The sequence below is a fragment of the Caballeronia sp. 11_S32 genome, from assembly GCF_056930355.1.
In genome coordinates, this window is sequence record NZ_JBXOWH010000001.1 from 224,108 (window position 1) to 280,210 (window position 56,103).

Annotated in this window: 56 protein-coding genes and 1 pseudogene (2 of these 57 only partly in view); 41 read left to right on the plus strand and 16 right to left on the minus strand. The window is 64.0% G+C overall.

The features are described 5' to 3' along the window. The 7 genes in view from AC1Z32_RS01075 to AC1Z32_RS01105 are tightly spaced (at most 38 nt apart) and all read left to right on the plus strand, a layout consistent with a single transcriptional unit that may run on beyond the window. Nucleotides 1–536, plus strand: partial view of a beta-ketoacyl-[acyl-carrier-protein] synthase family protein gene (locus AC1Z32_RS01075; RefSeq protein ID WP_483476866.1) — the final stretch only. Its footprint begins 649 nt before the window's first position; only the last 536 of its 1,185 coding nucleotides appear in the window; the start codon falls outside the window, past its left edge; the stop codon is at nt 534–536. A gap of 38 nt (nt 537–574) precedes the next feature. Further along, nucleotides 575–1,057 (plus strand): hotdog family protein, encoded by a 483-nt coding sequence (locus tag AC1Z32_RS01080; RefSeq protein WP_483476867.1) that lies wholly within the window; start codon nt 575–577, stop codon nt 1,055–1,057. Beyond that, nucleotides 1,054–1,779, plus strand: coding sequence for a 3-ketoacyl-ACP reductase FabG2 (locus tag AC1Z32_RS01085; RefSeq protein ID WP_483476868.1), 726 nt, complete (start codon nt 1,054–1,056; stop codon nt 1,777–1,779). Before AC1Z32_RS01080 ends, AC1Z32_RS01085 begins: the two co-directional genes overlap by 4 nt. After that, on the plus strand, nt 1,779–3,005 hold the full coding sequence (locus AC1Z32_RS01090) for a beta-ketoacyl-ACP synthase (RefSeq protein ID WP_483476869.1): 1,227 nt from the start codon (nt 1,779–1,781) through the stop codon (nt 3,003–3,005). The genes AC1Z32_RS01085 and AC1Z32_RS01090 overlap by 1 nt, the downstream gene beginning before the upstream one ends. Beyond that, nucleotides 3,005–4,252: a beta-ketoacyl-[acyl-carrier-protein] synthase family protein gene (locus AC1Z32_RS01095; RefSeq protein ID WP_483478173.1), complete on the plus strand. Its 1,248-nt coding sequence runs from the start codon at nt 3,005–3,007 to the stop codon at nt 4,250–4,252. Before AC1Z32_RS01090 ends, AC1Z32_RS01095 begins: the two co-directional genes overlap by 1 nt. A 21-nt stretch (nt 4,253–4,273) precedes the next feature. Beyond that, nucleotides 4,274–4,699, plus strand: a complete 426-nt coding sequence (locus AC1Z32_RS01100; RefSeq protein WP_483476870.1) for a hypothetical protein — start codon at nt 4,274–4,276, stop codon at nt 4,697–4,699. 25 nt (nt 4,700–4,724) lie between these two features. Then, complete coding sequence (locus tag AC1Z32_RS01105) at nt 4,725–5,159, plus strand: excinuclease ABC subunit A (RefSeq protein WP_483476871.1); 435 nt, start codon at nt 4,725–4,727, stop codon at nt 5,157–5,159. A 52-nt stretch (nt 5,160–5,211) separates the two neighbouring features. Here the strand turns inward: AC1Z32_RS01105 and AC1Z32_RS01110 are convergent, their stop codons facing one another. Continuing rightward, a complete protein-coding gene (locus AC1Z32_RS01110; protein ID WP_483476872.1) occupies nt 5,212–5,952 on the minus strand; it encodes a class I SAM-dependent methyltransferase in 741 nt (246 codons plus the stop codon). A 130-nt stretch (nt 5,953–6,082) separates the two neighbouring features. Here AC1Z32_RS01110 and AC1Z32_RS01115 point away from each other — a divergent pair, with 130 nt between their 5' ends. Together AC1Z32_RS01115 and AC1Z32_RS01120 are read left to right on the plus strand one after the other, a co-directional pair. Next, nucleotides 6,083–7,333: an NAD(P)/FAD-dependent oxidoreductase gene (locus AC1Z32_RS01115; protein WP_483476873.1), complete on the plus strand. Its 1,251-nt coding sequence runs from the start codon at nt 6,083–6,085 to the stop codon at nt 7,331–7,333. Between the two features lie 23 nt (nt 7,334–7,356). Beyond that, on the plus strand, nt 7,357–8,211 hold the full coding sequence (locus AC1Z32_RS01120; protein WP_483476874.1) for a lysostaphin resistance A-like protein: 855 nt from the start codon (nt 7,357–7,359) through the stop codon (nt 8,209–8,211). 152 nt (nt 8,212–8,363) lie between these two features. Here the strand turns inward: AC1Z32_RS01120 and AC1Z32_RS01125 are convergent, their stop codons facing one another. Next, a complete protein-coding gene (locus AC1Z32_RS01125; RefSeq protein ID WP_483476875.1) occupies nt 8,364–9,152 on the minus strand; it encodes a hypothetical protein in 789 nt (262 codons plus the stop codon). A gap of 139 nt (nt 9,153–9,291) precedes the next feature. On the opposite strand from AC1Z32_RS01125, the gene AC1Z32_RS01130 reads away from it, so the two are divergent. The 10 genes and pseudogenes from AC1Z32_RS01130 to AC1Z32_RS01175 all read left to right on the plus strand — a co-directional run bounded on the left by AC1Z32_RS01130 (nt 9,292) and on the right by AC1Z32_RS01175 (nt 21,082). Then, nucleotides 9,292–10,194, plus strand: a complete 903-nt coding sequence (locus AC1Z32_RS01130) for a hypothetical protein (RefSeq protein WP_483476876.1) — start codon at nt 9,292–9,294, stop codon at nt 10,192–10,194. Between the two features lie 930 nt (nt 10,195–11,124). Then, nucleotides 11,125–12,339, plus strand: coding sequence for a trypsin-like serine peptidase (locus AC1Z32_RS01135; protein ID WP_483476877.1), 1,215 nt, complete (start codon nt 11,125–11,127; stop codon nt 12,337–12,339). Nucleotides 12,340–12,414: 75 nt separating this feature from the next. After that, nucleotides 12,415–12,801, plus strand: a complete 387-nt coding sequence (locus AC1Z32_RS01140; RefSeq protein ID WP_483476878.1) for an META domain-containing protein — start codon at nt 12,415–12,417, stop codon at nt 12,799–12,801. An 89-nt stretch (nt 12,802–12,890) separates the two neighbouring features. Continuing rightward, a pseudogene (locus AC1Z32_RS01145) lies at nt 12,891–14,267 on the plus strand (3-deoxy-D-arabino-heptulosonate 7-phosphate synthase). 354 nt (nt 14,268–14,621) lie between these two features. Further along, nucleotides 14,622–15,842, plus strand: coding sequence for a glycosyltransferase family 4 protein (locus AC1Z32_RS01150; protein WP_483476879.1), 1,221 nt, complete (start codon nt 14,622–14,624; stop codon nt 15,840–15,842). Between the two features lie 216 nt (nt 15,843–16,058). Then, entirely contained in the window at nt 16,059–17,141 is a 1,083-nt protein-coding gene (locus tag AC1Z32_RS01155; RefSeq protein ID WP_483476880.1) for an ABC transporter substrate-binding protein, read from the plus strand. After that, entirely contained in the window at nt 17,138–17,977 is an 840-nt protein-coding gene (locus AC1Z32_RS01160; protein ID WP_483476881.1) for an ABC transporter ATP-binding protein, read from the plus strand. The genes AC1Z32_RS01155 and AC1Z32_RS01160 overlap by 4 nt, the downstream gene beginning before the upstream one ends. Then, nucleotides 17,978–18,832 (plus strand): ABC transporter permease, encoded by an 855-nt coding sequence (locus AC1Z32_RS01165; protein ID WP_483476882.1) that lies wholly within the window; start codon nt 17,978–17,980, stop codon nt 18,830–18,832. Next, entirely contained in the window at nt 18,825–19,703 is an 879-nt protein-coding gene (locus AC1Z32_RS01170; RefSeq protein ID WP_483476883.1) for a type 2 periplasmic-binding domain-containing protein, read from the plus strand. The genes AC1Z32_RS01165 and AC1Z32_RS01170 overlap by 8 nt, the downstream gene beginning before the upstream one ends. Before the next feature lie 20 nt (nt 19,704–19,723). Continuing rightward, the gene (locus tag AC1Z32_RS01175; RefSeq protein ID WP_483476884.1) at nt 19,724–21,082 is read left to right on the plus strand and encodes an LLM class flavin-dependent oxidoreductase; all 1,359 of its coding nucleotides are present in this window, start codon (nt 19,724–19,726) and stop codon (nt 21,080–21,082) included. 70 nt (nt 21,083–21,152) lie between these two features. Here the strand turns inward: AC1Z32_RS01175 and AC1Z32_RS01180 are convergent, their stop codons facing one another. Beyond that, on the minus strand, nt 21,153–21,980 hold the full coding sequence (locus tag AC1Z32_RS01180; protein WP_483476885.1) for a MetQ/NlpA family lipoprotein: 828 nt from the start codon (nt 21,978–21,980) through the stop codon (nt 21,153–21,155). Between the two features lie 203 nt (nt 21,981–22,183). On the opposite strand from AC1Z32_RS01180, the gene AC1Z32_RS01185 reads away from it, so the two are divergent. The 4 genes from AC1Z32_RS01185 (at nt 22,184) to phaZ (ending at nt 26,371) form a co-directional block, all read left to right on the plus strand. After that, nucleotides 22,184–22,930 carry a hypothetical protein gene (locus tag AC1Z32_RS01185; RefSeq protein ID WP_483476886.1) on the plus strand — a complete coding sequence of 249 codons (747 nt, stop codon included), beginning with the start codon at nt 22,184–22,186 and terminating at the stop codon, nt 22,928–22,930. Nucleotides 22,931–23,217: 287 nt separating this feature from the next. Next, nucleotides 23,218–23,682 carry a MaoC family dehydratase gene (locus tag AC1Z32_RS01190; protein WP_483476887.1) on the plus strand — a complete coding sequence of 155 codons (465 nt, stop codon included), beginning with the start codon at nt 23,218–23,220 and terminating at the stop codon, nt 23,680–23,682. A gap of 47 nt (nt 23,683–23,729) precedes the next feature. Further along, nucleotides 23,730–25,421 (plus strand): alpha/beta fold hydrolase, encoded by a 1,692-nt coding sequence (locus tag AC1Z32_RS01195; RefSeq protein ID WP_483478174.1) that lies wholly within the window; start codon nt 23,730–23,732, stop codon nt 25,419–25,421. A 143-nt stretch (nt 25,422–25,564) separates the two neighbouring features. Beyond that, nucleotides 25,565–26,371, plus strand: a complete 807-nt coding sequence (gene phaZ, locus AC1Z32_RS01200; protein ID WP_483476888.1) for a poly(3-hydroxyalkanoate) depolymerase — start codon at nt 25,565–25,567, stop codon at nt 26,369–26,371. Nucleotides 26,372–26,472: 101 nt separating this feature from the next. On the opposite strand, the gene AC1Z32_RS01205 is transcribed toward phaZ, so the two are convergent. Next, nucleotides 26,473–28,263 (minus strand): acyl-CoA dehydrogenase, encoded by a 1,791-nt coding sequence (locus AC1Z32_RS01205; RefSeq protein ID WP_483476889.1) that lies wholly within the window; start codon nt 28,261–28,263, stop codon nt 26,473–26,475. 326 nt (nt 28,264–28,589) lie between these two features. Here AC1Z32_RS01205 and AC1Z32_RS01210 point away from each other — a divergent pair, with 326 nt between their 5' ends. After that, on the plus strand, nt 28,590–29,282 hold the full coding sequence (locus AC1Z32_RS01210; RefSeq protein ID WP_483478175.1) for a CBS domain-containing protein: 693 nt from the start codon (nt 28,590–28,592) through the stop codon (nt 29,280–29,282). A gap of 64 nt (nt 29,283–29,346) precedes the next feature. On the opposite strand, the gene AC1Z32_RS01215 is transcribed toward AC1Z32_RS01210, so the two are convergent. Continuing rightward, nucleotides 29,347–29,946 carry a hemerythrin domain-containing protein gene (locus AC1Z32_RS01215; protein ID WP_483476890.1) on the minus strand — a complete coding sequence of 200 codons (600 nt, stop codon included), beginning with the start codon at nt 29,944–29,946 and terminating at the stop codon, nt 29,347–29,349. 240 nt (nt 29,947–30,186) lie between these two features. Between AC1Z32_RS01215 and AC1Z32_RS01220 the strand changes: the two genes are divergently transcribed. The 6 genes from AC1Z32_RS01220 to hmpA all read left to right on the plus strand — a co-directional run bounded on the left by AC1Z32_RS01220 (nt 30,187) and on the right by hmpA (nt 34,848). Further along, a complete protein-coding gene (locus AC1Z32_RS01220) occupies nt 30,187–31,365 on the plus strand; it encodes a porin (RefSeq protein WP_483476891.1) in 1,179 nt (392 codons plus the stop codon). A 156-nt stretch (nt 31,366–31,521) separates the two neighbouring features. Beyond that, complete coding sequence (locus tag AC1Z32_RS01225; RefSeq protein WP_483476892.1) at nt 31,522–32,217, plus strand: CBS domain-containing protein; 696 nt, start codon at nt 31,522–31,524, stop codon at nt 32,215–32,217. A gap of 37 nt (nt 32,218–32,254) precedes the next feature. Then, on the plus strand, nt 32,255–32,695 hold the full coding sequence (locus tag AC1Z32_RS01230; RefSeq protein ID WP_483476893.1) for a hypothetical protein: 441 nt from the start codon (nt 32,255–32,257) through the stop codon (nt 32,693–32,695). 86 nt (nt 32,696–32,781) lie between these two features. Then, a complete protein-coding gene (locus tag AC1Z32_RS01235; RefSeq protein ID WP_483476894.1) occupies nt 32,782–32,949 on the plus strand; it encodes a hypothetical protein in 168 nt (55 codons plus the stop codon). Between the two features lie 286 nt (nt 32,950–33,235). After that, nucleotides 33,236–33,430, plus strand: coding sequence for a hypothetical protein (locus AC1Z32_RS01240; protein ID WP_062610422.1), 195 nt, complete (start codon nt 33,236–33,238; stop codon nt 33,428–33,430). Nucleotides 33,431–33,633: 203 nt separating this feature from the next. Beyond that, on the plus strand, nt 33,634–34,848 hold the full coding sequence (gene hmpA, locus AC1Z32_RS01245; protein ID WP_483476895.1) for an NO-inducible flavohemoprotein: 1,215 nt from the start codon (nt 33,634–33,636) through the stop codon (nt 34,846–34,848). 68 nt (nt 34,849–34,916) lie between these two features. On the opposite strand, the gene AC1Z32_RS01250 is transcribed toward hmpA, so the two are convergent. Both AC1Z32_RS01250 and AC1Z32_RS01255 read right to left on the minus strand, forming a co-directional pair. After that, entirely contained in the window at nt 34,917–35,102 is a 186-nt protein-coding gene (locus tag AC1Z32_RS01250; protein WP_483476896.1) for a hypothetical protein, read from the minus strand. 303 nt (nt 35,103–35,405) lie between these two features. Next, nucleotides 35,406–35,558, minus strand: coding sequence for a hypothetical protein (locus AC1Z32_RS01255; RefSeq protein WP_483476897.1), 153 nt, complete (start codon nt 35,556–35,558; stop codon nt 35,406–35,408). Nucleotides 35,559–35,848: 290 nt separating this feature from the next. Between AC1Z32_RS01255 and AC1Z32_RS01260 the strand changes: the two genes are divergently transcribed. The 4 genes from AC1Z32_RS01260 to AC1Z32_RS01275 are packed head-to-tail and all read left to right on the plus strand — an operon-like array spanning nt 35,849 to nt 39,682. Further along, nucleotides 35,849–36,895: a sulfonate ABC transporter substrate-binding protein gene (locus AC1Z32_RS01260; protein WP_483476898.1), complete on the plus strand. Its 1,047-nt coding sequence runs from the start codon at nt 35,849–35,851 to the stop codon at nt 36,893–36,895. Between the two features lie 53 nt (nt 36,896–36,948). Next, nucleotides 36,949–38,097, plus strand: coding sequence for an FMNH2-dependent alkanesulfonate monooxygenase (gene ssuD, locus AC1Z32_RS01265; RefSeq protein WP_483476899.1), 1,149 nt, complete (start codon nt 36,949–36,951; stop codon nt 38,095–38,097). Beyond that, nucleotides 38,094–38,876 (plus strand): aliphatic sulfonate ABC transporter permease SsuC, encoded by a 783-nt coding sequence (ssuC, locus tag AC1Z32_RS01270; protein ID WP_483476900.1) that lies wholly within the window; start codon nt 38,094–38,096, stop codon nt 38,874–38,876. Before ssuD ends, ssuC begins: the two co-directional genes overlap by 4 nt. A gap of 5 nt (nt 38,877–38,881) precedes the next feature. Then, the gene (locus AC1Z32_RS01275; RefSeq protein WP_483478176.1) at nt 38,882–39,682 is read left to right on the plus strand and encodes an ATP-binding cassette domain-containing protein; all 801 of its coding nucleotides are present in this window, start codon (nt 38,882–38,884) and stop codon (nt 39,680–39,682) included. A 22-nt stretch (nt 39,683–39,704) separates the two neighbouring features. Here the strand turns inward: AC1Z32_RS01275 and AC1Z32_RS01280 are convergent, their stop codons facing one another. Beyond that, nucleotides 39,705–40,178 carry an Lrp/AsnC family transcriptional regulator gene (locus AC1Z32_RS01280; protein ID WP_483476901.1) on the minus strand — a complete coding sequence of 158 codons (474 nt, stop codon included), beginning with the start codon at nt 40,176–40,178 and terminating at the stop codon, nt 39,705–39,707. 178 nt (nt 40,179–40,356) lie between these two features. Between AC1Z32_RS01280 and AC1Z32_RS01285 the strand changes: the two genes are divergently transcribed. The 3 genes from AC1Z32_RS01285 (at nt 40,357) to AC1Z32_RS01295 (ending at nt 44,582) form a co-directional block, all read left to right on the plus strand. Then, complete coding sequence (locus AC1Z32_RS01285) at nt 40,357–41,739, plus strand: amino acid permease (protein ID WP_483476902.1); 1,383 nt, start codon at nt 40,357–40,359, stop codon at nt 41,737–41,739. Nucleotides 41,740–41,750: 11 nt separating this feature from the next. Next, the gene (locus AC1Z32_RS01290) at nt 41,751–42,956 is read left to right on the plus strand and encodes an amino acid aminotransferase (RefSeq protein ID WP_483476903.1); all 1,206 of its coding nucleotides are present in this window, start codon (nt 41,751–41,753) and stop codon (nt 42,954–42,956) included. 72 nt (nt 42,957–43,028) lie between these two features. After that, nucleotides 43,029–44,582, plus strand: a complete 1,554-nt coding sequence (locus tag AC1Z32_RS01295; protein ID WP_483476904.1) for a class I adenylate-forming enzyme family protein — start codon at nt 43,029–43,031, stop codon at nt 44,580–44,582. Here AC1Z32_RS01295 and AC1Z32_RS01300 read toward each other — a convergent pair. The 4 genes from AC1Z32_RS01300 to AC1Z32_RS01315 form a co-directional block, all read right to left on the minus strand. Further along, nucleotides 44,572–45,519 carry a 3-hydroxyacyl-CoA dehydrogenase NAD-binding domain-containing protein gene (locus AC1Z32_RS01300; protein ID WP_483476905.1) on the minus strand — a complete coding sequence of 316 codons (948 nt, stop codon included), beginning with the start codon at nt 45,517–45,519 and terminating at the stop codon, nt 44,572–44,574. The two genes, AC1Z32_RS01295 and AC1Z32_RS01300, sit on opposite strands and share 11 nt — an antisense overlap. Nucleotides 45,520–45,521: 2 nt before the next feature. Then, nucleotides 45,522–46,442, minus strand: coding sequence for a beta-keto acid cleavage family enzyme (locus AC1Z32_RS01305; protein WP_483476906.1), 921 nt, complete (start codon nt 46,440–46,442; stop codon nt 45,522–45,524). 34 nt (nt 46,443–46,476) lie between these two features. After that, nucleotides 46,477–47,835: an MFS transporter gene (locus AC1Z32_RS01310; RefSeq protein ID WP_483476907.1), complete on the minus strand. Its 1,359-nt coding sequence runs from the start codon at nt 47,833–47,835 to the stop codon at nt 46,477–46,479. A 99-nt stretch (nt 47,836–47,934) separates the two neighbouring features. Next, nucleotides 47,935–48,639 (minus strand): Crp/Fnr family transcriptional regulator, encoded by a 705-nt coding sequence (locus tag AC1Z32_RS01315; protein WP_483476908.1) that lies wholly within the window; start codon nt 48,637–48,639, stop codon nt 47,935–47,937. 89 nt (nt 48,640–48,728) lie between these two features. Between AC1Z32_RS01315 and AC1Z32_RS01320 the strand changes: the two genes are divergently transcribed. Together AC1Z32_RS01320 and AC1Z32_RS01325 are read left to right on the plus strand one after the other, a co-directional pair. Next, on the plus strand, nt 48,729–49,142 hold the full coding sequence (locus AC1Z32_RS01320) for an acyl-CoA thioesterase (RefSeq protein ID WP_483476909.1): 414 nt from the start codon (nt 48,729–48,731) through the stop codon (nt 49,140–49,142). A gap of 11 nt (nt 49,143–49,153) precedes the next feature. After that, the gene (locus AC1Z32_RS01325) at nt 49,154–49,927 is read left to right on the plus strand and encodes an SDR family oxidoreductase (RefSeq protein WP_483476910.1); all 774 of its coding nucleotides are present in this window, start codon (nt 49,154–49,156) and stop codon (nt 49,925–49,927) included. Between the two features lie 6 nt (nt 49,928–49,933). Here AC1Z32_RS01325 and AC1Z32_RS01330 read toward each other — a convergent pair whose 3' ends face one another. From AC1Z32_RS01330 to AC1Z32_RS01345, 4 genes are all read right to left on the minus strand, one after another. Beyond that, entirely contained in the window at nt 49,934–51,139 is a 1,206-nt protein-coding gene (locus AC1Z32_RS01330) for a benzoate/H(+) symporter BenE family transporter (protein ID WP_483476911.1), read from the minus strand. A 17-nt stretch (nt 51,140–51,156) separates the two neighbouring features. Then, entirely contained in the window at nt 51,157–51,435 is a 279-nt protein-coding gene (gene catC / locus AC1Z32_RS01335) for a muconolactone Delta-isomerase (RefSeq protein ID WP_483476912.1), read from the minus strand. A gap of 33 nt (nt 51,436–51,468) precedes the next feature. Next, on the minus strand, nt 51,469–52,596 hold the full coding sequence (locus tag AC1Z32_RS01340; RefSeq protein ID WP_062610442.1) for a muconate/chloromuconate family cycloisomerase: 1,128 nt from the start codon (nt 52,594–52,596) through the stop codon (nt 51,469–51,471). A 105-nt stretch (nt 52,597–52,701) separates the two neighbouring features. Continuing rightward, on the minus strand, nt 52,702–53,625 hold the full coding sequence (locus tag AC1Z32_RS01345; protein ID WP_483476913.1) for a LysR family transcriptional regulator: 924 nt from the start codon (nt 53,623–53,625) through the stop codon (nt 52,702–52,704). Between the two features lie 177 nt (nt 53,626–53,802). Between AC1Z32_RS01345 and catA the strand changes: the two genes are divergently transcribed. Beyond that, nucleotides 53,803–54,738 (plus strand): catechol 1,2-dioxygenase, encoded by a 936-nt coding sequence (catA, locus tag AC1Z32_RS01350; RefSeq protein WP_483476914.1) that lies wholly within the window; start codon nt 53,803–53,805, stop codon nt 54,736–54,738. Nucleotides 54,739–54,850: 112 nt separating this feature from the next. Further along, a protein-coding gene (locus AC1Z32_RS01355; protein WP_483476915.1) for a Rieske 2Fe-2S domain-containing protein crosses the window boundary here: on the plus strand, nt 54,851–56,103 show its 5' portion. 106 nt of this gene lie beyond the right edge of the window; only the first 1,253 of its 1,359 coding nucleotides appear in the window; its start codon is at nt 54,851–54,853; its stop codon lies off the right edge, out of view.

The following is a 56,103-nucleotide window of genomic DNA, read 5'->3' on the forward strand; positions in this document are numbered from 1 at the left end:
GCATCAACATAGGCGAAGGCGCGGCCGTGTTTCTGATGACGCGCGACGAAGGCGCCGTGCGGCTCGCCGGCGCGGGCGAATCGAGCGACGCGCATCATGTGTCGGCGCCCGATCCGCACGGCGTCGGCGGGGAACGGGCGTTGCGCGCGGCGCTCGCGGACGCGGGCGTGACGGCTGACGATATCGGCTACGTGAATCTGCACGCCACCGCCACGCGCAAGAACGACGAGATGGAAGCGCGCATGATGGCGCGCGTGTTCGCGAACGGCGTGCCCGCGAGCGGCACCAAGCCGTTCACGGGGCATCTGCTCGGCGCGGCGGGCGCGACGGAACTCGGCTTCGCCTGGCTCACGCTCGCGCGCGACGACGTGCCCTTGCCGCTGCATCGATGGGACGGCGCAGCCGATACCGCATTGCCCGCGCTCGATCTCGTCGAAACGGAGCGCCGCCTGTCGCGCGAAGCGGGAACGCGCTACGTGATGAGCAATTCCTTTGCGTTCGGCGGCAGCAACGTCAGCCTGATACTCGCGGGTTGACGACGATGAACGGCCAGCACAGCACAGCGGACAGCGACATGACATGCATTGAAGAACACATCGAAGTCTTTCCTCCGATCAGCGAGCTCATTCCTCATCGCGGCACGATGCTGCTGATGGACGACGTCACCTCATGCAGCGACGATGCGCTGACCGCGCGCGCGACCGTGCGCGCCGGCGCGTGGTACGCGGACGAACGCGGCGCGATGCCCGCGTGGATCGGCATCGAGCTGATGGCGCAGGGCGTGGCCGCGCATGTCGCGCTGATCGCGATGCGCGCGGGCGGCCGCGCGCGCCCCGGCGTGCTGCTCGGCACGCGCAGCTATCAGGCGCACGTGAGCGCGTTCGCGCGCGACGCGCGGCTCGACATTGGCGTGCGCGAAGTGCTGCGCAGCGAAGAAGGCCACGGCGCCTACGAATGCACGATCGATCACGACGGCGAGCGCTATGCGGATGCCGTCATCAAGATCTATCAGCCGCACGATTTTCAGACGTTCATCGAAGGGAGCTTCAGTTCATGAGCCGCCGCGTTCTCGTTACCGGCGCAAGCCGAGGCATTGGCCGCGCCATTGCGTATCAACTGGCCGCCGATGGCTTCGCCGTCTCCGTGCATTGCCGCACGGGCCGCGCCGAAGCCGAAGCGGTGACGGCGGGCATCGCCGCGCAGGGCGGCTCGGCGCGCGTCGTGCAGTTCGACGTGCGCGACCGCGCCGCATGCCGCGAGGCGCTCGAAGCCGACGTCGCCGCGCACGGCGCGTACTACGGCATCGTGTGCAGCGCGGGCGTGACGCGCGATGCGGCGTTTCCCGCGCTGACCGGCGATGACTGGGACGTCGTGATTGAAACGGGCCTCGACGCGTTCTACAACGTGATCCATCCGCTGACCATGCCGATGGTCCGCGCGAAGCAGGGCGGCCGCATCGTGACGATCGCGTCGGTGTCCGGCGTGATGGGCAATCGCGGTCAGGTGAACTACAGCGCCGCGAAAGCGGGGTTGATCGGTGCGACCAAGGCGCTCGCCGTCGAGCTCGCGTCGCGCAACATCACGGCGAACTGCGTCGCGCCGGGCCTGATCGAGACCGGCATGCTCGAAGACGCGCCCGTCGAACACGCGCTCAAGACGGTGCCGATGAACCGCGTGGGCCAGCCGGGCGAAGTGGCCGCCGTCGTCGGGTTCCTGATGTCGGATGCGGCTTCCTATGTGACGCGCCAGGTGATCGGCGTCAATGGCGGGATGATCTGATGAAACGAGTCGTCGTTACGGGCATGGGCGGCATCACGGCGCTGGGTGATCGCTGGGATGGAATCGAGGCCGCGCTGACAGCGGGGCGCAATGCGGTGCGGCGCATGCCGGAGTGGGATTTCTTCGAAGCGCTGCATACGCGCCTCGCCTGTCCGCTGCCGGCGTTCGAACAGCCCGCCGAGTGGCCGCGCAAGAAGACGCGTTCGATGGGCATCGTCTCGACGTACGCCGTGCGCGCGAGCGAACTCGCGCTCGCCGATGCGGGCCTTGCCGGCGAGGCGTCGATTAGCGACGGACGCATGGGCGTGGCCTATGGTTCGTCGTCGGGATCGGTCGAGCCGATCCGCGCGTTCGGCACGATGCTCAAGACCGGCTCGATGACCGACGTCACGTCGAACAGCTACGTGCAGATGATGCCGCACACGACCGCCGTCAACGTGAGCCTCTTCTGGGATCTGAAGGGCCGCATTCTGCCGACGTCGTCGGCGTGCGCGTCTGGCAGCCAGGCGATCGGCTTCGCGTACGAAGCCATCGCGACGGGCAAGCAGACTTTGATGCTCGCGGGCGGCGCGGAAGAACTGTCGGGCCCGGCCGTCGCCGTGTTCGACACGCTCTACGCCACGAGCACGCGCAACGACGAGCCGCATCTCACGCCGCGTCCGTTCGATGCGAAGCGCGACGGCCTCGTGGTCGGTGAAGGCGCGGCGACGCTCGTGCTCGAAGAATATGAGCACGCGAAGGCGCGCGGCGCGACGATACACGCGGAGATCGTGGGCTTCGGCTGCAACTCGGACGGCGCGCACATGACGCAGCCGACGGCGGTCACGATGGCGCGCGCAATGCATCTCGCGCTGGAAGATGCGCGCCTCGGCCCGCAAGCCATCGCTTATGTGAACGCGCATGGCACGTCGACCGATCGCGGCGATATCGCGGAAAGCCAGGCGACCGCGCAGACCTTCGGCGAGCGCATGCCGATCAGCTCGCTCAAGAGCTACGTCGGCCATACGCTCGGCGCGTGCGGCGCGATCGAAGCGTGGTGGACCATCGAAATGATGAAGCGCAACTGGTTTGCGCCGACGCTCAATCTCACCGAGGTCGATCCCGCGTGCGCGCCGCTCGACTACATTGCAGGCGCCGGACGCGCGATCGACGCCGAATACGTGATGAGCAACAACTTCGCGTTCGGCGGCATCAACACGTCGCTGATTTTCAGGCGCGTTCGATGATGCAGCGCGTCGTCGTGACGGGCATGGGCATTGTCTCGTGTCTCGGCAATTCGCTCGACACGGTGAGCGATGCGTTGCGCGCCGGACGATGCGGCGTGACGCGCATCGACGCGTGGCGCGAGCGCGGCTTCGGCTCGCAGGTCGCGGCGGTGGCGTCGGTCGCGAACGAGCCGCCGTTCGACCGCAAGCTGGAACGCTTCATGGGCGACACGGCGCGCTTCGCCTGTCACGCGGCGCGCAAGGCGATCGACGATGCGCGGCTCGATTACGCGGCGTTGCGCTCGCCGAAGGTCGGCGCGGTGATCGGCTCGGGCGTCGGCGCGATGGCGGAGTACGACGCGGCGCTCGCCGTCGTTCATGCGCACGGCGTCGACAGAACGCCGCCGTTCACGGTGCCGCGGGCGATGAGCAGCACGGCGTCGGCGAACGTCGTGCAGACGTTCGGCATCGAGGGCGTCGCGTATTCGCCTTCGTCGGCGTGCACGACATCGGCGCTCGCGATCGGACAGGCGATGCAGCTCGTTCAGACCGGACGGCAGCAGGTCGTGCTCGCGGGCGGCAGCGAAGCGCTGCACGACAACATGACGCTGATGTTCGATGCGATGCACGCGTTGTCGCGCGGCTTCAACGACACGCCGTCACGCGCCTCGCGCCCCTACGACACCGCGCGCGACGGTTTCGTTATCGGCTCCGGCGCGGGCGTGCTGGTGCTGGAAGCGCTCGATCACGCGCTCGCGCGCGGCGCGCGCATCTACGCGGAACTGACGGGCTTCGGCGAGAGCACCGACGGCGCGGGCATGGTGACGCCGCACAGCGATGGCATCGCGCGCGCGTTGCGCATGGCGCTCGACGCGGCGGGCGAGCCACCCGCCTACATCAACACGCAGGCGCCTTCGACGCCGCTCGGCGATGCCGGGGAGCTGCGCGCATTGCGGGCGGTGTTCGGGGCGCACGTGCCGCCGTTCTCGTCGACCAAGGGCATGACGGGACATCCGCTCGGCGCGTGCGGTGTGCACGAGGCGATCTACACGCTGCTGATGATGCGCGATGGCTTCATCGCGGGAACGGGGCGGATCGATTCGCCAGACCCGCTCGTGCGCGATATGCCGCTCGTGCAGTCGACGCGTGAAGCGCGTATCGCCAGTGCGTTGTCGGTGTCGTTCGGCTTCGGCGGGAGCTGCGCGAGCCTGATGTTCAAGGAAGTTGGACCGTCGCCCGTCGGCGCAGTTACGGGCTCGAATCGATAAACAATCAGAGTGAAATTAAGAATGAAAACAAAGATTCTGTTGGGGCTGGTCGCCGGCATCGTGATTTCGCAAGCCGGTTGTACGACGAAGATCCGCTCGATGCCGATCCCCGCCGAAGTGAAGACGCAGGACAAGCAGGGCGTCGCGATGTACTTCGGCGATCAGACGCACGCCAGCGTCAAGAAGATGCTGGAGACCAAGGAAGTGCGCGTGCGCGTGCCGCGCGAGATGGAAGGTCAGGAGGCAACGTGCAACGCCGCGCTCGGCAAGGCGGTCAAGGAACTGCGTGACTATGCGCGCACGCGTCAGGCGAATGCCGTCATCAACGTGAAGACGCGCTTCCAGCGTACGGAGTCGTCGTCGGCGACGGACTTCACGTGCGGCGCGAGCAACAACGGCTCGACGCTTGCCGTGAGCGGCGACATCGTGCAGCTCGATACCGAGTAAGCCAACCACTACGGGGGTAACAACCATGAAGCGTCAGATGATCTGCGTGGCAGCCGTTGCGAGCGTGCTGTCGTCGCATGCGTTCGCGCGGGACACGATCGCGAATTATCCCGTCGAAGCCGCGCTCAACAGCGAGGCCGGCAAGGTCGACGTGGCTATCCCGCTGTATTTCGCGGGGCAGAAGCATCCGGGCGTCGCGAAGTCGTTCGGCGAGTTCGCGACCAACAAGAAGACCAACGCATTCGGCAAGAGCGACGAAGCGGCGTGCCAGCACGTGTTTCTGTCGGCGGTGCTGGAGTTGCAGGACCGCGCGCGCAAGGAAGGCGGCAACGCGGTCATCAACATCAAGAGCAACTACAAGAACGCGGTGCGGGAAAGCGCGACGGAGTTCACTTGCGGTGCAGGCGCGGTGATGGCGGGCGTCGCCCTGAAGGGCGAAGTGGTGACGCTCAGGAAGTAAGGCGGAAGGCAGTTGCGGCGCGCATCGCAGCGATGCGCGCCGACGCGCGTGCTCAGGCGGACTTCGTTGCCGCGACGTTGACGAGGGTCTCGCGCCGCTTGCCGGGTTTCGGCGTGTAGAGACCGATGCGCTCCAGCAGGCCGAAATCCTTCGCGCGGCTCCACCACAGGTAGGGCAGCGAAACGTTGCGGGGTCCGAAGCTGAAGCCGCCGTTGCGGATCATGTGGAGATAGCCGTCGGCGCTCTTTTGCACTTGCATCGGATGACGGAACAGCAGGCGGATGACCCACGACTTGATGTAGGCATCCGTCGATTCGGCGAACAGCAGCACGCCGCCCGGCTTGAGCACGCGGCGGAACTCGGCCAGCGCGCGCTCCTGTTCGACGAGATGATGAAACGTCTGGTGGCAGAAGACGATATCGGCGCTTGCGTCGGGCAGCGGGAGATTGGCGCAGTCGCCGTGCAGCAGGTCGATGCGTGTTGCGGCGGTTTCGGGATTGGCTTCGCATGCGCGCGCGGATCGGGCGGCGAGGGCGAGCGACGGCTCGTGGAAATCGATGCCGACGATGCGCCGCGGCTTGAACGTTTGCGCCAGCAGCCGGAACGAAATGCCCTGGCCGCAGCCGACATCGACGATCACGGGCTGCGCGGGCAGCGGTGCATCGATCAGGCTTTTGAGATCGTCGATGGCGACGCGCAGCACGTGATGCTCCCACGTATGCGTGCGCAGGAACCAGACGCCGAAGGCCGTCTCCGCAACGAACGGCACGCTGGATGATTCGGTGTTCTGCACGATTGTGTCCGGTAAGGAAGTAGTGGTCGACTCTTTGAGTACGTGATCGGCTCGCATTGTAATCGCTGAGGCTTCGTGCGAGCGTCGTATGCGCGATACGGTGCGAAGCGGGAACGTACGGGAAACAGCAATGAATAAGGAATGTTTGATGAATGCTACGGTTGATGTCGCGATTATCGGTGCGGGACCTTCGGGCGCTGTCGCGGCGGCGCTGCTGCGCCGCGCGGGGCGCTCCGTGCTCGTGCTCGAGCGGCAGCACTTTCCGCGCTTCTCCATCGGCGAAAGTCTGTTGCCGCAAAGCATGGCGTATCTGGAGGAAGCGGGCATGCTGCGTGCCGTCGTGGAGGCCGGCTTCCAGTACAAGAACGGCGCGCAGTTCGTCTACCGCGATCAGATGTCGGCGTACGACTTCCGCGACAAGCATTCGGACGGCTGGGGCACGACGTACCAGGTCGAGCGCGCGGTGTTCGACGACCTGCTGATCCGCTGCGCGGCGGAGCAGGGGGCCGAAGTGCGCTTCGGGCATTCGGTGCTCGCGATGAACACGGGCGATGCCCCGACCCTCGAAGTCGCCGATGAAGCGGGCACGCGGTATCGGGTGAATGCGCGCTTCGTGCTCGATGCAAGCGGTTTCGGGCGCGTGCTGCCGCGTCTCTTGAACCTCGAAGCGCCGACCCGCATGCCGACGCGCGCGGCCATCTTCACGCATGTGCGCGACGGCATTCCGGCCGGCGTGCACGATCGCAACAAGATCACGGTCGCCGTGCATCCCGAGCATCGCGACGTCTGGTTCTGGATGATTCCTCTGGCGAACGGCCGCTCGTCCGTGGGATGTGTCGCGGAAGCGGCGTTTCTCGATGTGCCGGAAGCCGGGCGCGAGGACAAGCTGCGATCGCTGATTCGAAGCGAGCCGACGCTGAACCGCCTGATCGGCGATGCGCCTTTCCTGATGCCGGTGAGACACATCGGCGGTTATGCGGCGAACGTCGAGCGGCTGCATGGCGCAGGTTACGCACTGCTCGGCAATGCGGGCGAGTTTCTCGATCCCGTGTTCTCTTCGGGCGTGACGATCGCGCTGCGTTCGGCGCATCTTGCTGTCGAGACGCTCGCGCGTCAGTTGAATGGCGAGGCCGTCGACTGGAATGCGCAATACGATGTTCCGCTGCGCAAGGGTATCGACACGTTCCGCGCGTTCGTCGAGGCGTGGTACACGGGGAAGCTGCAGGACATCATCTTCTCGCGTGAGCAGACGCCGGTGATTCGCCGCATGATCAGCGCGTTGCTGGCCGGGTATGCGTGGGATGAAACGAATCCCTATGTCGTCGAACCGGTGCGGCGCCTGAATGCGCTGCATCAGGTGTGCGCGCAATTCGAGCGCTGATCTGAGCTATGTTCGAGGTGCCTATGTCAGCATTGCCGTGGATCGCGATCTTCCTGGCGGCGCCAGCCACGTGCATTGTTTCGTCCCGATGGCTGGGTCTGAGCCTGCTGCTCGTGGGATATGGCGCCGCGCTGATGAAGGGGCATCTCGGAACCTGGGCCGTGGTCCCTGTCTCGCTCCTCTTTCTCGCCGCATACGTGGTGTCGCCCAGGCGCCGCCAGTACGTTCGATATGCAGGGCACGCGCTTTTTGTCGCGCTTGCCATCGCGCTCAGCATGCATTGGCTTCCGGGGTTTCATAACCTTCGGGTCATCGGCCCTGTGCGCTTCACGCCGGACGCCGTGCCCTTCACGATGTATCTCAATCTCGACAAGCCCCTGATCGGTTTCTGGCTGCTCCTGGCGGTGCCGTGGATCCGGTCGTCGCAGGGCTTGCGCGTGTCGTTGTCGTACGGGGTCATCGGCTCGCTGGTCACGGCAGCGGTCTGTCTGGCGATTGCCCTGACGCTTGGGCTCGTGGCGTGGGCTCCGAAGTGGCCCGCCGATGGCTGGCTATGGATGCTCAACAATCTGCTGCTTGTCTCGCTCACCGAGGAGGCGCTGTTTCGCGGCTACATACAGGGTGGGCTGGAGCGGCTTCTTGAGCGTTGGCGTCGCGGGCGTGCGATTGCCTTATTTGTCGCTGCCGGATTGTTCGGCATGGCTCACATTGCCGGCGGATGGCAATGGATCGTGCTCGGCAGTGTTGCCGGGATCGGATATGGGCTCGCGTATCGTTTCGGCGGATTATCAGCCGCGATCATGGCCCACTTCGGCTTGAACGTGATGCACTTTTCGCTGTTCACGTATCCGATGCTACAGCGCGTCGGCGGGTTGTGAGTCGAGCTTCGGCTAGCGATGCGGGGTCTCTGTCTCCTGTTGGAGCAATGAGTGTCGCTCGTGATCTCCTAAATGAGATGTGGAAGAGCACGCAATGAAAAAACCGATGCCGGATTAAGGCATCGGTTCTTCCTGTTGCGCCGATCGGATGATCAGCGAAGGGATGGTTGTGCTGCGGGTCGCTTAACGGCCACGGCCGCCGCCGCCACCACCGCCGCCGCCGCCATTGCCACCGCCGCCGTGACCGCCGCCGCCATGACCGCCGCCCGAGCCGTTGCCGCCAGCTGAGCCGCCGTTGCCGCCGCCGCCACCGGCACCGCCGTTGCCGCCACCGCCACCGGCACCGCCGTTGCCGCCGCCACCGTTGCCGCCGCCGCCGTTGCCGCCGCCGCCGTTGCCGCCGCCACCGTGACCGCCGCCACCGTTGCCGCCACCACCGTGACCGCCGCCGCCGTGACCGCCGCCGCCGTTGCCGCCACCACCGTGACCGCCGCCGCCGTTGCCGCCGCCGCCGTTGCCGCCGCCGCCGTTGCCGCCGCCACCGTGACCGCCGCCGCCGTTGCCGCCGCCGCCGTTGCCGTTGCCACCACCGTTGCCGCCGCCACCGTGACCGCCGCCGCCGTTGCCGCCACCACCGTGACCGCCGCCGCCGTTGCCGCCGCCGCCGTTGCCGCCGCCACCGTTGCCGCCGCCACCGTTGCCGCCGCCGCCGTTGCCGCCGCCACCATTGCCGCCGCCACCGTGACCGCCGCCGCCGTTGCCGCCGCCGCCGTTGCCGCCGCCACCATTGCCGCCGCCACCGTGACCGCCGCCGCCGCCGCCGTTGCCGCCGCCGCCGTTGCCGCCGCCGCCGTTGCCGCCGCCGCCGTTGCCGCCGCCGCCGCCGTTGCCGCCGCCACCGTTGCCGCCGCCACCGCCACCGCCATTACCGCCACCGCCACCACCACCGCCACCACCACCACCAGCACCAGCACCGCTACCACCACCACCGTGGCCACCGCCGCCGTTTCCGCCACTGCCATGACCGCCGCCCGAGCTACCGCCGTTGCCACTTCCATGGCCACCTGCCGAGCCGTTGCCGTGACCGCCGTCGCCGTGGCCGCCATCCCCGTGACCGCCGTCGCCGTGACCAACGCCGCCATGGCCACCGTCGCCGTGACCGCCATCACCGTGACCGCCATCGCCGTGACCGCCATCACCGTGACCGCCATCACCGTGACCGCCATCGCCGTGACCGCCATCACCGTGACCGCCATCACCGTGACCGCCATCACCGTGACCGCCGTCGCCGTGACCGCCATCGCCATGGCCGCCATCGCCGTGACCGCCGTCGCCGTGACCGCCATCGCCGTGACCGCCATCGCCGTGACCGCCGTCGCCGTGACCAACGCCGCCATGGCCACCGTCGCCGTGACCGCCATCGCCGTGGCCCCCGTCACCGTGACCAACGCCGCCATGACCATGTCCATCGCCATGGCCGTCACCATCGCCGTGGCCGTGACCATGTCCGTCGCCATGACCGTCGCCATCGCCATCGCCGTGCCCATGGCCGTGTCCATCGCCATGGTGCCCGTGACCGCCGGTATCTCCGCCCGTATTGCCGCCGCCCGAGTCACCGCCGCCGGTGTTCCCGCCGCCCGTGCCGCCGTCGCCCGGGCCGCTCGATCCCGATCCCGTGCCTCCGCCCGTGCTCCCGGAGCTCCCCGACGATCCGCCGCCCGCGTTCGCGCCGCCCGCGCCCGCCGTCGCGCCCGGCCCGGCGCTCGCCGAGCCCTGACCGGCACCCGAACCGCTGGTGCCGCCCGAGCCACCCGAGCCGCTCGAGCCGCTTGTGCCGCCGCCCGCGCTGGTTCCGGCCGATCCATCGCCGCGACCGCCCCCGAGCAGAATCACGGGCGACGACTGCGTATCGACCGCCGGTTCCGTCGTCGGCGGCGCGCTCGTGATCGAGTCTGTCGCCGCAACCGTCATCACGACGTTTAGGCTGACAGGCGCGCACCCGTCGGATGTAGGGTTGGCGCAAGCATTCGCAGTCGTTTGCGCCGACGCAAGACTCGACACGGCCGCGACGATCACAGCCACGCTGAGCTTGATCGCGGTATTCAAAGTCCATTTATTAGGATTACTCATGTTAGCCCCTTGTAGTATTTCTTCGCCACGCGTTACACGCGTCCAATGAATCGTCCCGACGCGATGTGGGGCAAGAATGACAGCCTGTACGGCGCGTTCTGTGCGGTACGTAACCCGACGCGAGGCCGTGATCGTTTCGCGTCGTGCGAGACCGCGCAGAGAACGTTTGCGGGCGATCGGAAGAAGGGGGGATACGGTTGCCCGTCGCAGCTACTTTTGTCGTACCAGTGATCGGCGATGGCGGCCATTGCAGCCGCTCGCATCGAACTCAAATGCAGTCGAGACGATATGGAAAACGAAGGAATGCCCCATAGCGTGCCGACTCGTATTGAAAGCTATATATCGATGAACCGTAGGCTATCTGTATGGAATGGCCCGAGTCAACCGCGCTGTGTGCTGTGAACCGCAAATGCAAACCGCTGATGCAAGTGCGTTCGCGCATCGGCATCCGGGAACGAACGCACGATCGTTTATTCGAGCCGCAGGAGCATGATTTGCGAACGTCCGCGACGAGAGCGAAATTCCGTGAAAGAAACATATCCGCTGATCAAATAATCTGCATCGAAGTTAGCGAAAATATCGACTACAGTTTTTAATTATTCGTTTCTAAATCGCCCTGCGCGTGCGTTCGTTGGATTCGTCGAAGTTAAGCGCATGCCGGAGGCTGAATAGAGAACGGACCATCTGCTAGCGGCCCGGTGATGTTCATAAGAATTAGGAATACAAACTAACGGGGACATCGATGTACATCCGACACATCGTATCTATCAACCGGAGGGTGCCATGCAAAGAGGAAAACGAGTCGCCTGCATCGAGGCGACGGCGGTTATCGCACTTTCGATGGTTCAGGCAGGCGTTGCGCACGCGGACGATGAAGTCGTCGTGAATACGAACCCGGTTGCGTCGCGCACTGCGCTGGCGGATGTGTTGAACGCCAGGCCGGTCGTCAATGTGCTGCTGCCGCCGGACACATCCACGATCGTGCCGAGCACCGATGCGGGACCGTACGCGCCGGGCGTGATGACGCCGGGCGGCATCGTGAGCCAGGCACAGACGAGAGCGTATGGCGATTTCGGCATTCCTTATACGACCGGCCGCGTGCAGGACGGCAATCAGAGCGCGGGCGGCACCACGACCGCGAATTACCTCAGCACGACCTATCCGTATCGGGCGATAGGCAAGCTCACGTTTTCCGCCGGATACTGCACCGCGAGCCTGATCCGCAGAAGCGTCCTCGTCACGGCGGCGCACTGCATCCAGACGTTCGGAAGCGGAAGCTCGATCTTCTCGGGCTGGCAGTTCACCCCCGGGCACTACGGCGCTTCCGGCTCCACGTCAGCGCAGATCGCGCCTTATGGCACTTGGACCTGGGGCGGGCTCGTGCGGCCGTCGGCGTGGGCGAACGGAACCGATACCGGCTCGGGCTCCGCGCGCAACAACGATATCGCGGTGATCGCGGTGGCCAAGAACGCGTCGAACCAATTCATCGGCGATATCGTGGGCTATCTGAACTACGGATGGAACAACTATTCCTTCGTATCGTCATCCAAAACCGGCAATCTCCAGACGGCGGCCGTCACGACGCTGGGTTATCCCACGCTGCTCGATGGCGGCTTGATCATGCAGCGCACCGACGGGCCGACCTATACGACGACAGTCAGCGGCGCATCGCAGCTCTGGCAGGGCAGCAACCTCACGAGCGGAGCGAGCGGCGGTCCGTGGATCGTCAACTTCAGGGCCCGCGATGCCGCGCTCTCCGGCGGCGCCGTTGCGGGCAATTCGTCGAACCTCGCGATCATCGGCGTGACGTCGTGGGGCTCGTCCGATCCGAATGCGCCCAAGGACAACTACGCGTCGCAGTTCCGTCAGAACACGCAGTATCCGAACGCGACTTATGGGAACTACGGAGCCGGCAACATCGCGTCGCTGCTGAACTCGCTGTGCAGCGCCGCCGCGCCCGGCGGCGGCACGTTCGCGTCGCAGGGATATTGCAACTAGCGCGTTCGTAGGCGTTCCGCTGCCTGGAGCGGGCAGCGGAACGCCGGATTCAACTTCCGATGATAGGAGGAAGCGATGCGATGGCTTACCGTGACATCGTCGGTGGTTGGCGCATTGCTATGGAGCGTGGCGGTGATCGCACAGCCATTGACCATCGACGCATTGCAGGGCAACTGGACGATGATCGCGTCTTCGCCGACGGATGAACGCGCGCCGCCGAGGTTCACGATCGACGGGCCATCGATTCAGGGCTTCGACGGCTGCAACGAGTTCTCCGGCCGCCTCGATCAGCCGGGAAGCATCGGTTCGACGCGGCGCGGTTGCCCGGGGCAGGTGCTGCGGCTGCCGTTCGATCTGAGCGATCCCATGCCGCGGCTCAAATCCGGCAAGATCGAAAAAGGTAAACTGACCTTGCCCGCGGACGGACGTTTCCCCGAAACGTCATTCAAGAAGGGTTCGTGAGGGCGAGCCATGCCAAAGTCAGGCAACTGGCCTCGGTCCCATCATGGAGTGCGCGGGCATGCGTCCCCGGCTTGCCCTGATCACTCACTATGTCGCCTATGTTTTCGCTTCCACTGCTCGATGAGACACTGTGCCTCGTCCCGCGCCGCTACCGCTTGCCGCCGCTCGATGACGCAATGTCCCGCATGCAGGAAGCCAGTGCGTCGACGACGCTCGCGCTCGCGATCGAAGCGGCTCGCAGCGCGATCGAATGTGGCGCAGCACCCGATTCAGCGTCGAAGCGTCTCTTCATCGAAGCGCTCGCGCGCCTGATTCATGACGCGATGCGCACCGAAGCGGGCGACCCCGTATTTCAGGCGATGGTGCTGCGCCATCAGGCTTCGCAGGTGCGCGAGTATGCGTCGTTATCAGCACATGAGCCGCAGGATCGCCGTCTCGTTCGTGCGGCCGTCGATTCGATCGCGCATCCGCAAAAGCGGGAGCGCATTCAGCACGGTTCGCAACGAGATGCACTTGCCCGGCTGCATGCTGCAGGATCATCCGCACCGGCGTCCGATCTCTTCGATACAGTGCGATCGCTTCTGGATATGCCCGAGATCGCGAGCGATGCATCGCTGCGGCGCGGCTTGACGCAACTCCGCGACAGCGCAGCGCTCAAACGCTTGCGGCGTCTCGAGGCTCTGGAGCCGGACGAGCTCGTGTGCCGGTATCGATCGTTGTGGGACCGGAGCGGTCCACGTCCGGGAAGCAAAACGGCTGTTGCGCGGGGCGTCGAGTCGAAGCAGCGTGGCGCGGCCATGGAAGCATCGGCTGCGCGCGCGCTCGAAGCGCTGGCGCGACGGCTCAATGAGGTGCAAGGGCAGCACGCGTCGTACCGCGTAGTGACCTCGATGCGCGTGCCCGCTTCGATTCCCGGCAGTCACGCGCGCGCCAAGACCGAATGGGACGCGGTACTGTTGTGAAGCGCACAGACGTCCGATGCCGCGTCCGTGTGGGACGTTTGCCTGTTCGTCGAAGCAAAGGCTTCGGTCGATGCCGCCACGACCGACTTCGCGCGGCTATTGCGCGGATTGCGCCTGCTCGCGCATGCCGAAGCGCATATCGACTACGCGTTCGACACACAGCAGGGCACATTCCTTCTTCGCGGCGCCTCGCTGGGCGCGTTGCGCATCGACGAGGCCGCGCTCGAACGAACGGTGTTGTATTGCTGCGATGCGCCTGTCGAACGCGCTCCGCGTCTGTTGAGCGCCGCTGGCCGAATGCAGCTTCTATCCGCGCCGGCGAGCCTTGAATTCGCGATCACGCTCATGAAGGAGCGTGCGGACGTTCACGATCTCGAACCCGTCTGGGATGCATTGCTCGAATCGCCACAATGGGCGGCCGTGCTCAATCAATATCCGATGTTGCGCCAGGTACGTGAATTGATGGTTCATCCGGACGACTTGCTGTGTGCGATAGCCGGTTGACAAATACCGAGGCAGCTGTAGTCGGGCGAGCGCTGCTTCGCGCCGTGAACGAAGCGCGTCGAAAGATTCGTTCTCTCGCCTGCGATCTCGTCAAGGGAAGACAAACGTCTTGCTTAGACCGCCAATGTCGCCGCGCTGGGCTCGGTCATGGCACGCTGAATGCTAGTATGACAATTCTGCATATAGCGCTGCTTCCCAAGCCTGTCGTCGCGTCATAGACTGTGAGCCGGTAAGTGCACTTCGCTTGAGGGTTCCTTCATATGTTTGATAAGGGATTTTTCGAGCAGCGTGCATGGCGCGCCTGGCCGCGCCGCTGTGGAGACAATGGCAAGGGCGCGGCATCGCACCGGACCCATGAAGATACTCATTGCGAACACTCTCTACTATCCCGATGAGCCCGGCGGGGCCGAGGTATCGACGCGGCTGCTTGCGGAAGGATTAGTCAAGGCGGGCATGGAGGTCTGCGTGGTCTGCGCGACGGGGACGGGCGCCGACCGCGTAGAAGATGTGAACGGCGTGAAGGTGTATCGCCTTCGCTCGGTCAATCTCTACTGGCCGCATTCGCGAGAGAAGCGCGGTCGTGTCGCCAGGCTCATCTGGCATGTCATCGACGTGCATAACGTTATCATGTCGCGCAAGCTGTCCAGCATCATCGCGCGGGAGAAGCCGGACGTCCTCAGTACGAGCAATCTGTCCTGCCTGTCCATCGATATCTGGCGCCTCGCGAACAATGCCGGCGTGCCCGTCGTGCATACCATGCGCGACTATTATCTGCTGTGCCCGACCGCGATCATGTGCTCGCATGGCAAGCCGTGCGAGCGGCAGTGCGGCGTCTGCGCGCTCTATGCAGAGCCGAAGCGGGTGGGGTCGGCGCGCGTCGCGGTTGCCGTGGGCGTGAGCCAGTTCGTGTTGCAAAAGCATCTGGACAAAAACTATTTCCCGCGTGCGGCACGCACGACGGTCATCCACAATTGCTGCGAGCCGTTCGACGGCTCGGGCGCGCCGCAACGCACGCGCCGCTATGAAGGCGGACCGGTGCGGCTCGGCGTGCTCGGGCGCGTGGCGCCCGAGAAGGGAATCGAGATTCTGCTAGAACAACTGCTCGCGGACGATACCTTGCAATGGACGCTCGCCGTCGGCGGCGCAGGCGATGCGGACTATCTCCGTTCGCTCAAGGCGAAGTATGACGACCCGCGCGTCGAATATCTCGGGCATGTGAAGTCCGGCGACTTCTTCAATAGCATCGATATTCTCGTGGTGCCGTCGCTCTGGAGCGAACCGTTCGGTCGCGTGACGGTGGAAGCGTATTCATATGGCCTGCCGGTCGTGGCCGCGAATACCGGCGGCATTCCTGAAATCGTCGAGCCGCGCACGAATCTCGTGTTCGATATCGCGCGGCCCGCGACGATCATCGGCAAGCTGCATGAGGCGGTCGCGCTGCTCGAAGATCCGCGTATCCACGACCGTCTGCGCGAACATGCCGGGCGCTTCACTCGCGATGCAATGGTCGATTCCTATCTCGATCTCTACGAAGGCGTGCTGGGCGATGCGCCGATCAAGGGCGCGCTATGCTAGATCGCGCGGGTCTTTTCGACGAAGGCTGTGCAAGCGCGCGGCGAGCATAGCCGGATCGAATCTGTCTTCAGTGAAATGCTTTCCACTTCGAGTCAAGTCAGCTAATCACATTTGCTTGGTTTGATCGTTTTGCGCCCGGCATGAGAATGAGCGAGCAGGGCGCCGCGTGTCGCGCGGCGCCGGACCTTTCCTTTATCCGCTCATCATCCCGATCTCATGAAGGCGTCAATCTCACATCGCCGGCCGCGTGCTGCCGGAAAGCGTTTCCATGCGGCTTGCGCGGTCGCGGCGCTCATTCTGCTGGGCGGTTGCAAGCCTGAGCAGGAGCAGGCGCAAGCGTCCGCGAGTACGGTCACGCAGACAGCGAAGCAGGAGGTGACGTACTTCAAATACCCCGACAACCCCGCGTTCGATCTCGTCTATCTCGCCGACAAGCTCGGCTACTTCAATGGCACCAGCACGCGCCCGAAGTACGTCGGCAAGATTTCCGCGCCGCAGATCATTCCGCTCGTCGGCACCGGCGAGATCGATTTCGGCACGCGCATGGTGCCGCTCGTCATCTCAGCCATCGCGAGCGGCGCGGATATCAAGGTGATTTCCGCGGGCGGAGAAACCTTGCCCGACGCGCCGCATATGAAGTATTTCACGCGCAAGGACTCCGGCATTCGCGGGCCGAAGGACTTCGAAGGCAAGACCGTCGCGTTCAACAGTTTCGGCGCGTGCGCGGAGTTCGTGACGAAGAAATATCTGTCGCAGCATGGCGTGGATGTATCGAAGGTCAACTGGCTCGTCGTGCCCGATAACCAGTCGCAGCAGGCGCTCGTCACGAAGAACGTCGATATCGCCATCATTCATCCGCCGTTTTCGGGCGCGGCCGAAGCCGATTCCCAACTGCACAAGCTCTGGAGCGACTGGGACGAGGATCACGGGCTCGGCGGCATGGCGCCGTATAGCGTGAACGGCGCATTCGCACGCGCGCATCCGCAGGCGGTGAAGGACTTCGTCACCGCCATCGCGCGCGCGGGAAACTGGGTCAACGAGCATCCCGACGAAGCGCGCAAGCTCACGGCCGAGCGCCTCGGCATCGACGTGAAGCTGGTAGAACGCTATGCCTATGTAAAGGATCTCGTGGTAACGGAACCGCCGATCCAGTACTACATCGACATTCTGGAGCAGGCCGGCAAGATCCCGAAGGGCAAGGTCCGGGTCCAGGACGTCTACACGAACGAATACAACCCGCTGGCCGCGAAACAGTCGCAGGCGAGCGCGGCGCCTCCCGCGAACGGAAAGCCTTCATGAGCGGCGCATTGCCTGAACGCGAGAAGATCGTCGCGCGCGATCTCTCGCTTACCTATGTCAACGAGACGACCGGGTCGCGGCATACCGTGCTCGATAGCTTCGACCTGAGCGTGCGCGATGGCGAGTTTCTCGCCGTGCTCGGACCGAGCGGATGCGGCAAGTCGACCTTCCTCAACCTCCTCGCGGGCCTGACTCAGCCGACGTCGGGCGCGATCACCATCGACGGCGATTCCGTGAGCGCCGCGCGCCGCAAGCTCGGCTTCGTGTTTCAGGGCTATGCGCTGTTTCCATGGCGCACGGTGCGCAAGAACGTCGAAACGGGGCTGGAGATCCGGGGCGTGAAGCGCGCGCAACGACGCAGCGAGGCCGAGCGCTTTTTGCGCCTCGTCGGCCTCATCGATTTCGCGGATCACTTCCCGCATCAGCTTTCCGGCGGCATGCGCCAGCGCGTGGCGATTGCGCGCGTGCTCGCTTACGGTCCCGAGATCCTGCTGATGGACGAGCCCTTCGGCGCACTCGATGCGCAAACGCGCGAGTCCTTGCAGCAGGAGTTGCTCGGCATCTGGGAGCAGAGCGCGAAGACGGTCGTGTTCGTCACGCACAGCATCGACGAGGCGATTTATCTGGCGGATCGCGTCGCTGTCGTGGGGCGAGGGCCGGGGCGCGTGAAGGAGATCATCGATATCGATTTGCCGCGTCCGCGTCCGGCTTCGATACGTCATGGCGCGCATTTCGTCGCGCTGCGGCAGCGTGCGTGGGCGAGCCTGAGTTCGGAGCTGAGCGGCGAACCGGCCGCGTCGCGCGAACGTATCGGCGAATCATTGACGGGAGCGTGAATGGCAGAGCAAGAGAGTGTGCGCGGCTTTCCAGTGCTGGCCGCAACGAAGCATCGCGATGCGAGAGAGACCCGTGCCAGGCGCGGCGTGCGCGTGTCGATCGCGTTCGAGCGTTCGATCGCGCTCATCGTGTTCGCATTGCTGTGGGAGTTGCTGCCGCGTCTGGGCATCGTGAGCACGGCCTATCTGAGTCCCCCGTCGCAAGTGGCGGTCGCCATTGCGCAGTTGTTCGACAACGGCGAAGTATGGAAGCATCTCGGCGCGAGCGCGCTGCGTTCGATCAGCGGCTTGCTGCTGGCGGTGGCCGGGGGCGTGATCTGCGGCTTCGCGCTCGGATGGTTCAGACGCGCCGAACGCATCATCGATCCGCTTTATCAGTTATTGCGGCAAGTCTCCGCGTTCGCGTTGTTTCCGGTGTTCATGCTGTTTCTCGGCATCGGCGAATCGTCGAAGATCGCGATCATCGTGTGGGCCGCGTTCTGGCCCGTGCTGCTGAACACGATCTCGGGCGTGAAGCAGGTCGAACGCGTTTTCATCGACTGTGCGCGTTCCATGGGCGCCTCGCAAGGCTTCATCTTCGCGAAGGTCGTGCTGCCCGCGGCACTGCCCGAAATACTGACCGGTATCCGGCTCGCCGGGGCTTACAGCATCACGGCGCTGGTCGCGGCGGAGATGATCGGCGCACGCTCGGGGCTCGGCTTCTATACGCTGAACTCGCAGGAGACGTTCCAGATTCCCGATATGTACGCGGGCATCGTGTTGCTCGCGGTATTCGGTCTCGTGATCAACAAGAGTCTTTCATTGCTCGAGCGTCGCCTTTTGCGCTGGCGTGTAGGGCTTGCGCAGAATGGCTAGGAGCGCGGTCGCGGCGAGTCATGGTTTCGGCCGGTGGATGCGCTGGTTCGCGCTTGCGGTCATGGCGTGCGTGGCGCTGGCGTCGTTGCCATTGCGCGATGCGTGGCGCACCCGCTTCGGCGATGACCGTCCGTTCGCTGCCGCCATTGCGCGCGGCAGCCTGATCGTCGTGGTGCCTTCTCGTCCCGCGCCTGCGTTGAACGTGGGACATGTCGATCATTTTGCGCGCGCAGCGGATGGCTTTTCGGCGGCGCTCGCGGAAGACATCGGGCAGCGCGCGGGGCTTCCGGTCACCTTGCTGCTCGCCGGGCCGCGCGATGCAAGCGAGGCGCTGCGATCCGGCCGCGCGGATATCGCCATCGCGCAACTGCCCTTCGCCGCAGACAGATCGCTCGCCTATGCGCCGACCGCCTATACGTCGGGGCGCGGCATGGCGCTCGTGCTTCGGCATGGCGCCGTGCGCGATTGGAACGACCTCGCAGGCCGCTCGATTTGCGTATCGCGAGGCAGCCCGTTCGCGTGGGACGCGGCGCGTCGCGCGCACGCGAACGTGCGGGATTACGACCGTCCGCTCGATGCGTTGCTGGCCTTCCAGGCGGGCGAATGCACCGCGCTCGTCGATGACGAGCATGTCATCCGCAAGCTGCTCAGGCAGCCTGACTGGGCCTACTACCGGAGACTGCCGGGCACGCTCGCGCCCGCGCCGGGGTTCATCGCGACGCGAGGCGGCGATGTCGCGAGCGCCGCTTTCATCGAACGTATCGTGCAGGACTGGCGAAAGACGCGCTGGTTGTCGACGGTGCGCGAAGAGCAGGCGACTCAGCTTGCGTTCGACATCTTCAACGTGCAGAACGATTCGTATTGCCACTGAAAACGAAGGATCTTCCACACATGACTCGACGAAGCGGGCATTTGCATCTCGGCGCCTTTCTCTATCCCACCGGCCATCACATCGCCGCGTGGCGGCATCCTCATGCTCTCGCCGATGCGGGCAGCAATTTCGCGCACTACACGCAGCTCGCGCGAGCTGCGGAGGCGGCGAAGTTCGATCTGGTCTTTCTCGCCGACGGCTCGGGCACGCGCGGCGACGATCCGCAATTCCTGAGCCGGACCGCCCACAGCTATGTCGCGCAGTTCGAGCCGCTCACGCTGTTGTCGGCGCTCGCGGCGGTCACGCAGCGCATCGGGCTGGTGGGCACGGCATCGACGTCGTTCAACGAGCCGTATCACATCGCGCGCAAGTTCGCGTCGCTCGATCACATCAGCGGCGGGCGCGCGGGCTGGAATCTCGTGACGTCATCGAGCGAGCACGAGGCGCGTAATTTCGGCTTCGACGAGCATCTCGCGCACGCGCATCGCTATGAGCGCGCTGAAGAATTCGCGGATGTGGTGACGGGACTGTGGGATAGCTGGGACGACGACGCGTTCGTGCGCGACAAGGCGTCGGGGCGTTACTTCGATCCGGACAGGCGCCATGTGCTGAATCACCGTGGCAAATTCTTCAGCGTGCGTGGACCATTGAACGTCGCGCGCTCGCCGCAAGGTCATCCGGTGATCGTGCAGGCGGGATCGTCGGAGGCGGGCAGGGCGCTCGCCGCGCGCACAGCGGAAGTGATCTTCACGGCGCAGCAGACGCTCGACGATGCCGTTGCCTTTTATGCGGATGTGAAGGGCCGCATGGCAGCCTATGGGCGCGATCCGGGCTCGCTCAAGATCATGCCGGGCGTCATGCCGATCGTCGGCCGCACCGAAGCCGAAGCGCGCGCGAAGTTCGACGAGCTGCAGGCGCTCATTGATCCTGTCGTGGGACTGGCGATGGTCTCGACGCTCACGGGCGGCTTCGACCTGTCGTCATACCCGCTCGACGGGCCCATTCCCGAGCTGCCCGAGACCAACGCGAGCAAGAGCCGCCAGTCCCTGACGATCGAGCTCGCGCGGCGCGAAAACCTCACGATACGCGAGCTATACCGGCGCATTGCCGGTGCGCGCGGCCACTGGCAACTGGTCGGCACCCCCGCGCAGATCGCGGACGCGCTGGAGGAGCGCTTCGTCGCTCACGGCGCGGACGGCTTCAACGTAATGCCCGCGTTGCTGCCCGACTCGCTCGACGATTTCATCGAACTGGTGTTGCCGGAATTGCGCCGACGCGGCCTCTTTCGCAGCGAATACGAAGGGCGCACGCTGCGCGATCATCTCGGTCTCGCGGTGCCCGCAGACCGGCGCGCGGCGGAGGCAGAAGCCGAGGCATGAGCGGTGATTGGCTCATGAAATGCACGCAAGACTGAAGCCGCATTCATGCGGCTTCAGTGAGCGCGCACGGTCAGTGTTGCGGCGCGCCTTCCCAGGCCGGCAGCGTCGCGCCGTGATAAACGGAAAGAATCGCCGATGCGACGTTCGCCTGCTGATAGCTGTCGACGAGCGTCTTCACCCACGGCGCCTGCGCATCCTTCGCATTGACGGCGATGAAGTTGCGATACGGATTGCCCGGCACCTTCTCCTGCGCGATGCGTTCCTGAGGAATCTTGATCCCCGCCTTGATCGCCCAGTCGGTGTTGACGACAGCCGCATCGAGATCGCCGATCGCGCGCCCGACGATGCCCGCATCGAGCTCCTTGATCTGCACGTGTTTCGGGTTGTCGGCGATGTCGCGCGCGGTCGGCAGCAGGCCGACGCCTTCGCGCAGCTTGATCACGCCGTTGGCCTGCAACAGCAGCAGCGCGCGGCCTTCGTTGCTCGGATCGTTGGGCACGCCGATCGCGGCGTTCTGCGGCAGCTCGGCGACCGATTTGACCTTGCGCGAATAGAGGCCGATAGGCTGCACATACGTGAAGCCCACGGGCACGATGTCGTAATGGCGCGCCTGGATCTGCGCGTCGAGATAGGGCTTGTGCTGAAACGAGTTGGCGTCGAGATCGTGTTGCGCGAGCGCCTCGTTCGGCTGCGTGTAGTCGGCGAAGGTCGTGACCTTGACGGTGATGCCGTGCCTGGCCGCGTTGGCCGCGACCGCGTGCCAGACATCCTCGTCCTCGCCGGACATGATGCCGACGCGAACCGTCTGGCCTGCCGCCTGCACCGGTTGCAGACTTGCCGCGCCCCATGCGAGCAGAACCGAGAGAAGCGCGGATTTGAATGGCGTAGAGATCTTCATGAATGCGGACGTCGTCGGTTAAAGGAGATGTGATGCTAGAGGCGCGGATGCGGCGCGACAAATAATATCGAGCGCTATCGATATGCTCGCGCTCAAGTTCCGTCACGCAGTGCCGTTAATGCGACATACGGCCGAACCCGAATGGGAACCGGATCTGAAAAACCTTTTATCTTCTTGCGGCGCGCGCAAGGCATAACATCAACATGAAACTCGTAGTCGCCATATCTGCACTTTCGATCGTCATGGCCGGATGCGGCGGAGGCGGATCGGACAGCAATCCGGCCACGCCGCCGGCGCCCGTTGCAAACGCCGCTCAGGGCCTTTATGCGGGAACCGATGCGAACAGCAACGCAGTAGGCGGGGCTGTCCTCGACACGGGTGCGTTCTATTTCGTGTATGCCAACACGAACACCAACGCATTGGGGCTAGTGCAGGGCACGGCTTCCGCATCCCACGGGACGTTTCAATCCGACGACGCGCGCACGTTCGATATCAGCGGCAAAGGCGCGAGCGATACACCCGTTCTCTCGGGTTACAACGAGAAGAACAGCCTCCAGGGCGTGATCTACACGAGCGCGGCAAAGCAGAACAGCATCAAGTTCAACGTGCTCTACGACGGCGCCTACGAGCAGGCGATCTCGCTGTCGACGATTGCCGGGACCTACTCGGGCTCGGCCGGATCGACGAAGGGCGGGGAGGCTGCGACCTTCGCCATCGGTCAGGATGGCGCCATCAAGGGCGCGGGGCTGAGCGGCTGCACGTTCAGCGGAACGGCAAGCCCTCACGGAAACAAGGATGTGCTCGATGCCGCGGTCACCTTCGGGCCGGCACCGTGCATCTACCCGGGCGCGACGCTGACTGGCGTCGTGTTCTTCAGCAAAAACCAGGTCGTGGCGGCTTTGACGCTGCCCGACCGTTCGGATGCGTTCGTCGTCGCCGCCTCGAAATAAGCCGCGCCCGCACGATCCAGTCTAAAGGCGCGGTCCGGCGCATGCCCGCCGTAACCCGCCATCTCCCCCTCCCGCGCCCGTCCGTCATCGCCCCTCCCGTCGCGAGAGGGGCTTAAACCGCCCCCCTTCCGTATTCTCTCTGCGGGACTTCATGCGCTGCCGCACTCGTATGCCGTGCGGCGGAGCGTGAGGATCGTCGACCGGCTCGCCATCGCGAGCGTCGGCTCATTGAACACGAAGCGGTTGCGCGAATCGTTCGCCTGATCGCTGCTACGGAACGCAAGAGTATGAGCATCATCGGATACAGCGTCGCGACGATCGACGAGTTCGTCGGGCAGGAATTGGGCGTGTCGGAATGGGTGATTGTGGATCAGGCGCGCATCGACGCCTTCGCGCAGTGCACCGGCGACACGCAATGGATTCACTTGAACGAGGAGCGCGCGAAGCGTGAAAGCCCATTCGGCGGCACGATCGCGCATGGTTATCTGACCCTTTCGCTGCTGGCGACGCTCGCGATCGAAGTGGGCCTCATCCCGTCGGATGCGTCCGCCGGCCTGAATTACGGCCTCGACAAAGTGCGCTTCATGACGCCCGTGAGATCCGGCGCGCGCGTGCGAAGCCGCGTCGTGCTGACGTCCGTCGAGAGGAAGAGCGGCGGCCGCATCCTCGTCAAGACGGACAACGAACTGCAGGTCGAAGGCGAAGAGAGGCCCGCGCTGATCGCGCAAACGCTCGCGATGATCATGGTGTGACGATCATGCGGACGGAGAAGTCGAACATGGAGTACAAGGAGAAGGAGATGGCAGCGAACATGAGCAGCGAGAAAGACGACATCACGGTCAGCGCAACCGACGGCATGCTCGGACCTAATCCGTTCGTCGGGCTGCGCCCCATCGATATGCTCGCCGCTGCCGGACAGATCGGCGCGCAGGCGATGCTGCATCCCACGCTGGTGCTGAAGCAGACCGCGGCGCTCGCGCGCGATCTGACGTCGGCGATCAGCGGCAAGGACGCACCGTCGCCGCAGAAAGGCGACAAACGCTTCGCCGACGAGGCATGGCGCGATCAGCCGCTCTATCGCACGACGCTGCACGGCTATCTGGCCTGGCGCAACGCGCTCGCCGGATTCGTCGAACACTCGGCGCTCGACGACAGGAGCAAGGAACGCGCACAGTTCGTGATGTCGCTCATGACGGATGCGCTCGCGCCGACCAACACGCTCGCCGGCAATCCGGCCGCATTGAGGAAGCTCGTGAAGACGCGCGGCGCGAGCGCCGTTGCCGGCATGAAAAATCTGCTGACGGATTCGCTCGGCAACAAGGGCATGCCCTCGCAGGTCGACAAGCGCGCGTTTCGTGTTGGCGGCAATCTCGGCACGTCGCCGGGCGCGGTCGTGTTTCGCAACGAGGTGCTCGAACTCATCCAGTACGCACCGGCGACGCCGAAGGTTCACGCGCGCCCGCAATTGATCGTGCCGCCGCAGGTCAACAAGTACTATATCTTCGATCTTTCGCCGAACAAGAGCATCGTCGAGTATCTGGTGAAGAGCGAGTTCCAGGTGTTCGCGGTGAGCTGGCGCAATCCGACCAAGGCACAGCGTGACTGGGATATGGACACCTATGTCGCCGCGCTGATCGAAGCTATCGAGGCAGTGCGCGACATCACCGGCAGCGAGGACGTGAACCTGCACGGCGCGTGCTCCGGCGCAATGACGATCTCGGCGCTGCTCGGCCATCTGGCGAGCCGTGGCGAGAAGACCGTCAACGCGGCCACGCTGATGGTGGCGGTGCTCGACAATACGTCGCCTTCGCAGCTCGGGCTTTTCACGACGCCCGAGGCGATCGAAATGGCCAAGCGGAACAGCAACGCCAAGGGCGTGCTGGCAGGCGACGAGATGGGGCGCGTGTTCGCCTGGATGCGGCCCAACGATCTCGTGTGGAGCTTCTGGGTCAACAACTATCTGATGGGCGAGGCGCCTCCGGCCTTCGACATTCTCTACTGGAACAACGACACGACGCGCCTGCCCGCGAAGCTGCACGGCCAGTTGCTCGACATCTTCACAGGCAATCTGTTCAGCAAGCCCGGAGCGCTGAATGTTCTCGGCACGCCGGTCGATTTGTCAAAGGTCACGTGCGATACCTACGTGATGGCGGGCATGACCGATCACATCACGCCGTGGAAAGGCGTCTACAACACCGCGCGCGCATTCGGCGGCAAGACGCGATATGTGCTCAGTTCGAGCGGCCATATCCAGAGCCTGATCAATCCGCCGGGCAATGCAAAGGCGCAGTTTTTCCAGAACGCGGAACTGCCGGAAGACGCCGAGGCATGGCTCTCCGACGCGAAACCCGAAGCGGGTTCATGGTGGAACGACTGGCGCGCGTGGCTCGCCGAACGCTCGGGCGAATTGCGCGCCGCGCCCAAGGCGCTCGGCAGCAAGCGGCACAAACCATTGGCCGATGCGCCGGGAACCTACGTCCTCGAGGCCTGAGCCGCAGCGGCGTTTCCTCAGTGCGATGAGTTCAGCGCGACGCCGCAACATGACGGGCGACGCGGCCTCGCGAGCATGCGAGTTGCCGCCCGCCCGGCGCGGCGTTCCATCGACATTTACATGGGACAAGAACGATGAAAACGATGCGCACATTGGATATACAGACCGTCGCCATGGACGGCCAGCTGCTTCGCGTCGGCATATGGCGAGGCAGCGATGCTTCGCCGCCGCTCGTCATCTTCAACGGCATCGGCGCCAATCTCGAACTGGTTCAGCCATTCGCCGACGCGCTCGGTGACGTGGAAGTCGTGATCTTCGATATTCCCGGCGTCGGCGGATCGCCCGCGCCGCTCGTGCCGTATCGCTTCTCCACGCTGGCGGTGCTGACCGACAAGCTGCTCGCGAAGCTCGGCTACGCGGGACCGGTGGACGTGCTCGGCGTTTCATGGGGCGGCGCGCTCGCGCAGCAGTTCGCGTATCTGTATCCGTATCGATGCCGGCGGCTGGTGCTGGCCGCGACGTCGCCGGGCGTCATCATGGTGCCGGGCCGGCTCTCCGTGCTGTCGAAGCTGGTTGGCGCGCGCCGCTATCGGGACCCGGATTATCTGCGGGAAGTGGGCGCGGAAATCTATGGCGGCGCGTACCGGAACGATCCTGACCTGCTCGAAGAGCATGGCCGTCATATTCAGGCGCCGGGTGGCCGTGGCTATCTTTATCAACTGCTGGCCACGTGCGGATGGAGCAGCCTGCTGTGGCTCGGCTCGCTGCGTCAGCCAACCCTCGTCATGCACGGCGACGATGATCCCATCGTCCCGCTCGTCAACGCGAGAATTCTTGCGGGCCGCATCCGTCAGGCGACGCTTCACGTCATCGAAGACGGCCATCTCTTCCTGATCACACGAACGAGCGAAGTAGGTCCGCTGGTGCGCGACTTCCTGCGCGGCGCGTAGTTCGGACCAAAAAAGCGGACGCAAAAAAACCGGCTCCCGCCGTGTTCGAGATGAACACGCACGGGAGCCGGCCGCAACTCAGCTCACCATATCCCGATTCCTCAGAACTGATCCTCGTCGAGCGCGAGCACGCCCTGATCGCTCTTCGCGCTGACGATCGACGCCTCCAGCGCGACGGCCTGCGGCAGCACGTGATCGGCGAAGAAATGCGCGGTCGCGATCTTCGCGCCGTAGAACGCGGGATCGTCGGCGCGCTTCGTGTGCGCCACGATCAGCGCGCGCGCCATTTGCCAGCCAGACAGCACGATGCCCGCGAGCTTCAGATAAGCGACGCCGCCCGCGAACACGGCTTTCGGGTCCGCCTTCGCGTTTTGCAGCATGAATTCGACGGTGTTCGCGAGCGCGGCGCGTCCCGCCGAGAGGCGTCGATGCATCGCAGCGAAGGCGGCGCCGTCATGCTGTTCGAGCGCGGCGAGCGTGGCGTCGATCTCGGCGAGAATCGCGCGGGCGGCCGCGCCGCCATCGCGGAGCGTCTTGCGGCCGATCAGATCGTTGGCCTGGATCGCGGTCGTGCCTTCGTAGATCGTCAGGATGCGCGCATCGCGGTAGTGCTGCGCCGCGCCCGTCTCCTCGATGAAGCCCATGCCGCCGTGCACCTGCACGCCGAGGCTCGTGACATCGATCGACATCTCCGTGCTCCAGCCCTTCACGACCGGCACGAGGTATTCGTAGATGGCCGCATGATGCGCGCGCGTTTCGGCGTCGGCCGCGCGATGCGCGATGTCCGAATGCGCCGCCGCGACATAGGCGAGCGCGCGGGCGCCTTCGGTCAGCGCGCGCATCGTCGCGAGCATGCGGCGCACGTCCGGGTGCTGAATGATGGCGACGGACCCTTTCGCGGAACCATCGACGGGACGGCTCTGCACGCGATCCTTCGCATAGGCGGCCGCCTGCTGATAGGCGCGGTCCGACACCGCGATGCCCTGCACGCCGACCGCGAAGCGCGCCGCGTTCATCATGATGAACATGTATTCGACGCCGCGATTTTCCTCGCCGATCAGATAGCCGGTTGCGCCACCGTGATCGCCGTATTGCAGCACGGCCGTCGGGCTCGCCTTGATGCCGAGCTTGTGCTCGATGGATACGCAATGCACGTCGTTGCGCGCGCCGAGCGAGCCGTTTTCGTTCACCATGAACTTCGGCACGAGAAAGAGCGAGATGCCTTTCACGCCCTCGGGTGCGCCCGGCGTGCGCGCCAGCACGAGATGGACGATATTCTCCGCCATGTCGTGCTCGCCGTAGGTGATGAAGATCTTCGTGCCGAACACCTTGTAGGTGCCGTCGCCCTGCGGCTCCGCGCGCGAGCGCACCAGCGCGAGATCGGAACCGGCCTGCGGCTCAGTGAGGTTCATCGTGCCGGTCCATTGCCCGGAGATGAGCTTCGGCAGGTAACGCTGCTTCAGTTCGTCGGAACCGGCGGTCAGGAGCGCTTCGATCGCGCCGTCGGTCAGGAGCGGGCAGAGCGCGAACGACATGTTCGCCGCGTTCAGCATCTCGATGCACGGCGTCGCGATGAGCTTCGGCAGTTCCTGCCCGCCGAACTCGGCCGGATGCACGACGCCTTGCCAGCCGCCTTCGCCGTACTGGCGAAACGCTTCCTTGAAACCCGGCGTCGTGGTGACTTCGCCGTCGTGCCACTCGCTCGGATGCTGATCGCCCTGCGCGTTGAGCGGGGCCAGAATTTCGCCGTTGAACTTCGCGGCCTCGTCGAGGACGGCCTGGGCGGTTTCGAGCGTGGCGTCCTCGAAACCCGGCAACGCGGAAACTTCGGCGATGCCGGCGAGTTCATCGATCACGAACAACATGTCCTTCAGCGGCGCGGTATAGCTCAATTTGTCTCTCCGGATGAATAAGGTGTGCGCGCCGTGGCAGCCGTCGAGAGGGCTTGCCGGTGCGCGCGCCGTACTCCGATGAAGCGTTGTTTCCCCATTCGGAGCGTCTCGAACCCGATCATAGGGCGGAGCCCTTGCGGGACGCACCTCCCGCGGCGGGAGGGTTCGTGCGCGAGCTGCGCCGAAGACATCGAGCCTTGTTGATGCAAATCAACGGCGCGCGGGGCGCAAAAGGTATCTTGGACACGCGCGAGGCCACGGCTTCTGCGGTTGCGCCGCAGGGCAGTGCGCCCGAATACCGATGATTCAACCGCCTGGAGATCATGATGCAAGCACGCGATGTAATGACCACTTCCGTAGTTTCCGTGACCCCCGAGACAACGGTTCGCGATCTGGCGGTGCTGCTGATGCAGCATAGGATCAGCGCGGCGCCTGTCGTCGATCAGGACAAGCATGTCATCGGCGTGGTCAGCGAAGGCGACCTGCTCCATCGCGACGAGATCGATACGGAAAGAAAGACGCGCCATTCGTGGTGGCTCGGCGTGCTTTCCGACAACGGCGCGGCCGACTACATCAAGTCGCACGCGCGCACCGTCGGGGAGATCATGACCCGCGATCCGATCTGCGTCGATGAGACGGCCACGCTCGCCGATATCGCCTCGATTCTCGAAAGCCATCACATCAAGCGCGTGCCCGTGCTGCGCGACGGACGCCTCGTCGGCATCGTGAGCCGCGCGAATCTCGTGCAGGCGCTGGCCACGGCGCTCCTCGAGAAGCATGCCCCGAGCGCGTCGGCGAACGATGCCGAAATCCGCGCGATGCTCATGGGCGAGCTGGCGGGACGCGGCTGGGCGTTCCCGGGACGCAATATCGTCGTGCGCGACGGCGTCGTGCATCTGTGGGGCCTGGTGTGGTCGAGCGATCAACTCGACGCCATGCGCATCGCGGCGGAGAGCATTCCGGGCGTGAAGTCGGTCGAAGATCACACGATTCCTTACCCGGTCATGCCCGGACTTTGAACCGGGCCGGGGATTGCGCCTCGCAGCGGCGGTGCTCACCGAAGGCTGCCGCCGCGCGAGGCGCTCAAGCATCCTGATGGCTTTCGGCGACGGCCGGCACCGCATTGGCGATCAGGCGATACAGACTCTCCAGACTCTCGCCCTCGAAGGTCGCCTCGCGGAACGGGTCCGAGCGGTTTTCGACCGCAGCGTCGAAACGCGTCCAGTCGGCGTCCGAGAGAAAGCGCTGCGCGGCCGGGAGAATCACCGTCTCCTCGACGCGCCTGTGATGCGTGCAAAAATCGACGTACCGCTCCATCAGCGTACGAAGCCCGGACAGGGCCGCCGTGCCCTTCAGCTCGAAGCGTGTGAGCGCGTGCTCCAGATCGCGCAGGCGCGCTTCGCCTTCGATGTGCTCGCGATGCAGCGCGTCGAGTACGTCGTCGAACTCGTCGGTGCGGTTTCGCAGCGCGGCGAAGAGGAAGCGGTCTTCCATCGGGTGATGGAATTGCTCGGGATATTCGCGGATGTAGTAGAGCATGGCGCGCAGCACGATGGGATCGGGCGCGGGCCCGCCTTCGCCGAGTATGCGGACGAAATCGAGCATGGCCGTCGTGACGGAGGCAAGGCGCTTGTGATCCAGACGAATGACGTGGAGGGCGGCGCGTTCCGTGGTTTCGTTCATGGCGGCTCCCGATGGCAGCGATCGCCCCAATTCTTCCACCGCGCCGCGGCCAGGCGATTGATCTGGATCAGCCAGCGTGAATGCGATCTCGCCATGCGCCGATCGACCATTTCGAGGTTGCCGTTTCATGTCGCGGTCGCATAAAGTGAGTGGGAAGCATCGCGCCGTTCCGTGAATCGACGTCTGTATTCGAAGCAATCCAGGGGAATTGTTTCTCTCGGTGTTGACTGGAGCAGGCAAATGAACAAGTTGCTTATAACCGGTGCCGCGGCGACGATCGTGCTGGCCGGCGCGGCGCATGCGCAAAGCAGCGTCTCGCTCTATGGTTTGATCGACGCGGGCGTGACGTACACGAACAACCAGATCACCGAAGCGGGGAGCGGCCACAGCAGTTGGGGAATGACGAGCGGCGCGGTTCAGTACAGCCGATGGGGTCTGCGCGGAGCGGAAGACCTGGGCGCGGGGCTGAAGGCCGTGTTCGTCCTGGAGAACGGCTTCAACGTGAACGACGGACAGTATTCGTCGAACAACCGGATCTTCAACCGGCAGGCTTATGTCGGCGTGTCGAGCCGGGATTACGGCGCGCTCACGCTGGGTCGTCAAACCGACGGCATGGTCGACTTCGTCGCGCCGCTTTCATTGGCCGGCACGGAGTACGGCGGCACGCACTTCGCGCATCCGTTCGACATCGACAATCTGAACGACTCGTTCCAGATCAATAATTCCGTGAAATACGTGAGCCCGGTTTTCGCCGGGTTCAAGGTCGGTGCGTTGTATGGCTTTTCGAATCAGGCGGGCGGTTTCACGAACAATCGCGCCTATAGCTTTGGTTTGTCGTATGTGTGGGGAGCGTGGAACTTCGGCGCGGGTTATCTCCAGCTCAACAGCGCCGCGCGCACGCCGGCACAACTGAATGCGAACGGCGCAGTCACCGATACGACCGGCGCATCCGTTCAGGGCGCGCTGACGCCGAGCCAGGTCCCGGTGGGCGTTCTGGCAGGCCGTCAGAAGACGTTGGGCCTCGGCGTGAACTACACGTTCGGCCCGGCCGTGGCGGGCTTCGTGTATTCGCAGAGCAGCCTCGAGCAATTTTTCCAGACCTCGTTGAGCACGCATTTCCAGAACTTCGAGGGTAACTTCCGCTATGCGCTGACGCCGGCGGTCCAGCTTTCGGGCGCTTACACCTATTCGCGTGCCGGCGGAAGCGGAGGCGGCGGCTTTCCCCATTGGAACCAGTTGAGCGCGATGGCCGATTACCGCTTGTCACGCCGCACCGATTTCTATATTCAAAGCGTATGGCAGCGGGTGAGTCCGAGCGGTACTACGCCTTTGAACGTGGCCTGGATCAATGGCGTGAGCGCTCCGGCTTCGACGACCGATCAGATTCAGGCGACGGTCGGCATGAGACATCGCTTCTGAAGCGCCCGCGGAAACAGGACGGCCGGGACATCGAGTCGGGCTTGATCTGGATCAAGCGACGGCGCCGGCCCGCCGGGACATTGGCGAAGGCCGCACGCGAACCCGCGGCCCAACGACCGTCACACGACGGTGCGGTTTTTCTTGAAGGAGATGAACGTGCGAGCTTCTGACATCATGACGACTTCGATCATCACCGCCAGTCCGGACATGTCCGTGCGGCAGGCCGCGGGGACGATGGTGTTCGCCGGCATCAGCGGGATGCCCGTCGTCGACGAGTCCGGCAAGCTGCTCGGCATGATCACGGAGGGCGATCTGATGCATCGCGCGGAGATCGGGACCGGCGTGAAGCAGCGCGCGTGGTGGCTCGAACTGGTCGCGTCGACGAGCGAGCTGGCGACGCAGTACGTGAAAGAGCATGCGAGGAAGGTCAGGGATGTGATGACCACCGACGTCACGACCATCACCGAGTCATGCCCGGTCGGGGATATCGCCGAGCTGCTGGATCGCCGCCATATCAAGCGCGTGCCGGTCATGCGCGACGGCAAGGTGGTCGGCGTCGTGAGCCGCGCCAACCTGATCCGCGCGCTCGTGACGATGGCGCCCGAGGTGCCCGCCGTGGCGGAGAACGGCGATCACGCGATCCGCGAAGACGTTCTTGCCGCCATGGCAGGCCAGCCGTGGGCGATGGCGCGCGAGAACGTCATCGTCGAGAACGGGACGGTGCATCTGTGGGGGCCTGTTGTCGGCGCGGAGGAAGGCAATGCGATTCGCGTCACGGCCGAGAATGTCGCGGGCGTCAAGGACGTCGTCACGCACTTCGGACGTCCGCCGTCGGATCCGTCGCTGGGCTAGCACCGACAATCGTTCGCCAACGGCCGGGAGGAACCCGATGCGCGCCTATGTCTCGCTGCCTGTCCTTGCGTCAATGCTCTTCCTCGCCGGCTGCAATACGCCGCCCATTCCGCCGGGCAAGTCGGTCGACATACCCACGGCGCTGCAGAATGTCCTGGACGGACTGTGCAATTTCAAGAAGGCTCAGGCCGAACACAAGCAGGACTATGGCGTCAAGATCGATTCGATCACCGTCGAGCTCGACCTGACCGTCGATGGCGCGCAAACCCCGCCCGTGGCGGTCGCGCCGGATATCAAGTTCATCCCGACGGTCAGCTACGGGCACATCATCACGGCCAACACCGGGAGCAGACTGCTCGTTTCGCTGAAGAACGTCGATGGCGCCAGCGGATCGGCCATGCGTTGCGGCGCGTCCGCGTCCGCGTCCACGTCTGCTCCCGCTCCCGCGTCCTCGCCTGCGCCCGCTCCCGCGAAATAGGGCGATGCGAACCCGCGCGGAACGTCGCTATGCCGCGGTCGGAGTAAACTGTTTTTGCGGCATCCTTGCCGTAAAAGGAGGTTGCGATGAGATTCGCCGAGTTGTTCAAGCGACCGAAGCGGGGCGCCACGAGCGTTCATGCGGATGAAGCAGAGCCTCATCACGAGGAACATGCGAAGTCGGCGCAGAAGCAGGCGAAAAAGCTGTGGGATGTGATCGGCCGCAATCGCCATAAAAGCGCGAAGTGGCACTAGCAATAACACGGCTTCACGCCTCGTATGACGCGTGCCCGGGAAGCGAAGATCCTGGGCCGCGAACCGCAACCCGGTTTTAAGCTTTCAACCTCCCAATATACGGGACGACCCGAATTGCTCCAAATCACGAGCCCGTCCTAATATCAGTTCCCGCTGCTAATCGCGGCCAGAGGTACCCCCGGGTCATGCGTCCTGAAGTGCGAGTGCTGAAGCCGATCGCCACGATTCACGCGGTCCGCAGCCGGCGCAGACCTATACCATCTATTCGAACGATCGGGAGACAGGTATGCTCAGCGCCCACGAATTTGCCACACTCATGCTCGTCAAGGATGCCGCCGATCAGATCGTCGACCGGCACGAACTCGACACGCTGCTCGAGCGCCAGCTGGTCGCAATGGAGCAGCTCGTGAGCGGCGCCACACTGCCGCGCATCACGGAAGACGGCGATTCATTGCTTCGCGCGGTGCGCCGCGTGCATTGAGCCATCGCGAGGGCATTTAGCCCGCCGCAGCACGTAACGACGCTGCAAGGCCAGCTATCGCATGACGATGACGGCATGCTGATTGCGCGCACCCTTCGCTCCGAAGATGGCTGCGCGAACCTCGCCCATGGTCCCGCACCGTTGCGCCCGGCTACCTTTTGGCCATCCGCAGATCATGTCTTCCTGGACAGAGGAGCGCCAACATGCTTACGCAGAAAACGAAGGATATCGTCAAAGCCACTGCGCCCGTGCTGGCCGAGCACGGCTATCCCATCATTCAGCGTTTCTATGAGAGGCTGTTTCAGGCTCATCCCGAGTTGAAGAACGTCTTCAACATGGCGCATCAGGAGCAGGGCCAGCAGCAACAGGCGCTCGCGCGGGCGGTCTATGCCTATGCGGAGAACATCGAGAACCCGGAAAGCCTTGCGGCGGTGCTGAGAAACATCGCGCACAAGCATGCGAGTCTCGACGTGCGCGCGGAACATTATCCGGTCGTCGGCGAGCAGCTTCTGGCCGCGATCAAGGACGTCCTCGGAGACGCGGCCACCGAAGAGATCATCGCGGCTTGGGCTCAGGCCTACGGCAATCTCGCCGACGTGCTGATGGGCCTGGAAAGCGAGTTGCGCGAAAAATCGGCAGCGCAGCTCGGTGGATGGAACGGCTGGCGGCGTTTCGTCGTGAAGGAGAAGCGCCCTGAAAGCAGCGTGATCACGTCATTCGTGCTCGAACCGGTGGACGGCCAGCCCGTCATGAATTTCGAGCCCGGCCAGTTCGTCAGCGTCGCGGTGAAGGTGCCGGCATTGAATCTGCAGCAGATCCGTCAGTACAGCCTTTCGGATATGCCCAATGGCCGCAGCTATCGCATCTCGGTCAAGCGCGAGGATGGGGACGCGACGCGGCGGCCCGGCTATGTGTCATCGCTGCTGCATGAGCATGTCGGCGTGGGCGATGAACTCGATCTCGCCGCGCCGTTCGGCACGTTCTATATCGACGTGAACGCGACGACGCCGATCGTGCTGATCAGCGGCGGCGTCGGCCTCACGCCGATGGTGAGCATGCTCAAGCGCGCGATACAGAACCCTCAGCGGCAGGTCGTCTTCGTGCATGGAGCGCGCAACAGCGCGGTGCACGCGATGCGCGACCGGCTCCGGCAGACCGCGGCGACGTATGCGAACTTCAAGGCGGTCATCTACTACGATGACCCGTTGCCCACCGATGTGCAGGGCACGGATTACGACCGCAAGGGCTTCATCGATCTCAATGAACTGAAAGACCTTATTCTGCAGCCGGATGCGGACTATTACATCTGCGGTCCCATTCCGTTCATGCGGATTCAGCACGATGCGTTGAAGGCGCTGGACATTCCTGAAGCGCGGATTCACTACGAGGTTTTCGGTCCGGATCTGTTCGCCGAATAATGGCCTGCGTGTGGATGAATGCGCAAAAAAGCCGGGCCGTCGAGCGGCCCGGCTACGCTTCGAGATGTTCAGATATCCCCGATCTTGAACGGGAATTCGAAATTCCATCCGCTGTTGATCAACTGGACGTACTCGAGATATTGCGCATGCGCGGTGTTTTGAGCGGCGACGAGATGCCCTGGCAACGGCGCCTGCAATTCGTTCGGCAGAATCTCCGGCATCAATTGATGATCGAGCGCGCGCATGGTCGTCATGAAGCGCCTATCTTGGTATCCGTGCTCGCCATAATTTGCGTGCGCCTGTCCGGTCTCTTGACTGCTGCTTGATACGCAGCAGCCAACGGTCACGAGGTGCGTCAAGTCGCACAACAACTAAACAGAAGAAGCAGTGTGGTGATCGAACTTGCATGGGGGATGCTGATCGCCGACTTGGGTGCGAGCTATGTGTGTTGGAAGCTGAGGGTTCCCGGTCGGAAGGATCAGGGGCGTCCGGTTTAAGGTGGCGGGAATCGTGCCCTGATGAAAGGGCACGATAGAACGTCTGCCTGGTAATACTAATTACCCACCGATACTGGCACCCAAGACGCCAGGAATAGCGACGACGTTATTGCCTTCGATATTAGATTGGTTGATCGAATCCACGTTCTTGGATGCGCCCCCAGCGAGCGGATTGAGTGATTTTTGCAGATCGATGCGCGAAATTTTGTTCATGACAGCGACGGTGGAGGAAGGGGCTGAAGTTGATGAATTCGCTTATGAACCGACGCTGTATGGCCTCGCGAAAAGCCGTTGGCCGTTTTGGCTTGAGTGGGTGTCGAATAGGAAATGGCATCATCGCTGATGAAGCGATCAACACGAATCGATATATCTTTAGCGCTTCTTATCGGATAGGCAACCGCCTCCTACCCGGTGTTGCACGGGTATGCGCCTTTCCTCCTTTCCATCCGAGCGCGCAATTCATTTGCTTAGCACGATTCCTCGTTTAACCCGCAAGACACGCGTTGCTAACATCGCCAGCATCGACATCGGCGACGATGTCTTCGCTCAACGAGGAAACACGCATGTCCGACCGCAAGAAAGCATCCTTCGTCCCCGCGCGCCGCCGCACGCTCTTCATGCTCGCCGCGCTCGGTGCAGGGCTTTCGGGCGGATTCGCTTCACACGGCGCGCACGCGGCCGATGCGCCGAAGTCCTTGCGCATCGGCTATCAGAAGTACGGCAACTTCGTCGTGTTGAAGGCGCGCGGCACGCTCGACAAACGTCTCGCCGCACAGGGCGTCACCGTGCAATGGCTCGAATTCCCCGCCGGGCCGCAATTGCTCGAAGGGCTCAACGCGGGCGCGGTGGATATCGGCACGGTCGGCGAGACGCCGCCGATCTTCGCGCAGGCGGCGGGCGTCGACTTCGTGTATATCGCTCACGAGCCGCCCGCGCCGCATGCGGAAGCCATCGTCGTGCCCAAGGATTCGAGCATTCGTTCAGTCGCCGACTTGCGCGGCAAGAAGATTGCGCTGAACAAGGGATCGAACGTGCATTATCTGCTCGTCGAGGCGCTCAAGAAGTCGAAGCTCGCGTGGTCCGACATTCAACCGGTCTATCTCGCGCCCGCCGATGCGCGCGCCGCCTTCGTGCAAGGCAGCGTCGATGCATGGGTCATCTGGGACCCGTATCTCGCCGCCGTCGAAAAGCAGGCGGGCGCGCGGCAGCTCATCGACGCGAGCGGCATCGTGCGCAACGTGCAGTATTACCTCGCGACGCGCAAGGTCGCGACCGCGCAGCCGCAACTGGTGCATGCGGTGCTCGAAGAGCTCGATCAGGTCGATCGCTGGGCGCGTGACAACGTGCCGACGGTTGCCGCGCAGTTGTCGCCGCTGGTCGGGCTCGACACGGGCATTCTCGAAACGGCCTTGAGGCGCACGTCCTATGGCGTGCAGCCGATCGACCCCGCCACGCTCGCCTACCAGCAACAGATCGCCGATGCATTCACCGAGCTCAAGCTCATCCCGAAGAAGCTCGATGTGACCGAGGCGCGCTGGAACGTCGCCTGAGCTTTTCGCGCCACTCATCCCTTACACGACGAATTGACAAGGCAGATTCCGCGATGAATGTTTTCTGGTTCATTCCCACACACGGCGACAGTCGCTATCTCGGCACATCGCAGGGCGCGCGCGCCGCGAATTACGACTACTTCCGCCAGATCGCGGTGGCCGCCGATACGCTCGGCTACGAAGGCGTGCTGCTGCCCACGGGCCGTTCCTGCGAGGACGCCTGGGTCGTCGCGTCGAGCCTCATTCCCGCGACGAAGCGCCTCAAGTTTCTCGTCGCGATCCGTCCGGGGCTGAGCTCGCCGGGTCTCTCGGCGCGCATGGCATCGACGTTCGATCGTCTCTCGAACGGGCGTCTGCTCATCAATGTGGTGACGGGCGGCGATCCGAACGAGCTCGCCGGCGACGGCGTTTTCCACGATCACGATACGCGCTACGAGATCACTGACGAGTTCCTCACCATCTGGCGCGGCCTGCTCGAACAGTCGCACGAAAACGGCAGCTTCGATTTCGACGGCAAGCATCTGCAATCGCAGGGCGGCAAGGTGCTGTATCCGCCGGTGCAGAAGAAGCATCCGCCGCTGTGGTTCGGCGGCTCGTCGGCGGCGGCGCACGAGATCGCGGCGAAGCACATCGACACGTATCTCACGTGGGGCGAGCCGCCCGAGGACGTCGAAAGGAAACTGGCCGACATCCGCCGCCGCGCCGCCGACGAAGGCCGCACGATCAAATTCGGCATCCGCCTGCATGTGATCGTGCGCGAGACCGAGCAGGAAGCATGGGCCGACGCCGACAAGCTCATCGGCAAGCTCGACGATGAAACCATTCGCCGCGCGCAGGCCTCCTTCGCGAAGATGGATTCGGAAGGCCAGCGCCGCATGGCCGCGTTGCACGGCGGCAGGCGCGACAAGCTGGAGGTGTATCCGCATCTGTGGGCGGGCGTCGGGCTCGTGCGCGGCGGCGCGGGCACCGCGCTCGTCGGCAATCCGGAGCAGGTCGCCGGCCTGATGAAGCAATATGCCGAGCTGGGTATCGAGACCTTCATTCTCTCCGGCTATCCGCATCTGGAAGAGTCGTATCGCTTCGCCGAGCTGGTGTTTCCGCTGCTGCCGCGTCAGCAGCGCGAGCAGCCGGCCGGGCCGTTGTCCGGGCCGTTCGGCGAAGTTATCGGCACCTCGGAACTGCCGCGCGCATCGGCATCATGAAGCTGGAAGCCATCGCTCGCCGCGCGTTGCCGTGGCTCGTGCCGTTGATGATTCTGGCCGCGTGGGAAGCGGCCGCGCGCACCGGCGGACTTTCATCGCGCGTGCTGCCCGAGCCGCTCGCGGTCGTGAAGGCGGCGTGGTCGCTGATCGAATCGGGCGATCTGTGGGCCAACGTGAAGGTCAGCGCGGGCCGCGCGCTCGCGGGCTTCGCGATGGGCGGCGGCATCGGCTTCGTGCTGGGTCTCGCGACGGGTCTCTTCAGGCCCGCCGAAGTCGCGCTCGATTCGACCGTGCAGATGATCCGCAACATCCCCGCGCTCGCGATGATCCCGCTCCTGATCCTGTGGTTCGGCATCGGCGAGGAAGCGAAGCTCGTGCTCGTCGCGCTGGGCGTGTTCTTTCCGGTCTACGTCAACACGTATCACGGCATACGCTCGGTGGATCGCGATCTGATCGAGATGGCGAGGAGCTACGGCCTCACCGGCTTCGCGCTGTACCGGCATGTGATTCTGCCGGGCGCGTTGCCGTCGATTCTCGTCGGCGTGCGTTTCGCGTTCGGGCTGATGTGGGTGATGCTGATCGTCGCCGAGACGATCTCCGCGCAGTCGGGCATCGGCTATATGACGATGAACGCGCGCGAGTTCCTGCAAACCGATGTCGTGGTGGTCGGCATCCTGCTGTATGCGCTGCTCGGCAAGCTCGCCGACATGGCCGCGCGCGCGATCGAGCACGCGACCTTGCGCTGGCATCCGGCGTATCAAACGAAGGCGCAATCATGACCGTGATGAATTCGACGCTGTCCGCCAATGCCGACAGCTTCACGCAGACCTTGCCACGCACGCAGCCGATCGCGCGCGCGCCGTTCGCGGGGCGCGATCTCGCCGTATCGCTGCGCGGCGTGGAGAAGCGCTTCGGCGAGCGCAAGGTGCTCGATCAGCTCGACTTCTCGATCGAGCGCGGCAGCTTCGTGTCGATCGTCGGACGCAGCGGCTGCGGCAAGTCGACCCTGCTGCGGCTCATCGCCGGTCTCGATCAGCCGACGGGCGGCGTCGTGCAGCGCAACGCCGCCGCGACATCGAACGAACTGCAGATCCGCATCATGTTTCAGGACGCGCGCCTGTTGCCGTGGAAGAGCGTGCTCGACAATGTGATGATCGGCCTGCCGCGAGCCAGGCGCGACGAAGCCCGCGCGACGCTCGCCGAAGTGGGTCTCGCCGAGCGCGAGAAGGACTGGCCGTCGCGTCTGTCGGGCGGGCAGCGTCAGCGTGTGGCGCTGGCACGGGCGCTCGTGCATCGGCCGGATCTGCTGCTGCTCGACGAACCGCTCGGCGCGCTCGACGCGTTGACGCGCATCGAGATGCAGGGTTTGATCGAACGCCTGTGGCGCGAACACAAGTTCACCGCGCTGCTCGTCACGCATGACGTGCAGGAAGCGGTGTCGCTCGGCGATCGCGTCGTGCTGATCGAAGCGGGGCGTATCACGCTCGATACCGATGTCTCGTTGCAAAGGCCGCGCACGCGCACGGCGCCGGGCTTCGCGGAACTGGAAGAGCAAGTGCTTTCACGCGTGCTTCGGCGCGCCTGACCGGGCGTTTCCCAACAAAAGGCTATGCCTCCAGCGGCACCGCGCTCACACACTTGAGCTCATCGAGACAGACGCTCGATTTCACACCGCTCACGCCGGGAATGCGCATCAGCGTATCGAGCAGAAACTCCGACAAGCCTTTGAGATCCCGCGCGATCACCTTCAGCATGTAATCGATATCGCCGGTGACGGCGAAGCACTCCTGTATCTCCGCGAGCTTGCCGACGACGCCCTTGAACTTCGCCAAGTCGCGCACGTGGCCGCGCTCCATCGTGACCTGAATGAAGGCGACGACGCCGAAGCCTAGCACCTGCGCGTCGAGCCGCGTCTCGTAGCCCTTGATCACGCCCAGCTCCTCCAGCCGCCGATGACGCCGCAGCGTCTGTGCCGGCGACAGATTGATCGCCTCCGCCAGTTCGAGATTGGAAATGCGTCCACGGGACTGCAGAATCCCGAGCAAACGCAGGTCGATACGATCGATCTCGATAGTCTGCAATTTAATTTCTCCGAAGCCCGTATTCAGGAAATCCAGATCCGCAAACTAGGGTTTGTCTGCGCATCTTAGGAAATCATATTGTGCGGCAACAAATTTACACTGATTCCCCTAAATCGAGCGGGGACGCACGCGGTTCGAGGCGTCCGGAATCCACCGCAGCACACAAGGAGAGAGACACGTGGCACATGAGGGACACGGCACGCTAAAACGCGGCCTGAAGAACCGTCACATACAGCTGATCGCGCTGGGCGGCGCGATCGGGACAGGGCTGTTTCTCGGCATCGCCCAGACGATCAAATCGGCGGGGCCATCGGTGCTGCTGGGTTATGCGATCGCGGGCATCGTCGCCTTTTTCATCATGCGGCAACTGGGCGAGATGGTCGTCGACGAGCCCGTCGCGGGTTCGTTCAGCCACTTCGCGGACAAATACTGCGGGCGATACGCGGGCTTCCTGTCGGGCTGGAATTACTGGGTGCTCTACATTCTCGTGTCGATGGCCGAGCTTTCGGCCGTGGGCATCTACGTGCAGTACTGGTGGCCGGGCATTCCCACATGGGTTTCCGCGCTCGTCTGCTTCGGCCTCATCAACGCGATCAATCTCACGAGCGTGAAGTCGTACGGCGAGCTGGAGTTCTGGTTCGCGATCGTGAAGGTCGTGGCGATCGTCGGCATGATCGGCTTCGGCGGCTATCTGCTCTTCTCGGGCAATGCCGGGCCGGAAGCGAGCGTGACGAACCTGTGGCGTCATGGCGGCTTCTTCCCGAACGGCGTCTCGGGTCTCGTGATGGCGATGGCCGTCATCATGTTCTCGTTCGGCGGGCTCGAACTCGTGGGCATCACGGCGGCCGAAGCGGATGATCCTTCGCACACGATTCCGCGCGCGACCAATCAGGTGATCTATCGCATTCTGATCTTCTACGTGGGCGCGCTCGGCGTGCTGCTTTCGCTGTATCCGTGGGAGAAGGTCGTCACCGGCGGCAGCCCGTTCGTGCTGATCTTCCACGCGATGAACAGCAACTTCATCGCGCACGTGCTCAATGCGGTGGTGCTCACGGCGGCGCTCTCGGTCTATAACAGCGGCGTGTACTGCAACAGCCGCATGCTCTACGGTCTCGCCCAGCAGGGCAATGCGCCGCGCGCGCTGTTGACGGTCAACAAGCGCGGCATTCCGCTGATCGCGCTCGGCGTCTCGGCCATCGCCACGGCGGCGTGCGTGCTGATCAACTATCTGATGCCGGGCAAGGCGTTCGAATTGCTGATGGGTCTCGTCGTGTCGGCGCTCATCATCAACTGGGCGATGATCAGCCTCATCCATCTGCAATTCCGCCGCGCGAAAGCGCGCGCCGGCGAAACCACCGCGTTCAAGAGCTTCGGCTATCCGCTCACCAACTATCTGTGTCTCGTGTTTCTCGCGGGCATTCTGGTCGTGATGTGCCTGATTCCCGATCTGCGCCTCTCGGTCTATCTGATCCCGGTGTGGCTCGCCGTTCTCGGCGTGGGTTACATCGTTCGCAACCGGCGCGCGAGTGCAGCGTTGCCATCGCGCGTGGCGTCGCGTTAAAGGAGACTCTCATGTTCGAACACATCGATGCCTATCCTGGCGATCCGATCCTCTCGCTGAACGAAGATTTCGCGAAGGACCCGCGCGATGACAAGGTCAACCTGAGCATCGGGATCTACTACGACAACGAAGGCCGCATTCCGGTGATGCGCGCCGTGCGCGAGGCCGAGGCGCAACTGCTTTCGGAACCCGCCGCGAAGCCATATCTGCCGATGGCCGGTTTCGCGCAATACCGCGATGCCGTGCAATCGCTCGTCTTCGGCGACGATTCGCCCGCGCGCGCCGAAGGCCGCATCGCGACCGTGCAAACGCTGGGTGGATCGGGTGCGCTGAAAGTGGGCGCGGACTTCATCAAGCGCTATTTCCCGGACTCGCAAGTCTGGGTGAGCGATCCGACGTGGGATAACCATCGCTTCATCTTCGAGCGCGCGGGCTTCATCGTCGGCACGTATCCGTACTACGACGAAGCGACCGGCGGCCTGAAGTTCGATGCGATGCTTTCGGCCATCCGGGATCTGCCCGCGCGCAGCGTCGTGCTGCTGCACGCGTGCTGCCACAACCCGACGGGCGTCGATCTGAACGATGCGCAATGGGTGAAGCTGATCGAAGCGATCAAGGCGCGCGGACTGCTGCCGTTCATCGACATGGCGTACCAGGGCTTCGGCGCGGGACTCGATGCCGACGCCTTCGCGATTCGCGAGCTGGTCCGCCAGAACGTGCCCGCGTTCGTGGCCAATTCGTTCTCGAAGAACTTCTCGCTGTATGGCGAGCGTTGCGGCGCGCTTTCGGTGATCTGCGAGTCGGCGGATTCGGCGGCGCGCGTGCTCGGTCAGTTGACGGGCGCCGTGCGCGCGAACTACAGCAACCCGCCGACGCACGGCGCGAAGATCGTCGCGCGCGTGCTCGCGACGCCCGCGCTGCGGCAGGCATGGGAAGACGAGCTTGCATCGATGTGCACGCGCATCGCGCGCATGCGTGGCGAAATCCACGCGCGCCTGCGCGGCAATGTGCCGGACGCGATGCTCGCGCGTTATCTGGACCAGCGCGGCATGTTCACCTACACGGGTCTTTCCGCTGCACAGGTCGATATGCTGCGCGAACGGCACGGCGTCTATCTGATCCGCTCGGGCCGCATGTGCGTCGCGGCGTTGAACGAGCGCAATGTAGAAGCAGCCGCGACGGCCATCGGTGAAGTGCTGGCGGCAGAAATCGTCTGACGAAGCCGCTCATTTCCGGCTCATTCTGCGCGGGCAGACTGCATTCATCGTTCATGAAGGAGGGATGCAGTCATGGAAACCGGAAAGAAAGCGGCCTTTCGGCCTTATGTCGATGTCCTGCTCGATCAGCTCGAAGCGCACGCCGATCGCGCGGTGCTGCGCTATCTCGACGAGGACGTGACGGGCGCCGCGTTTCGCGCGTCGATCTATCGCTATGCGCGGGCGCTGGCATCGTTCGGCATCGGACGCGGCGCGCTCGTCGCCATGTTCGCGCCGAATCGACCCGATGCGCTCGCCATTCGCTACGCGACGAACCTGCTCGGTGCGGCGACGATGTTCCTGCCCGCCATCGCATCGGCGGAGCATCGCGCGGCGTTCGTGACGCGCATGCAGCCGACGCTGCTCGTCGCGTTCGCGCAAACCGCGCATCTCGTGCCCGAGCGCTGCGGCGCGCAACGCGTTTATGTCGGGACAGGCCCGGCGCGTTTGCGGCTCGACATTCGCGCGTGCGTCCAGTGTGATTCTCCGATGCAAAGCAACGCGATGCCCGATGATCTCGCGGTGATCGTCTCGTCGGGCGGCTCGACCGGCGTGCCGAAAGCGAGCCGCCGCAGCTTCGCCGCGTACTCGGCGCTGGTGAGCGCGCCGAGCCCCGCGGACCGCCGTCAGCTCGTCAACGGGGCGCTCGCTTATCTGTCGCAGGTGCTCGTCGACAACACGTTGATGGGCGGCGGCACGGTCGTGCTGAAGCCTCGCTACGATCCCGTCGCCACGCTCGCGACGATCGAGGCCGAACGTATCACCGACGTATTGCTGGTCGAGCCGCAACTCTTCGAGACGATGGATCACCCGGACGCTCGCCTGCGCGATTTGTCATCGTTGCGCTCGATCGCGCACATCGGCGGATCCGCGCCCGCGATCTTGCGGCGGCGCGCGATCGCGCGGTTCGGCCCGGTGCTCACGCATATGTACGGCGCGAGCGAAGCGGGGCTCGTGAGCGTGCTGTCGCCATCGGACTATCTTGCCGATGCGAGCTTGCTGGACAGCGCGGGGCGCATCCGGCCCGGCGTCGATGTGCGGATTCGCCGCGCAGGCGGCATGTTCGCGCGAGAAGGACAGCACGGTGCGATCGAAGTGAAGTCGGCGGCGGTGGCGCAGGGATACTATCGTCAGCCGATCGAGGCGGCGCAGAAGTTCCGCGACGGCTGGTGCCTCACGGGCGATATCGGCTTCATCGACGAGAAGCTCAATCTGCATGTGCTCGGGCGCGCGGGCGATGTCGCCGAGATGGACGGTGCCGTCATCGGCCCGGCGCACATCGAAACGCCGCTGTGCGCGTTGCCCGATGTGCGCTATGCGCGCGCCGTGGCATCGGGCGATGCCGCACGCGGCTATGTGTGGGACGTCGTGGTCGTGCCTTGGCGAGGCAAGGGCGTCGATATGGCGCGTTGCAGGCGCACGCTCGAATCGGCGTGCGGCGCGCGTGTCGCGAAGGCCGTGCGGATGGCCGCCGTGCAACGCGTGCCGCTCACCGAGCAGGGCAAGGTCGATCGCGGCGCGATCGCGCTCCTGTGCCGCGATGCTTCGAACGCTGGCGTCGAAGAGGAAGCCGCATTCAGCGCGTAGCGCAACCGGCCGCGCGTCTCGCCTTCAGCAACTCGAGCATGACGCGGTCGCGTTCCGTCTCCATCGATTCTGAAGACCGGTCCGCGAGCGCCGCCTTCATCTCATCGACGACCTTGCGCTGCAGTTCGGGCGTCAGTCGCGGCGCGCCGAGGTCATCCCACCAGCTTTGCATCGGCGGGCCGAGGTGATCGAGCGTGTGCTGAATGCCGCCTTCGCCGCCAGAGAGATGCAGATTCGCGAACGGCCCGAGCACCGCCCATCGCAGGCCGGGACCATAGGCGATGGCGTCGTCGATGTCCGCGACGCTCGCGGCGCCGATCGACACGAGATGAAACGCCTCGCGCCAGAGCGCCGCCTGCAGGCGATTGGCGATGTGGCCCATCATCTCCTTCCGCGGATGAATGGGGCGCTTGCCGATCGCGGTGTAAAACGCCATCGCGCGTTCGAGCGACGCGGCGGATGTCGCCTCGCCGCCGATCACTTCCACGAGCGGGATCAGATGCGGCGGATTGAACGGATGCCCGAGCACGACACGCTCCGGATGCCGGCACGCCTGCTGCATGCGGCTCATCAAAAGCCCCGACGTGCTCGACGCGATCACGATATCCTCGGGAAGCGCCGCATCGATTCGTCTCAGCAGATCGAGTTTCAGGTCTTCGCGCTCGGGCCCGTTCTCCTGTACGAACTGCACGCCGGACAGCGCGCTTTCGAGATCGTCGTGGAACGTGAGATTCGACGGCGAAGCGTCTTTCGCCAGGCCGATTTGCTCGAGCGTCGGCCAATGCCGCGCGATGGCCGCCATCAGCCGCTCGCGCGCGCCGGGCGCCGGATCGGTCGCCGATACGCGCAGCCCGCGCGCCAGAAAATACGCGGCCCAGCTTGCACCGATCACGCCCGTGCCGACGACCGCCACGCTTTCGACCCTGCTCGCTTTCATGTTCAACGCTCCATGGCGGCAGCCGCGACGCCCGAGCGCAAGGGCTTCAGCCCGATGATCTCGCGCGCTTCTTCGGGCGTGGCGGGTTCGTATCCCATCTCACGCACGAGGCGCACGAGCCGCTCGACCAGTTGCACGTTGGTGGCCAATTGCCCCTGCCGATAGTACAGGTTGTCTTCGAGTCCCACGCGCACGTGTCCGCCGAGCAACAGCGAGTTCATCGCAGCGGGCAATTGCGCCGCGCCGATCGCGCTGACATTGAACACGGTGCGCGCCGGAAGATGATCGACCATGGTCTGCAACAGGCGCGGCGTATAAGGCAGCGCGCCCTGAAACGCATTCGCGCCGATGACGATGTTGATGAAATGCGGCGCTTCGTCGAGTCCTTCGTTGAGGGCGCGCTGCACATCCTGAACGATATCGGCGAGACCGAACACTTCCCATTCGGGCTTGATGCCGCGTTCCTTCATCATGCCGGCGATCTGCCGGATGCGCGACGGCGGCGTCGCAACCAGGATCTCCTTGCCTTCGAAGCTCGCGACCACGGTTTGCGCATCGAGCGTGCACATTTCGACACCATCGCCCTGCATGCCTTTCAGCCGCTCTTCCCACATGATTTCCCACAAGCCGTTGTCGAGCTCGCGAACCATGTCGCCGTTGATGCCGCCACCGGTGGAGTTGTTCAGGACGATGTCGCACTTGTCGCGAATCAGACGGTTGATCTCGCTGTAGATGGCGGGATCGCAGGTCGCCTGATCGTCCGGGCGGCGCGCGTGCACGGCGACGACACTCGCGCCCGCGTTGTAGCAGCGGTAGGTATCGTCGGCGATTTCGCGCGGCTGCGTCGGCAGATTGGGGTTCATCTTCTTGGTCGCCATGCCGCCCGTGGGCGCAACCGTCACGATGACTTTGGATTTGCTCATGATGTCTCTCTCCGAATGAGGAATGCAGGTTTCTTCAGGAATGGGTGGCGTCGGTTCCTACCCGAAGCGCGCGCCTGGGCAGCCCGATCAGCACCGTCAGGCAACCGATCAGCACCACCGCGGTCAACGCGAGCAGACCCGTCTGGATGCTGCCCGTCGCGCCCTTGATCCAGCCGATCACGGTCGGGCTGACGAAGCCGCCGAGGATGCCGAGCGAGCTGATCACCGCGATGCCCGCCGCGGCGGCATTGCGGCCGAGATAAGTGGGCGGAATCGACCAGAAGAGCGAACCGCCGCCGAAGATGAAGAACGAGGCCACGCACAGCAGCGCCATGACCGGAGCGATGCCGGCATGGACGAAGGAAGTCGATGCCAATGCGATGACGCCGATCGCGAGCGTGCCGCCGACATGCCACCGGCGTTCGCCGAAACGATCCGAGCTGCGGCTGATGATGAGCACGCCGACCGCGCCGAAGAAGTAGGGCACGGCGGTGAACCAGCCGATCGTCGATACGTTGGCGATGCCGATGCCCTTGATCATCGTCGGCAGCCAGAATGTCATCGTGTAGACGGCGCACGCGCAGCAGAAGTAGATGAACGCGAGCACGTAGGTCATCGGATCGGTCAGTGCGGCAAGGAGCTTGCCGTGTCCGCCGTGCGCGGCGTCGTCCTTGTGGTCGGCGTTCATGGCCGCGCGCACCGTCTCTTTCTCGGCATCGTCGAGCCATGCCGCTTCGTCGGGCTTGTTCGGCAGCATGCGGTAAAGGAGAAAGCCCAGAAGGACCGTCGGCAAGCCTTCGACGATGAAGAGCCATTGCCAGCCGTGCATGCCGTGGAATCCTTCCATGCCGCTCATGATCATGCCGGAGAGCGGACCGCCGAGCACGCCGGTGATCGGCATGCCGAAGAGGAAGAGGCCGGTGACGCGGCCACGCCGCTGGCTCGGATACCAGTACGTGAGATACAGGATGATGCCGGGAAAGAAGCCCGCCTCGAAGATGCCGAGCATGAGGCGGATCGCATAGAACTGCCACGGCGCGGTGACGAAAGCGGTGGCGGCCGACGTGAGGCCCCAGAGCACCATGATGCGAAGAAACGTCAGCCGCGCGCCGATCTTTTCGAGCAGCAGGTTGCTGGGCACTTCGAACAGCAGGTACGTGACGAAGAAGATGCCCGCGCCGAGACCGTACACGGCATCGGAGAACGCGAGATCCTGCTTCATCTGCAGTTGCGCGTAGCCGATGTTGATGCGGTCGAGAAATGCGAACACGTAAGCGATCAGCACGAGCGGCATGACACGCAAACTGATCTTGCGAAAGACGGCGTCTTCCTCGGAGCGGCCGAGCGAACTGTCGATGACCGCCGCGCCGGTCAGCGGACGAATGCGATTCATTGCGTGTCTCCCTGTCTGGTATGACACGCATTATTTGGGAGCGGGTTTATTGGAACTGTCGATCGGGCGACAGTCCGGGTCAGCGTATACGCGAGGGCCTTATTGCGCGATCGCCTGCAGCCCCGGCAGATCGAGTATGACGATTTCCCCGTATTCCGCGCGCACGAGGCCGGCGTTCTTGAAGCGGTTCATCGCCTTGTTGCAGGTCTGACGCGACACGGCCGCGAGATTCGCGAGTTCCTCCTGCGAAATGCGCAAGTGACTCGTGCCGCTAGCGTTCGACAGCGGATGAATCATGCCCACCAGCGCCCGCGCGACGAGACTGTCGGTATCGAGCAGCCCGTGCGCCGCGGCGACGGCCATGAACCAGTGCAGGCGTTCGTTGACTTGCCACAGCAGGAACTCGTTGAACGAAGGCTGATGTTCGCGCAGCCAGTTGAACGTGGCGAGCGGAATCTGCGCGACGCGGCTGTCGCGCAATGCGATGAGATCGGACTGGCGCGGCGCATTGCGAATCAGCGTGCCTTCGCCGAACCAGCTTCCGGCGGACTGGCCGCCGAGGGTCACGGTCTGTCCGTCACGCGCGGTGATCGACCACTTGATGAGGCCTTCGAGCATGCCGAACCACACATGCTGCCGCTCGCCATGATGCCCGAGCACCTGACCCATGACGACGGTGCGCTCGGACGCTTCCGCGCGCACACGGGCCTGCGCGGATGCGTCGAGCCGCGCGAACCACGACGATTGCGCGAGCAGCTCGTCCAGCGTGAGCGACGGGGCGCTCGTGCGCTTGCGCCGCGTCATAGGGTGCAACTCACGATTGTCGCGAGATCGACAGTGTCGGGACATCGCGAGGCGCACAATGTCGGTAATCGAAGGAGGATCATGGGCTCATGAGCAAGGAAACTATCTACCGTATCGACGTGCAGTTCGGCGATTGCGACCCGGCGGGCATTGTCTTCTTCCCGAACTTCTCGCGCTGGATGGACGCCGCCTCGCACGATTATTTCATTCAGTGCGGCTTGCCGCCATGGCGCGCGATGACGGACCTGCCGAACTGCATCGGCGCGCCGCTTCTCGAGATGCACACGCGCTTTCATACGTCGGTAACGTATGGGGAAACCGTGGAGGTGCATAGCAGCATCGAGGAATGGCGCGGCAAAGTGTTCATCCAGAATCATCGCATCATGCGCGGCGATACCTTGATCTGCGAAGGCCGCGCCACGCGCGCCTTGTGCGTCAAGCAGGCAGACGGACGCCTGAAGGCCGTGCCCGTGCCCGAGTTCATTCGCGCAGCCTGTTCATGATGGAGGACGCCATGACGATTTCGACAACTCAGCGCGTGCTGGTTACCGCCGGCGCAAGCGGCATCGGCCACGCGATCACCGAGGCGTTCGTGGCCGCGGGCGCGAAGGTTTTCGTCTGCGATATCGATGAAGCCGCGCTGCAACGATTGCAGGAGCAGATGCCGGGCGTCGTGACATCGGTATGCGATATCGGCGATCGTGCCGCGGCTGCGCGCATGGTCGACGATGCCGCGGCCGCGCTCGGCGGCATCGATGTGCTCGTCAATAACGCGGGCATCGCCGGTCCCGCAGCCAGTGTCGCGGACATGGACCCGGACGCATGGGACAACGTGCTGCGCGTGAATCTCACCGGCACCTTCATCGTGACGCAACATGCGATTCCTCATCTGAAGCAGTCGAGCGCGGGCACGATCGTGATCATGTCGTCGCTCGCGGGCCGGTTCGGCTATCCGAACCGCAGTCCTTATGCCGTGACCAAATGGGGGCTGGTCGGATTCGCCAAGACCTTGTCGCGCGAGCTCGGCGAGTTCGGCATTCGGGTCAACGCCATCCTGCCGGGCGCGGTGAAGGGCCCGCGCATGCAGCGCGTTCTGGAAGGACGCGCGTCGGCAAGCGGTCGCAGCGTGGCCGAGGAAGAAGCATCGGCGCTCGCGAATCAGTCGATCAAACGTTTCGTCGATCCGGCGGATATCGCCGCGCTCGCGGTGTTTCTCGCATCGAGCGCGGGACGGTCCATCTCCGGCCAAATCATTCCGATCGATGGCGATTCGCAAAGCGCGTCGTGATTCCGCTCAGCCTTTTTGCTTCGCGCTTCCGAGAATCAGATGCGCGAGCGTGCCGAGCACGATGCCCCAGAACGCCGAGCCGAGACCGAGAAAACTCATATTGGACGCCGTGGCGATGAACGTGATGAACGACGCTTCGCGATGCGCCTCGTCATGCACCAGCCCGACGATGTTCGCCGCGATCGCGCCCAGCAGCGCAAGCCCCGCGAGCACGGCGACGAATGCATTCGGCAGCGCGGCGAACAACATGACGACGGTGCCGGCGAAGCATCCGCCGATCAGATAGAAAAGCCCGTTCGCGATGCCCGCTACATAACGGCGCCGCGAATCACGATGCGCGTCGGGACCGGTGCACAGCGCAGCGGTGATCGCCGCGATGACAATGGTGATGCCGCCGGAGAACGCAACCAGAATGGACGCGAGACTCGTCGCCATGAGCACAGGACGGCTCGGCGTCTGATAGCCGGACGCGCGCAGGATCGCGAACCCAGGCAGGAACTGACCCGTCAGACTGACGATGACGAGCGGCACCGCGAGGCTCACTGTCGATTGCCAGGTCCACGTGGGCATCGTGAAGACGGGGCGCGTGAGATGAAAGCTGACCGACTCGAAATGCGTGAGCCCGAGCCCCATTGCGAGCGCGCCGCCGAATGCCAGCACGAGAATGAGGCAGTAACGCGGCGCCCATCGGCGGAAGACGAGAAAGCTCGCCAGCATGCCGAAAGCGAGCCATGGCGTGACCGCAACCGACTTGAATACGTTGACGCCAAACTGAAAGAGGATGCCCGCCATCATGGCGCAGGCGATTCCTTTCGGTATTCGCTTGACGATCTGGTCGAACAGGCCCGACACGCCGAGCGCGAAGATGCACACGCCCGCGACGATATATGCGCCGATCGCCTCGCTGACCGGCATGCCCGGAAAGAGCGTGACCAGCAAGGCCGAGCCGGGCGCGGACCACGCGGTGATGATCGGCTGCTTCAGCCACCAGCTGAGCGCGATGCCCGACGCCGCCGCGCCCATCGAAATGGACCAGACCCACGACGCGACGACCTCGTTGCCGACATGCGCGGCATGCGCCGCCTGAAAGAAGATCGCGAGCGGCCCGGCATACGAGATGATCACCGCCAGCAATCCGGCGGTGACGGCCGATACCGACCACGTCCCTTTCGGGGCAGCGGGCAACAACGTGCTTTCCGTCTCGCGCTTCATGCGTGCGGTGCGCCGTTTCAGCGAATGGACGACGGATGATGCGCGAGCGCGGTCACCTTCATCGTCATGTAGGGAAACAAGGGCAGGCCCGAGAGAATCGTGTGCAGCTCGTCGTGCGAGTCGACATCGAAGACGCTGTAGTTCGCATATTCACCGACCACGCGATGCAATTGCTGCCACTTGCCTTGCCGTTGCAGCTCCTGCGAGTACTCTTTTTCGCGCGCCTTGATTTCGTCGGCCTTTGCAGTGGGCATGTCGTGCGGCAGATGTACGTCCATTCTTACCAGATAAAGCATGGTTATCCTCGATCAAGTGTTGGGTGGTGGCGCTCAGATGTTCTTGTCGCGACGATAGAACGCGAGCTTCTCTTCATCGATCTGAAGACCCAGGCCCGGTCCTTCCGGCATGTGCAGATCGAAGTCGCGGTATTGCGGGCGCGCAGTGACGATGTCGTCCTTCAGCAGCAGCGGCCCGAACAGCTCCGTGCCCCACGCAAGCTGCGGCAGCGCGCTGAATCCGTGCGCCGATGCAATCGAGCCGATGCTGCCTTCGAGCATCGTGCCGCCATAGAGCGACACGCCCGCCGCATCGGCGATGGCGGCGGTGCGGATCATGCCGTAGATGCCGCCGGACTTCGCGATCTTCAGCGCGAACACATCCGCGCATGCATGGCGCACGAGTTCGAGCGCGTCTTCCGGGCCCGTCACCGCTTCGTCGGCCATGATCGGCACGATGAAGCGCGCGGCGAGCCGCGCGAGTGCGCTGCGCTGCTCGCGCGGCGTGGGCTGCTCGATGAGATCGATGCCCGCGGCTTGCAGCGCTTCGATACCGAGCGCGGCATCGGCTTCGTTCCAGGCCTGATTCACGTCGACGGTGACTTTCGCGCGATCGCCGAGCGCGGCCTTGATCTTCGATACATGCGCGACGTCATCGCGCACGCTGCGGCGGCCGATCTTCAGCTTGAACGTGTTGTGGCGGCGTTCGGCGAGCAGCATTTCGGCTTCGTCGATATCGCGCTGGGTATCGCCGCTCGCGAGCGTCCACAGCACGGGCAGCGTCTTGCGCACCGCGCCGCCGAGCAGCGTGGACACCGGTACGCCCAGGCGCTTGCCCTCTGCATCGAGCAGCGCCGTTTCGATCGCGCACTTGGCGAAGCGGTTGCCGCGCGCGATCTTGTTCAGCCTGAGCATCGCGGCGTTGATATTGGTCGCGTCCTGTCCGACGAGCGCGGGCGCAAGATAAGTGTCGATGGTCAGCTTGATGCCTTCGGGACTTTCATCGCCGTAAGACAGGCCGCCGATGGTCGTGGCTTCGCCAATGCCCTCGATGCCGTCGCTCGTGCGCAGACGAACGATGACGAGGGTTTGTTGCTGCATCGTCGCCATCGCGAGTTGATGCGCACGGATGGTCGGGAGATCAACCAGAATCGCTTCGACGGAGGTGATTTGGGCGTTCATACCTGAAATGTCGGAATGGATGGGTTGCTGAAGTATTGCGCGCCCATTTGCCGCGTGTCCAACACCGTTGACGTCTAGTGCCATACCCCCGAGGTATGGCGCGCGTCATCGCCCCCGATCCGTGCGCGGTGTATAGGATATCCGTTCCTCTTCGTACAGCCGGTAGATGAGTTCGAGCATTTCCTTGATGTCGCGCGATTCGTCGAGCGCCCGCATGCTCATGATGATGGGCGAAACCAGCGTGGGGTCGTCGAGTTCCTTATAGCTCACGTCGTCGCGCTTGAGGCCGTAGACGCTGCTCGGCACGACGGAAATGCCTTCACCCGCCGCGACCAGCCCCAGCGCGATTTGCAGCTCGCGCACTTCGTAGATCTTGCGCGGCGCGAGCGCGCGGTCCTGAAAGGCCGAAAGCACCTGATCGGCATAACTCGGGCGCGGTGCTTTCGGGAAGATGATCAAGGTCTCGTTGATGAGATCGCGCAGCGAGAGCACGGGTTTCGCGAGCGAAAGCGGATGCCCGACCGGCAGCGCGACGATCAGCTTCTCTTCGCGAAGAATCACGCGGCGGATATTCGCATCCTCATGACGAATGCGGCCGAAGCCGACATCGATGCGGCCGTCCTTGAGCGCGCGGATCTGGTCCATCGTCGACATTTCGTGGAGACTCAGTTCGACGGTGGCGTTTTCGTCGCGGAAACGCCGGATGATCTTCGGCAGCATGCCGTACAGCGTCGAGCCGACGAAACCCACCGAAAGGCTGCGCTCGATATTGCCGACTCGCCGCGTCATCGATTCGAGTTCGGCGGTTTGCGCGAGCAATTGCACCGCATGCGAATAAAAGAACTTGCCGGTTTCCGTGAGCTTCAAGGGGCGTGAGTTGCGCTCGAATAGCTGCACTCCGAGCGTCTCTTCGAGTTGCTGTATCTGACGGCTCAAAGGCGGCTGGGCAATGTGCAGCCGCTGTGCGGCGCGCGTGAAGTTGCGTTCCTCGGCAACCGCTACGAAGTAGCGCAGATGTCGCAGCTCCATCTCAATACCTCCTGGATATAGCCCGATACTAAATCAGTGTTGGACCGGGCCTCTTTTCGTCGACTATTCTGCTTTCACGCTCTGTTTCAGCACCCGATTATACCTTCCGAGCATATCTCTGTCGGCGCTGAAGCAAGGGTAAACCCCACCAGAAAATTGCGAGATTCAGGAGCAGACATGAGCATCAATGTGTTCGATACGAAGGAAGTGCAGGACCTGTTGAAGGCCGCTGCCAACCTCGGAGGTCAGGACGGCAGTGCTCGCACCAAGCAGATTACGCATCGCCTGTTGAGCGATTTGTTCAAGGCGATCGACGACCTCGACATGACGCCCGATGAAATCTGGGCCGGCGTCAACTACTTCAACAAGCTGGGCCAGGACGGCGAAGCGGCGCTGCTTGCCGCCGGCCTCGGTCTGGAAAAGTATCTCGACATCCGCATGGATGCCGCGGACCGCGAAGCCGATATTCACGGCGGCACGCCGCGCACCATCGAAGGCCCGTTGTATGTCGCCGGCGCGCCGGTGCGCGACGGCGTGTCGAAGATCGACGTCAATCCCGATGAAAACGCAGGTCCGCTGGTTATCCGCGGCACGGTTACGGGTCCGGACGGCAAGCCCGTCGCGAACGCGCTGGTCGAATGCTGGCACGCCAACTCGAAGGGCTTCTATTCGCACTTCGACCCGACCGGCGCGCAAAGCGACTTCAACCTGCGCGGCGCGGTCAAGACGGGTGCCGACGGCAAGTATGAATTCCGCACGCTCATGCCGGTGGGCTACGGCTGCCCGCCGCAAGGCGCGACGCAGCAGTTGCTCGATTCGCTCGCACGCCACGGCAATCGTCCGGCGCACGTGCACTTCTTTGCGACCAGCGAGAAGCATCGCAAGCTGACGACGCAGATCAACATCGAAGGCGATCCGCTGATCTGGGACGACTTCGCTTATGCGACTCGCGAAGAGCTGGTTCCGCATGTCGTCGAAAAGACCGGCGGAGCGGCGCTCGGGCTGAAGGTCGATGCGTACAAGGAAATCGTGTTCGACATCCAGCTGACTCCGCTGGTGCAGGGCAAGGACAACCAGATCGTCTATCGCCCGCGCGCATCCGCCACGGCGTAAGCGCCAAGACGCGGCGCCGGCCGATCGCGCCGTCGCCGCCTGAATCTCCGCAAGAAATCATTCGACACCGATGCCAGCGCTCCGTGAGCGGAGCGCGCATAGGAGAGCACACATGTCCGCCATCACCGACAAAGCCAGTCAGCTCGATGAACTGCTGCAGACCGCAGTTCAGGACGACAAGGAAAGCGGCGTATTCCGCTGCCGCCGCGATATCTTCACCAACGCCGATCTGTTCGATCTCGAGATGAAGCACATCTTCGAGAGCAACTGGGTGTACCTCGCGCACGAAAGCCAGATCCCCAACAACAACGATTACTACACGACGTGGATCGGCCGTCAGCCCGTGGTCGTCACGCGCGACAAGACCGGCGAGCTGCATGCAGTCATCAACGCCTGCGCACACAAGGGCGCGATGCTGTGCCGTCGCAAGCATGGCAACAAAGGCAGCTTCACGTGCCCGTTCCATGGCTGGACATTCTCCAATACCGGCAAGCTCCTGAAGGTGAAGGACGAGAAGACCACCGAATATCCGATTCAGTTCAATACGCACGGCTCGCATGATCTGCGCAAGGTGCCGCGCTTCCAGAACTATCGCGGATTCCTGTTCGGCAGCCTCAACGCGGATTCGATGCCGCTCGAAGAGTATCTCGGCGAGACGAAGGTGATCATCGATCAGATCGTCGATCAGGCGCCGGACGGCCTCGAAGTGTTGCGCGGCAACTCCTCGTATGTCTACGACGGCAACTGGAAGATGCAGATGGAGAACGGCTGCGACGGTTATCACGTCAGCACCGTGCACTGGAACTACGCCGCGACGATGGGCCGCCGCAAGGTCGAAGGCACCAAGGCCGTCGATGCGAATAGCTGGAGCAAGTCGGTCGCGGGCGTCTATGGCTTCGATCATGGCCACATTCTGTTGTGGACCAAGACGATGAATCCGGAAGTGCGGCCGGTGTATCAGCATCGCGAAGAGATCAAGGCGCGTGTGGGCGAGGTGCAGGCGGATTACATCGTCAATCAGACGCGCAACCTGTGCCTCTATCCGAACGTGTTCCTGATGGATCAGTTCAGCACGCAGATTCGCGTGGTGCGTCCGTTGAGCGTCGACAAGACCGAAGTCAGCATCTTCTGCTTCGCGCCCAAGGGCGAAAGCGCCGAGGACCGTGCGACGCGCATTCGCCAGTACGAAGACTTCTTCAACGTGACGGGAATGGGCACCAGCGACGATCTCGAAGAGTTCCGTGCGTGCCAATCAGGTTATGCCGGCATCACCGCGATGTGGAACGACCTTTCGCGCGGCGCGCCGTTGTGGGTGCATGGCGCGGATGACAACGCAAAGAACATGGGCATCAAGCCGCTCATTTC

Bases quoted from the DNA above. Each gene is read 5' to 3' on its own strand.
- AC1Z32_RS01220 (WP_483476891.1), top strand. From the start codon at position 30,187: ATGAACAAGTTGCTTATAACCGGTGCCGCGGCGACGATCGTGCTGGCC.
- AC1Z32_RS01165 (WP_483476882.1), top strand. From the start codon at position 17,978: ATGGCAGAGCAAGAGAGTGTGCGCGGCTTTCCAGTGCTGGCCGCAACG.
- AC1Z32_RS01320 (WP_483476909.1), top strand. From the start codon at position 48,729: ATGAGCAAGGAAACTATCTACCGTATCGACGTGCAGTTCGGCGATTGC.
- AC1Z32_RS01085 (WP_483476868.1), top strand. From the start codon at position 1,054: ATGAGCCGCCGCGTTCTCGTTACCGGCGCAAGCCGAGGCATTGGCCGC.
- AC1Z32_RS01315 (WP_483476908.1), bottom strand. From the start codon at position 48,639: ATGACGCGGCGCAAGCGCACGAGCGCCCCGTCGCTCACGCTGGACGAG.
- AC1Z32_RS01090 (WP_483476869.1), top strand. From the start codon at position 1,779: ATGAAACGAGTCGTCGTTACGGGCATGGGCGGCATCACGGCGCTGGGT.
- AC1Z32_RS01105 (WP_483476871.1), top strand. From the start codon at position 4,725: ATGAAGCGTCAGATGATCTGCGTGGCAGCCGTTGCGAGCGTGCTGTCG.
- AC1Z32_RS01295 (WP_483476904.1), top strand. From the start codon at position 43,029: ATGGAAACCGGAAAGAAAGCGGCCTTTCGGCCTTATGTCGATGTCCTG.
- AC1Z32_RS01120 (WP_483476874.1), top strand. From the start codon at position 7,357: ATGTCAGCATTGCCGTGGATCGCGATCTTCCTGGCGGCGCCAGCCACG.
- AC1Z32_RS01275 (WP_483478176.1), top strand. From the start codon at position 38,882: ATGAATTCGACGCTGTCCGCCAATGCCGACAGCTTCACGCAGACCTTG.
- AC1Z32_RS01250 (WP_483476896.1), bottom strand. From the start codon at position 35,102: ATGACGACCATGCGCGCGCTCGATCATCAATTGATGCCGGAGATTCTG.
- ssuC (WP_483476900.1), top strand. From the start codon at position 38,094: ATGAAGCTGGAAGCCATCGCTCGCCGCGCGTTGCCGTGGCTCGTGCCG.
- catA (WP_483476914.1), top strand. From the start codon at position 53,803: ATGAGCATCAATGTGTTCGATACGAAGGAAGTGCAGGACCTGTTGAAG.
- AC1Z32_RS01330 (WP_483476911.1), bottom strand. From the start codon at position 51,139: ATGAAGCGCGAGACGGAAAGCACGTTGTTGCCCGCTGCCCCGAAAGGG.
- AC1Z32_RS01140 (WP_483476878.1), top strand. From the start codon at position 12,415: ATGCGATGGCTTACCGTGACATCGTCGGTGGTTGGCGCATTGCTATGG.
- AC1Z32_RS01240 (WP_062610422.1), top strand. From the start codon at position 33,236: ATGCTCAGCGCCCACGAATTTGCCACACTCATGCTCGTCAAGGATGCC.
- AC1Z32_RS01210 (WP_483478175.1), top strand. From the start codon at position 28,590: ATGCAAGCACGCGATGTAATGACCACTTCCGTAGTTTCCGTGACCCCC.
- catC (WP_483476912.1), bottom strand. From the start codon at position 51,435: ATGCTTTATCTGGTAAGAATGGACGTACATCTGCCGCACGACATGCCC.
- AC1Z32_RS01325 (WP_483476910.1), top strand. From the start codon at position 49,154: ATGACGATTTCGACAACTCAGCGCGTGCTGGTTACCGCCGGCGCAAGC.
- AC1Z32_RS01310 (WP_483476907.1), bottom strand. From the start codon at position 47,835: ATGAATCGCATTCGTCCGCTGACCGGCGCGGCGGTCATCGACAGTTCG.
- ssuD (WP_483476899.1), top strand. From the start codon at position 36,949: ATGAATGTTTTCTGGTTCATTCCCACACACGGCGACAGTCGCTATCTC.
- AC1Z32_RS01215 (WP_483476890.1), bottom strand. From the start codon at position 29,946: ATGAACGAAACCACGGAACGCGCCGCCCTCCACGTCATTCGTCTGGAT.
- AC1Z32_RS01340 (WP_062610442.1), bottom strand. From the start codon at position 52,596: ATGAACGCCCAAATCACCTCCGTCGAAGCGATTCTGGTTGATCTCCCG.
- AC1Z32_RS01175 (WP_483476884.1), top strand. From the start codon at position 19,724: ATGACTCGACGAAGCGGGCATTTGCATCTCGGCGCCTTTCTCTATCCC.
- hmpA (WP_483476895.1), top strand. From the start codon at position 33,634: ATGCTTACGCAGAAAACGAAGGATATCGTCAAAGCCACTGCGCCCGTG.
- AC1Z32_RS01170 (WP_483476883.1), top strand. From the start codon at position 18,825: ATGGCTAGGAGCGCGGTCGCGGCGAGTCATGGTTTCGGCCGGTGGATG.
- AC1Z32_RS01150 (WP_483476879.1), top strand. From the start codon at position 14,622: ATGAAGATACTCATTGCGAACACTCTCTACTATCCCGATGAGCCCGGC.
- AC1Z32_RS01100 (WP_483476870.1), top strand. From the start codon at position 4,274: ATGAAAACAAAGATTCTGTTGGGGCTGGTCGCCGGCATCGTGATTTCG.
- AC1Z32_RS01300 (WP_483476905.1), bottom strand. From the start codon at position 45,519: ATGAAAGCGAGCAGGGTCGAAAGCGTGGCGGTCGTCGGCACGGGCGTG.
- AC1Z32_RS01135 (WP_483476877.1), top strand. From the start codon at position 11,125: ATGCAAAGAGGAAAACGAGTCGCCTGCATCGAGGCGACGGCGGTTATC.
- AC1Z32_RS01160 (WP_483476881.1), top strand. From the start codon at position 17,138: ATGAGCGGCGCATTGCCTGAACGCGAGAAGATCGTCGCGCGCGATCTC.
- AC1Z32_RS01255 (WP_483476897.1), bottom strand. From the start codon at position 35,558: ATGAACAAAATTTCGCGCATCGATCTGCAAAAATCACTCAATCCGCTC.
- AC1Z32_RS01155 (WP_483476880.1), top strand. From the start codon at position 16,059: ATGAAGGCGTCAATCTCACATCGCCGGCCGCGTGCTGCCGGAAAGCGT.
- AC1Z32_RS01230 (WP_483476893.1), top strand. From the start codon at position 32,255: ATGCGCGCCTATGTCTCGCTGCCTGTCCTTGCGTCAATGCTCTTCCTC.
- AC1Z32_RS01290 (WP_483476903.1), top strand. From the start codon at position 41,751: ATGTTCGAACACATCGATGCCTATCCTGGCGATCCGATCCTCTCGCTG.
- AC1Z32_RS01305 (WP_483476906.1), bottom strand. From the start codon at position 46,442: ATGAGCAAATCCAAAGTCATCGTGACGGTTGCGCCCACGGGCGGCATG.
- AC1Z32_RS01185 (WP_483476886.1), top strand. From the start codon at position 22,184: ATGAAACTCGTAGTCGCCATATCTGCACTTTCGATCGTCATGGCCGGA.
- phaZ (WP_483476888.1), top strand. From the start codon at position 25,565: ATGCGCACATTGGATATACAGACCGTCGCCATGGACGGCCAGCTGCTT.
- AC1Z32_RS01235 (WP_483476894.1), top strand. From the start codon at position 32,782: ATGAGATTCGCCGAGTTGTTCAAGCGACCGAAGCGGGGCGCCACGAGC.
- AC1Z32_RS01195 (WP_483478174.1), top strand. From the start codon at position 23,730: ATGGCAGCGAACATGAGCAGCGAGAAAGACGACATCACGGTCAGCGCA.
- AC1Z32_RS01080 (WP_483476867.1), top strand. From the start codon at position 575: ATGACATGCATTGAAGAACACATCGAAGTCTTTCCTCCGATCAGCGAG.
- AC1Z32_RS01095 (WP_483478173.1), top strand. From the start codon at position 3,005: ATGCAGCGCGTCGTCGTGACGGGCATGGGCATTGTCTCGTGTCTCGGC.
- AC1Z32_RS01115 (WP_483476873.1), top strand. From the start codon at position 6,083: ATGAATAAGGAATGTTTGATGAATGCTACGGTTGATGTCGCGATTATC.
- AC1Z32_RS01190 (WP_483476887.1), top strand. From the start codon at position 23,218: ATGAGCATCATCGGATACAGCGTCGCGACGATCGACGAGTTCGTCGGG.
- AC1Z32_RS01345 (WP_483476913.1), bottom strand. From the start codon at position 53,625: ATGGAGCTGCGACATCTGCGCTACTTCGTAGCGGTTGCCGAGGAACGC.
- AC1Z32_RS01180 (WP_483476885.1), bottom strand. From the start codon at position 21,980: ATGAAGATCTCTACGCCATTCAAATCCGCGCTTCTCTCGGTTCTGCTC.